Here is a 53,292-nt window from a genome sequence, read left to right as displayed (position 1 = left end):
GGACCGGCTATTTCGGCATGCTTTCCGTCAGCCCGACGCTGCAGGGCGGCGGGCTCGGACGGCGGCTGGTCGAGACCGCCCACGCCGCGCTGCGCGACCGGTTCGGCGCCCGACAGGTCCGCATCTCGGTGTTTCCGCAGCGGGAGACGCTGATCGCGTGGTACCGACGGCTGGGCTACGAACCCACCGGCGACACCTTGCCGTTTCCCTACGGCGACCCGCGCTTCGGCCTGCCGCTCAGGGACGATCTCCACTTCATCGTCATGGAGCGGCCGCTGGCTTGACCGTTCCGGCGTCAGGCCCCACTCGCACCGGCATGGAAATCCTCACGCCCCGGCTGACCCTGCGGTCCGCGCGCCCGGACGATCTGGCGGCGATCCACGCCGTCCTGTCCGACCCGCGCGCCACGCGCTGGTGGTCGACGCCGCCGCACGACAGCCTCGAACAGACCGCCGCCTGGCTGGACGGCATGATCGCCAACGGCCCCGATCAGCCGGATTTCGTCATCGAGCGCGACGGCGTCGTCATCGGCAAGGCGGGCTTCTGGAAACTGCCCGAGATCGGCTACATCCTGCATCCGGATCACTGGGGCCGCGGGTTCGCCGGCGAGGCGGTGGGGGCGGCGATCGACCATGTCTTCGCCACGCGGGACATCGACGACCTGACCGCCGACGTCGATCCGGACAACGCCGCGTCGATTCGCCTGCTGGAGCGGCTCGGCTTCATGAAGACGGGCTTCGCCGAGCGGACCTGGAATGTCGGCGGGGAGTGGAAGAACAGCCTGTACTACGGTCTTTCACGCCCCGACTGGCGCGCGCGTCTGCAGACTTGAACTCCCCGGCGGGTTAAGGCATAAGCCCGCGCTCACGTGGCGGCTCTTCCGGGGGCCGCCGCAATTGTTTTCGCGCTTTCGGTCTTCAGGACCCCGGGCGCCCGACCTTAAGAAGATTGAGACGGACATGGCCGTTCCGAAGCGCAAAGTATCGCCCTCGCGTCGCAACATGCGCCGCGCCCACGACTCGCTGGGCACGAATGCCTACACCGAGGACAAGGACACGGGCGAGCTGCGCCGCTCGCACCACATCGACCTGAAGACCGGCACCTACCGCGGCCGCCAGGTCCTGACGCCCAAGGAAGACTAGGTCTTTCGACGACGTTGGATGAATAACGGCGCGCGGTTCACCGCGCGCCGTTTTCGTGCGCCTATGCAGCTTCGCCATGGAAACGGAGCCTGCTCATGATCCGCCTCGCCACCACCGCCGCCGCATCGCTGTTGCTGCTCGCCGCCTGCAACTCTCCCGAGTCGACCAAGGCCCCCGAGGCGGAGGCTCCGGCGGCTTCCGCGACGCCGGCGGTCGACGCCAACGCCCTGACCGCCGACGGCTTTGGCGTTCTCAGGATCGGCATGACCAAGGCCGAGGTCGATGCGGCGCTCGGGCCGGACAGCGACCCTGAGGCGGTCGGAGGCGCCGAGCCCGAGGTCTGCGACCAATGGCGGCCTGAGCGTGCGCCCGACGGCCTGCTCGTCATGGTCCAGGACGGCGTCCTGACCCGCATCTCGGTCTCGGCCCCATCCACCCTGAAGACGGATCGCGGCTTCGGCGTGGGCGACACCGCCCAGGCGATCAAGGCGGCCTACGGCGGCGCCGCCGTGTCACAACCGCACAAATATTCTCCGGCGCCGGCCGAGGACATCTTCGTCTGGGCCTCCGGCGGCCCTGCCACCCCCGACGCCTGGGTCGAGAATGCGGCGGCGCGCGGCGTCCGGTACGAGATCGATTCCCAGGGTCGGGTCGGCGCCATCCACGTCGGCGGACCGGCCATCCAGTTCGTCGAAGGCTGCGCCTGACCCCTGAGCCCCGACGGTTGGCGATTCGGCGGGGGTTGGGCTAAACCCCCGCCACTCCCAGACAGCAGAGCCCTCTCATGACCGACATCGCCGACATCGTCGCCCGCCAGATCCTCGACAGCCGCGGCAATCCGACGGTCGAGGTCGACGTGATCCTCGACGACGGCAGCTTCGGGCGTGCGGCGGTCCCCTCGGGCGCCTCGACGGGAGCCCACGAGGCGGTCGAACTGCGCGACGGGGACAAGGACCTGTGGGGCGGCAAGGGCGTCGGCAAGGCCGTCGACGCGGTCAACGGCGAGATCTTCGACGCCCTCAGCGGCATGGACGCCGAGGACCAGCGCCGTATCGACGAGGCCCTGATCTCGCTGGACGGCACCCCCAACAAGGGCCGGCTCGGCGCCAACGCCATCCTCGGCGTCAGCCTGGCCTGCGCCAAGGCCAGCGCCATCTCCTCGGGCCTGCCGCTGCACCGCTACCTCGGCGGCGTGTCGGCCCGCATCCTGCCCACCCCGATGATGAACATCATCAACGGGGGAGCCCACGCCGACAATCCGATCGACATCCAGGAGTTCATGATCCTGCCGACCGGTGCGGACAGCTTCTCCGAGGCCCTGCGCATGGGGTCCGAGATCTTCCACGCCCTGCGCAAGCAGCTGAAGGATGCGGGCCACAACACCAACGTCGGCGACGAAGGGGGCTTCGCGCCGAACCTGGCCTCGGCCGAGGAGGCGCTGAGCTTCATCACCAAGGCGGGGCAGGCGGCGGGCTATCTGGCCGGCGAGGACTTCCACCTCGGCCTCGACGTGGCGGCGACTGAATTCTTCAAGGACGGCAAATACGTCATGACCGGGGAGGGCAAGACGCTCGAGGCCGACGCCATGGTCAGCTACCTCGCCGACCTGTGCGAACGCTTCCCGATCGTCTCGATCGAGGACGGCTGCGCCGAAGACGACTTCGACGGATGGAAGCTGCTGACCGACCGGCTCGGCGACCGCATCCAGATCGTCGGCGACGACCTGTTCGTCACCAACCCGGCGCGACTGGCCGCCGGCATCGGCGAGGGCCTGGCCAACTCCATCCTGATCAAGGTCAACCAGATCGGGACCTTGTCCGAAACTCTTGACGCCGTGGATATGGCTCACCGGGCCGGCTACACGGCCGTGATGAGCCATCGCTCGGGCGAGACCGAGGATTCGACCATCGCCGACCTGGCCGTGGCCACCAACTGCGGGCAGATCAAGACCGGCTCGCTGGCCCGCTCGGACCGCACGGCCAAGTACAACCAGCTGCTCCGCATCGAGGAGATGCTGGGCGACCAGGGCGCCTATTACGGCGACGGCATGCTGCTGAAATAGGTTCAGCCGCCACGGTCAAGCTACGGTTCGTTAGGCATTTTCGGACAGAACTCTTCAATCATGAGTTCACGCTCAGAAGGAGCGTCCGTCAGTGCCCGAGCGGATGAAGCCGTATTTCCCGTCAGCCATGCTGCTGCTGCTGATCGCCTACCTGGGCGTTCAGGCCCTGACGGGGGAGCGCGGCCTGCTGAGCGGCGGCGAGCGTGACGCCATGCTGCTGCGCCGCGAGGCCCAGCTGGCGACGATCCTGGAGCAGCGCCGCGACCTCGAGATCCGCGTCCGCTATCTGCGCACCGACAGCCTGTCACGAGACCTGCTCGAGGAGCGGGCCCGTGCGGTGCTCGGTTTCGCCGACCCCCGCGACTACGTGATCCGGGTCTCGGCGCCCCCTGCGGCTGAAGGCCCCGCGCCGAGGGCGTGAACTTTCGTTACATCCCCGTGAGGCGGCTTTGCCTTTCGGGAACGAAGGCTGCTAAAGCCCCTTTCCGTAACGACAAGAGGCCCCGAGACCGCGGCCCAGCCGGGAGATGACGGATGGCGAAAGCCCCCGCCGCCAAAGCTGATTCCAGCAAGGCGACCAAGTTGCCCAATACGCCCACGGCCTCGAAAGAGGACCTGCTGCGCTTCTATCGCGAGATGGTGCTGATCCGCCGTTTCGAGGAGCGCGCGGGTCAGCTCTACGGCATGGGCCTGATCGGCGGCTTCTGCCACCTGTACATCGGCCAGGAGGCCGTCGCCGTCGGCGTGCAGGAAAGCGTCCGCCAGGGCCACGACAAGATCATCACGGGCTACCGCGACCACGGCCACATGCTGTGCGCCGGCATGGACCCGAAAGAGGTCATGGCCGAGCTGACCGGCCGCATCGGCGGCTCGTCCAAGGGCAAGGGCGGGTCGATGCACATGTTCGACACCGCCACCGGCTTCTACGGCGGCCACGGCATCGTGGGGGCGCAGGTGGCGCTCGGCACCGGCCTCGCCTTCGCCGGGCGCTACCGGGGCGATGACTCGGTCGCCTTCGTCTATTTCGGCGACGGCGCGGCCAACCAGGGCCAGGTCTACGAGAGCTTCAACATGGCCCAGCTGTGGAAGCTGCCGGCCATCTACATCATCGAGAACAACCAGTACGCCATGGGCACGAGCATCGAGCGCTCGTCGTCGACGACGCAGCTAAGCGAACGCGGCGCCAGCTTCGGCATCCCCGGCGAGCAGGTCGACGGCATGGACGTCCTGGCGGTCCGCGACGCGGTGGCCCGGGCGGTCAAGCGGGCGAGGGAAGGGGGCGGCCCCTTCATCCTCGAGATGAAGACCTACCGCTACCGCGGCCACTCCATGTCGGATCCGGCCAAATACCGCACCAAGGAGGAGGTCGACCAGGTCAAGACGACGCGCGACCCGATCGACCACATCAAGACCCTGCTGGCCGCCGCCAAGGCGACCGAGGACGAACTCAAGGCCATCGACAACGAGGTCAAGGCCATCGTCGCCGAGGCCGTGCAGTTCGCCCAGGAAAGCCCGGAGCCGGATCCGTCCGAGCTCTACACCGACGTCTACGTGGAGGCCTGACTCGTGACCGACATTCTCATGCCGGCGCTGTCGCCCACGATGGAAGAGGGCACGCTGACCAAATGGCACATCAAGGCGGGCGACACCGTGTCGGCCGGCCAGGTGATCGCCGAGATCGAAACCGACAAGGCGACCATGGAGGTCGAGGCCGTCGACGAGGGCGAAGTTCTGGAAATCCTCGTCCCCGAAGGCTCGGAGAACGTGAAGGTCAACACGCCGATCGCGCGTCTGGCGGGTGAAGACGGCGCAGCCGCTCCCGCGCCGAAGGCCGATGCGGCTCCGGCCGCGCCTCAGCCGACGTCCGACAAGTCCGGCGATCCGGAGAAGAAGGACGACACGGCGGCCAGCCCGAAGGTCGAACTGCGCGATCCGGAGATCCCGTCCGACGCCAGACTGGTCAAGACGACCATTCGCGACGCCCTGCGCGACGCCATGGCCGAGGAGATGCGCCGCGACGAGGCCGTCTTCCTGATCGGCGAGGAAGTCGCCCAGTACCAGGGCGCCTACAAGGTCAGCCGCGAGCTGCTGCAGGAGTTCGGCGACAAGCGCGTCGTCGACACCCCGATCACCGAGCACGGCTTCGCCGGCCTCGGCGTCGGCGCCGCCATGGCGGGGCTGAAGCCGATCGTCGAGTTCATGACCTTCAACTTCGCCATGCAGGCCATCGACCACATCATCAACTCGGCGGCCAAGACCCTGTACATGTCGGGCGGCCAGATCCGCGCCAGCATCGTCTTCCGCGGCCCCAACGGCGCCGCCAGCCGCGTCGGCGCCCAGCACAGCCAGGACTATTCGGCGTGGTACGCCCAGGTGCCCGGCCTGAAGGTCATCGCCCCGTATGACGCCGCCGACGCCAAGGGCCTGCTGAAGGCCGCGATCCGCGACCCGAATCCGGTCGTCTTCCTCGAGCACGAGATGATGTACGGGCTGGAGTTCGACGTACCCGAGGTCGAGGACTACGTCCTGCCGATCGGCAAGGCCAAGGTCCGGCGCGAGGGGACTGACGTCACCATCACCGCCCACAGCCGCATGGTCGGTTTCGCCCTGCAGGCGGCCGATAAGCTGGCGGAAGAGGGGATCAGCTGCGAGGTCGTCGACCTGCGCACCCTGCGCCCGCTCGACCACGAGACCATCGTCGAGAGCGTCAAGAAGACCAGCCGTCTGGTCTCGGCCGAGGAAGGCTGGGGTCCGATGGGCGTCGGCGCCGAGGTCGTGGCGCGGGTGATCGAGCACGCCTTCGACTACCTCGACGCCCCACCGTTGCGGGTTCATCAGGAAGATGTGCCGCTGCCCTACGCCGCCAATCTCGAAGCCCTGTCGCTGCCGGGCGTCGACAAGATCGTCGCCGCCGTTAAGCAGGTGATGGCATGAGCGAGGCCGAGGAATACCAGCTGAAGACGCCCGCCAGCGTGGCCGCCGACGCCGAGGCCGTCGAGATCATCCGGATCTGGTGGTCGAAGGGCGAGCCGGTCATGTCGGTCAAGCCCGCCTTCAACGATCCGCGTCGGTTCGGACAGGTCCTGGCCACGGCCGCGCAACACATGGCCCACGCCTACCAGGTCCGTCATGGTCAGGATGAGAAGCAGGCCTACAACAAGATCCTGGCGGGGATTTCGGACGTCCTGAACGGCCCGGCCCTGAAGACGGTCGTCGAGGACGAGACAGGGAGCGCGCAATGACCGATATCCTGATGCCCGCCCTGTCGCCCACCATGGAAGAAGGCGTGCTGGCCAAGTGGCACGTCAAGGTCGGCGACATGGTCAAGGCGGGCGACGTCATCGCCGAGATCGAGACCGACAAGGCGACCATGGAGGTCGAGGCCGTCGACGAGGGCGAGGTCACCGACATCCTCGTCGCGGAGGGAACCGAGGGGGTCAAGGTCAACACGCCCATCGCCCGTCTGAAGGACGAGGGCGGCGCGGCCGCCCCGGCCCCGAAGAGTGAGGCCCCGAAAGCGGAAGCCCCGAAGGCCGAACCGGCGAAGGCCGAGGCGTCCTCCGCCGCGGCGAAAGCTCCGGCGGCTCCGGCGAAGAGCGCCGGCGAACGGGTCTTCGCCTCGCCGCTGGCCCGCCGCATCGCCGCGCAGAACGGCGTGGACCTGAAGACCGTCAAGGGCACAGGCCCGCACGGCCGGATCGTCAGGCGCGACGTCGAAGGCGCCGGCAAGGGCGGCGCCCAGCCGGCCGCAGCGGCTTCGGCGCCCGCCGGCGAGGCCCGCAAGGTCCTGTCGCTGGCGCAGATGGGCATCCCCGACGGCAGCTATGACCTCGTTCCGCTGGACGGCATGCGCAAGGCCATCGCCCGGCGCCTGACCGACAGCTTCCGCGACGTGCCGCATTTCCCGCTCAATATCGACTGCGAGATCGACGGCCTGCTGGCCGCCCGCGCCCGCGTCAACGCCATGCTGGAGAAGGACGGGGTCAAGGTCTCGGTCAACGACTTCGTCATCAAGGCCAGCGCCATGGCCCTGAAGGCCGTGCCGGAAGCCAACGCCAGCTATTCGCCCGAAGGCATCGCCATGCACCACAACGCCGACGTGGCGATGGCGGTGGCGATCGACGGAGGACTGATCACCCCGATCATCCGCAAGGCCGAGACCAAGACGCTGTCGCAGATCGCCACTGAGTCGAAGGACCTCGCCAAACGCGCCCGCGACCGCAAGCTGAAGCCCGAGGAGTTCCAGGGCGGCACCTTCAGCGTCTCCAATCTTGGCATGTTCGGCATCAAGTCGTTCGCCTCGATCATCAACGAGCCCCAGGGCGCGATCATGAGCGTCGGGGCCGGGGAGCAGCGCCCGGTCGTCAGGAACGGACAGCTGGCCGTGGCCACGGTGATGACCGTCACCCTGACCTGCGACCACCGCGTCGTCGACGGCGCCATCGGTGCGAAATTCCTGCAGGTCTTCAAGGCGATGATCGAAGACCCCGTGACCATGCTGGCCTAGGCCGGGCATAGATCCGACATGACCGCCCTGCGAGACCTCGCCATCGCCCTCGACGACCGCCCCGGCGCTCTCGCCGAGATGGGGGAGGCCCTGGCGCGGGGCGGTGTCAGCATCGAGGGCGGCGGGGCGTGGATCGCCGACGGGAAGGGCGTGGCGCACTTCCTGTTCACCGACGGTCCCCGTGCCCGAGCGGCGCTGGAAGCGGCGGGCATCCGGGTCGTCGCCGAACGCGAGGTCCTGGTCCAGAGACTGAAACAGGATGTTCCCGGCCAACTGGGGCAGTTGACACGCCGCATGGCCGAGGCCGGGGTCAATATCGAGGTTCTCTACAGCGATCATGACCACCAGATGATCCTGGTGGTCGATGACATGGCGCGGGGACGCGCCGTCTCCGAGGCGTGGACTCGCGAGACAGGCCCCGGCTAGGCTCCCGCACGGGGGGCGATTTGGCGGCGCATCAGGATCCATTTGCAGTGGCCTGCCCGGCCTGCGGCGTCGAGCTGGCGGGTCGCTATTGTCACGCCTGCGGCCAGGACGCCCTGGCCCGGCCCCGGCCGCTGCGGGCTTGGGCGGCGGAGGCCTTCTCCGAATCCAGCCTTGTCGACGGACGGACGGCGCGCACACTCGTGGCCCTCGCCGTGCGACCGGGAAAGCTGCTCGAGGCCTGCCGCGACGGGGCCGGCTCGCTCTACCAGACGCCGACCAAGCTGTTCGTCGTCGTCACCGCCCTGTTCCTGCTGACCCTCAACTTCGCCGACGTGCAGCTGTACCAGTACGTCGCCCGGGTGACGGACCCCGAGAGGCCCGTCTCCGCTCGCCCGGACCCCGATGGGGCGACCGTCCATCTCGACAATGCGACCCAGGGCGAGGTGTGGATGCAGAAGCGGGTCGAGCCCGCGATCGACCCCGCCGTCACTGCCGCGATCGAGGCCGCCGCCCGTCGCGCCAAGACAAATACGGACCGCCAGAACCTGCTCTACGAGAACCAGTCGAACCGGGAACAGGCGCTGATCTCGGAACGTCTGGCAGGCTGGCTGCCGAACGCCGTCTGGCTGCTGATGCCGCTGTACGCCGTGCTGCTGGCGCCGTTCTTCGGACGACGGCGACTGATGATGGAGCATCTGATCTTCGCCATGTGGGCGCACGTCATGGCCTTCAGCCTGCTGATCGCGCTGGCCCTGGCGAACAAGTTCGGAGCAAGGGCGCCGGCCTGGCCGCTGGTGTTGCCCTACCTCGGCTATTTCGTGCTGGCGGCCAGCCGCTACTACGGCGTCGGTCGCCTGCAGGCGCTCTGGCGGGGCGCGGCCCATCTCGCGCTCTACGTGGGCCTGGTTCTGTTTCCGGCGGCGCTCGTGGTGGCGCTCTCAGCGATGGATCTGGGCGCGCTGGTCGCCTTCATCTTGGCCTGACTTTTCGTTTCCGAAGGGCTCGGGGAGGGTGCCTTTCGCGTTTCGGGCGGGTTAAGACGCCCTGCTCAAGGAGATTTTCGCATGGCTGAGTTCGATCTGGTCGTCATCGGTTCCGGTCCCGGCGGCTATGTGGCGGCGATCCGCGCCAGCCAGCTGGGGCTCAAGACGGCCATCGTCGAGCGCGAGGCCCTCGGCGGCATCTGCCTGAACTGGGGCTGTATCCCGACCAAGGCGCTGCTCAAGTCTGGCGAGAAGTACGAGATCCTGTCGCACCTCAAGGACTATGGCCTGTCGGCCGGGAACGTCGCCTTCGATTTCGACGCCATCATCCAGCGCTCGCGAGGCGTCGCCGCCCAGATGAACAAGGGCGTCGCCTTCCTGATGAAGAAGCACAAGATCGAGGTGATCGAGGGCTCGGCCAGACTGGAGAAGGGCAGGGACGCGCCGAAGGTGGTCGTCGCGCTCAAGGCCGGCGGTTCGCGCACGGTCGAGGCGAAAACGGTCATGCTGGCGGTCGGCGCCCGCGCCAAGGCCATCCCCCAGATCGGCCTGGAGGCCGACGGCGACAGGATCTGGGCCTATCGCGAAGCGATGGCGCCGAAGAAGATGCCAGCCTCGATCGTGGTCATCGGCTCAGGCGCCATCGGCGTAGAATTCGGCAGCTTCTACAGAGCATTGGGCGTGGATGTTACGATCGTGGAAGCGGTCGACCGGATCATGCCGGTCGAGGACGAGGAAGTCTCGAAAGCCGCTCAGAAGGCATTCGAGAAGCGCGGGATGAAGTTCCGCACGGGGTGCAAGGTCACCAGGGTGTCGAAGGGCGGGAAGGGCGTGCAGGTCGCCATCGAGGCCGGCGGCAAGGCCGAGACCCTCGAGGCCGAGGTCTGCATTTCGGCGGTCGGCATCACCGCCAACACCGACGGCATCGGCCTGGAAGCGCTTGGCGTGAACATGGACCGCGGCCACATCACCATCGACGGCCATTGCCAGACCAATGTGAAGGGCCTGTACGCCATCGGCGACTGCGCCGGCGCGCCGTGGCTGGCGCACAAGGCCTCGCACGAGGGCATCCACGCCGCCGAGCACATTGCCGGGTTCAAGACGCCGAACGTCCATTCGCCGATCGCCGGCTGCACCTATGCCCAGCCGCAGGTCGCCTCGGTCGGGATCACGGAGCAGGGGGCCCGCGAGGCGAAACGCGAGGTGAAGGTCGGCCGGTTCCCCTTCAGGGTGAATGGCAAGGCCGTGGCCGCCGGCGAGATCGAGGGCTTCGTCAAGACCATCTTCGACGCGAAGACAGGCGCCCTGATCGGCGCCCACATGATCGGCGCCGAGGTTACCGAGATGATCCAGGGCTATGTCACCGCCATCGCCCTGGAGGCGACGGAGGAGGAGATGCACGGCATCGTCTATCCGCACCCGACCATGTCCGAGGCCATGCACGAGGCCTCGCTGGATGCCTATCAGCGGGTGCTCCACATCTAGGGCGGCGCGCGGCTAACGCTTCTTGCCGAGCTCCGCGGCGATGTCCTTGACCATGCGGCCGGCCTTGCGGTGGGCGGCGACGATCTGATCGCGGGTCACGCCCCAGCGCTTCATCCAGTATTCGACGGCCTGGCGCTCGGACAGGTCCAGCCTGTCCTTGTCGATGAATCCGCGCTTGTCCTTCAGGCCCGCCATGGTCGCTCCTTGTCAGCAGGAGGGGTAGCGGGAAGAGGCGCGCTTGGCGAGCCTGAAAGGCTGAGCCGTGATGCGCCTAAGATATATTATGCGAAATGCCGGGTGAGCTATTCGGGCCGCAGTTCCAGAGCGGTGTATGGCGATTGGCCACGCTCGATCCGGATCAGGTCGAGGACGCTGACGATCTGACGCGAGCGCCAGTGGCTCAGATAATAGACCAGCGGCCCAAAGGTGACCGCCACTCCGAACTGGATCGAGGTCTCCAGATTGGCGCGCACGAACGACACCAGGCTGTCGCCGGCGACCTCCGCCAGGATGGCGATGATGGAAACCGGGATCGTCAGATAGGCGATGATCACGGCCCTCAGCATCTGGTCTTGCCGACGCGCATTGACGTTGGCCAGGGCCGACACGGCGTCGAACGTCCGGTCGTCGACTTCCGACAGCAGCTCGAACGCCTGGAGCGTCGAGCGATTGCGGCGGAAACCGCTGATGAAGTCCACGCCCATATAGCCCCAGGCCCCCGGCGTGTAGAGGCTGGACGGCAGCAGGCTCCAGGTCGGGAAATAGCGCTTCAGCTGGTTCCAGAGCGCCCAGATGTCGGTCACGGCTTCTGGAGCCTCGCCGCCAGACTCGACGTGTCCCATCGCGATCCCCCCATCGCCTGCACTTCGGCGTAAAACTGATCGACCAGGGCTGTGAGGGCAAGCCGCGCGCCATTGTCGCGCGCCTCGTCCAGCACCAGCCCGAGGTCCTTGCGCATCCAGTCGACCGCGAAGCCGAAATCGAACTGGCCGGCCGCCGCGGTCTTCCAGCGATTGTCCATCTGCCAGGACTGGGCCGCGCCCCTCGACACCGCGTCATAGACGGCGTCGGTGTCGAGGCCGGCCGTCTGGGCGAAATGCACGGCCTCCGCCAGGCCCTGAACCACCCCGGCAATGGCGATCTGGTTGACCATCTTGGTCAGCTGGCCGCTGCCCGACGGGCCCATGTGCTTCACGGCCTTCGCGTAACACATGAGGACCGGCTCCGCCCGCGCCAGAGCCGCCGCGTCGCCGCCTGCCATGACGCTGAGCTGGCCGTTCTCCGCCCCGGACTGTCCTCCGGACACCGGCGCATCGATGAAGAAGGCGCCCTGCTCCGACGCCAGATCCGCCATTTCGCGGGCCACCCTGGCGGAGGTGGTGGTGTGGTCGACGAGGACCGCCCCCTCCCCCATCGACGGCAAGGCCGCTTGCACGACCTCCCGCACGTCGTCGTCATTGCCGACGCACAGGATGAACAGCTCAGCGCCGGCGGCGGCCTCGGCGACGGTCGCGGCGCACCGGCCGCCGGTCGCGCCGGCCCAGGCTCGCGCCTTGGCCGGCGAGCGATTGAAGCCGGCGACGTCGTGGCCGGCCTGCACGAGATGACGCGCCATGGGAGCGCCCATGACGCCCAGGCCGGCGAAACCGATCTTCATCTGCTGGTCCTCACGTCTGAGGTTCGGTCGCGGCGCCGTAGCGGCCGCGGTAATAGGTCAGGGCGTCGCCCGGGCGGGTTTCAAAGGCCTGGACCTCGCCGACGATGGTCAGATGGTCGCCCATGACGATGCGGTCGCGGGCGACACAGTCGAGCCGGGTCAGGGCGTTCTTCAGGCGCGGCGGCTCGGGGCTGGAGCTGTCGAACTCGTCCGAGGACAGCCGGCAGACGCCCCAGGCGAACCGGTCGGACATCTCGCGATCCTCCACCGGCAGCATGTGGACGGCGAAGCGGTCCGCCGCGGCGAAGGCGTCGTGCCGCCAGGAGGCGCGATCGAGGCACCACAGGATCAGCGGCGGCCGCAGGGAGACCGAGGTGAAGGAGTTGACCGTGATGCCGAACGGCCCCTCGTCGGTGTGGGCCGTGACGACGCAGACGCCGGTCGCGAACCCGCCCAGGGCCCGTCGGTAGGCCGGAACGTCGAAGGCGTCGGGGGCGGCGGGGATGGTCACCCGGCACGACTAGGCGAGGGCCGGACGCCCGGCAAGTTCAGATTCTTCACCCCTGATTTCATGACCGTATTTATCGCAAACGGGTTCTTAACGCCGACTGCCGACTCTGCAGCAACCACCAGCGTCTCGCGAGTCCCCCGATGTCCATGAGCGATCGTCCGGTCCTCATCAAGAAGGTCAAGAAGGTCGGCGGCCACGGGCACCACGGCGGCGCCTGGAAGGTGGCCTATGCCGACTTCGTGACGGCCATGATGGCCTTCTTCCTGCTGATGTGGCTGATCAATACGACGGACCCCGAGCAGAAGCGCGGCATCGCGGAGTATTTCGCCCCGGCCAGCGTATCCGCCACGACGTCGGGCTCGGGCGGCATCCTCGGCGGCACGTCGCTGGGCGACGACGGCTCCAAGGGGGCCGGTTCGCAGACGGTGATCAGCCAACTCGCCCCCGAGGCCCCGCCGGACGCGCCGCCGGAGGCGGGACAGAGCCCGAGCCTCGCCGCCGCCAGCGAGGCGGCCCTGCGCGACGAGATCGCCCGACGCGAAGCCGCCGAGTTCTCGTCAGCGGCGGAATCCCTGCGCCAGGCCATGCAGTCGATGCCCGAGCTGGCCGAGCTGTCGAAACAGCTGATCATCGACCAGACGCCCGAGGGTCTGCGCATCCAGCTGGTCGACCAGGAGGGTCGTTCGATGTTCGAGCAGAACTCGGCCCGGCCCAATCCACGCGCCCAGCTGCTGCTGCGGGCCATCTCCCGGGTGATCAATCAGCTGCCGAACCGCATCTCCGTGACCGGCCACACCTCGGCGGCGCCGGGGTCGAACCGGGCGTCGGGGCCGAACGACTGGCCGTTGTCAGCCGCCCGCGCCAACGCCTCGCGCCAGATCCTGCAGGCGGCGGGCGTCGACGCCGACCGGGTCTACCAGGTCTCGGGCAAAGCGGGGTCTGACCCCCTCTATCCCGACGATCCGACGCTGGCGGGCAACCGCCGGATCGCCATCGTGCTGCTGCGCGAGGCGCCGGTGCTGCCCACGGACACCAGCCTGTGAGCGCCCGCCCGCCGCTCTGGCGTCGGGCGAATGGGCTTGCGGCGCGGGCCGGAGCAGCGCCAAATCAGCAGATGCCGCAACGGGCGCCAAACTGTCGTCGGATTTGGGTGGGGAGCTGTCCCTCGTGACCCAGTTCGTACCCACGCGCCAGCTTCGCTTCTACATGACCTCGGTGGCCCCCTGCCCCTATCTGCCGGGCCAGACCGAACGCAAGGTGTTCGCCAACCTGCCGTTCAGCGAGGGGGCGCATGTCAACGATGAGCTGACCCAGGCCGGGTTCCGGCGCAGCCAGAACATCGCCTATCGCCCGGCCTGCGAGGGCTGCGACGCCTGCGTGTCGGTGCGCCTGCCGGTGCCCGAATTCAGCTTCTCACGATCCGAACGCAAGGTGCTGAGGCGCAACGCGGACCTGACCCGCGATCTGGTCGAGGCCGAGGCGACGGTGGAGCAGTTCGACCTGCTGCGCCGCTATCTGCACGGCCGGCACCCGGGCGGCGGCATGAGCACCATGGGCTGGCTCGACTACGTGGCCATGGTCGAGGATACGGCGGTGCGGACCCACCTGATCGAGTACCGCCTGCCCTCCCCCGAGGACGGCGGACCGGGGGATCTGGTCGGGGTGTGCCTGACCGACCTGCTCTCCGACGGACTGTCGATGGTCTACAGCTTTTTCGATCCGGCGCTGGAGGCGCGCAGCCTCGGGCGGTTCGCCATCCTCGATCACGTCAGGCAGGCGGCGACGGTGGGCCTGCCCTTCGTCTATCTGGGCTATTGGGTGCGGGGTTCGAAGAAGATGGACTACAAGGCCGGTTTCCGGCCGCTGGAGCAGCTGACCCGGCTGGGCTGGGAACGCCTCCCCTAGCCGGCCGCGGGCACCGAGGTGTCGTAGGGCGAAGCCCCCGCCCCGCCGGACCAGGGCCCGGGATCGGACCCGCCGCCGAACCTCACCAGCGCGTCGATGCGCTTCTGGATAGGCGGATGGCTCGCGAACAGGCCCTCCAGGCCTGCGCCATCGGGCTGGTTGTCGAGGAACATCTGCTGCAACTCGTCCGGTCCCTTGATGGAGGAGCGGCCCTCGATCTTGCGCAGGGCCGAGATCATGGCGTCCGGGTTCTTGGTCAGCTCGACCGCCCCCGCATCGGCGACGAACTCGCGGGTGCGCGACAGCATCATCCGGATGACGAAGGCGAGGACGAAGCCGACGACGGCGAAGGCGACGCCGATGAGGATCAGCGGCGCGGCGTTCTTGTTGTCCTTCCGGCCGCCGCGCGAATAGAGCAGGCCCCGGAAGACCATCTCGGCGATGACGCTGATGATCCCGGCGAAGATCGAGGCGATCACCATGGTCCGCACGTCCTTGTTGATCACATGGGTCAACTCATGGGCCAGCACCGCCTCCAACTCATCGCGGCTGAGGGTGTTGACGAGCCCGCGGGTGACGGTGACGCTGTAGCGGCCCTCGTGCAGGCCGGTGGCGAAGGCGTTGAGGCTGTCGGTCTCGATCATGCGCAGCGCCGGGGTGCGCAGGCCGCGAGAGATGGCGAGGTTTTCCAGCAGGTTGTACAGCTCGGGCTCAGTCCGGCGCTCGACCTTCCGCGCACCGGTCAGGGCGTCGATCATGGCCTGGTTGCCGAAGTAGGCGATCGCGAACCAGATGCCGGCGATCACGAAGGCCAGCGGGACGGTCCAGCCGAGCCACGACGCCGCCAGCGCCATGTCGTCGCCGAGCCCGCGGCCCGTGCCGGGCATGAAGCCGAGCCCCATCAGGATCAGCTGCACCCCGTACAGGATGAAGACCACCAGTACGGGGAAGCCGGCGAGCAGCAGGACCGAGCGGGTGTTGTTCGCCCAGATATGGGTCTGGAGCCCGACGGCGCCCATCGGTCAGTTCCTCAGGCCGAGAAATTCACCGTCGGCGGCGCCGCGCTCAGGGTGGCCCGATCCGCCTCCCCGAGATCGAAGAAAGGCTTGTCGGCGCCGAAGCCGACCATGCCGGCGAACAGGACGGTGGGGAACTGGCGGCGCACGGCGTTGAATTCGCTGACGGCGTTGTTGAAGAAGCGGCGGGCGGCGGCCAGTTTGTTCTCGATGTCCGACAGCTCGGACTGGAGCTGCTGGAAATTCGTGTTGGCCTTGAGGTCGGGATAGGCCTCGGCGACGGCGAACAGGCGGCCGAGGGCGCCGGTCAGCATGTTCTCGGCCTGGACCTTGTCGTTGACCGAGGTCGCGCCGGCGGCGGCGGCGCGGGCGGCGGTGACGGCGTCGAGGGTGCCGCGCTCGTGCGTCGCATAACCCTTCACGGTTTCGACCAGGTTGGGGATCAGGTCCTGCCGCTGCTTCAGCTGGACGTCGATATCGGCGAACGACTGGTCGGCGCGCTGGTCCAGCGCGACGAGCCTGTTGTAGCCGCCGACGACGACGAACAGCACGACGGCGACGATGACGGCGATGACGATCAGGGTCGTGAGCATATCGATCTCCAATCCAGGCCAGACTCTGGCCACGCTTGAATATGGAGCCGATATCGGGCCGCCGATAGTGAAATCGGCGTCACCATCCCCCGGTTGCGCGCACAACACCGTTCGGCCACGCTACCGCCGAACGGAGCCATCCACATGCGTGTCGTGATCCTTGCCAGCATCCTCGCCGCCATCGCCCTGCCCGGTGCGACATCCAGTCAGGACCGGCTCCATCGAATCCAGGCGGACTACGACACCTCGGTGCGCTGCGCGGGTGTTTATGGAGCCGCTGCGACGGCTACGTCGATGGAGCATTTCGAGCACCATCCTGACGTCGCGACCTATCGGGGATATGAGCAGCAGTTCGCCCTCTTCACCGAATGGTACGGCCCCGAACTCCGGATACCCGAACCTGTCACCGAGGAGGCTATCAGCGATGCGCGAGGCCAAGCCTTCCGGCCCGTGCGGGAGGCGCTGTTCGCGCAGGACATGGCCCGCTTCAGGGCAGCGCTGTCGGAACTGTACGCCCTGATCCCGGCCTGTGAGACCGAACGGGTGAGGCTGGTCCGAACTAGCGGAATTTCCTGAGGCCGCGCGGCCCCTGCCTTCCCGCCCCAGCCCGCTTGCCGAGCCAGTCCTTCCAGTCGGGCCAGTTGCGCCGGCGGCCGCCGCCGTCGACCCATTCGGGGCCGTGGGCGCCGTCGAAGACGGTGACGTCAGCAAGGCCGCCCTGTTTGTAGAACTGCAGCTTGACGCCCTTGCCGCGGCCCATTTCGGGCAGTTCCGCGAGCGGGAAGATCAGCGCCTTGATGTTGTCGCCGACCGTGGCGACGTGGTCGCCCGTGACGCGGATGGCCGCGGACATCTCGCCGTTCAGCACCTGTTTGCCGCCGCGCTTCTGGGCCAGCAGCTCGTCCTCGGGGGCGATGAAGCCGTAGCCGGCCTTCGAGGCCACCAGCAGTTTCCCGCCCGGCTGGTGGGCCAGCAGGTTGACGATCTCGGCCTTCTCGTCGAGGTCGATCATCAGCCGCAGCGGCTCGCCGTGGCCACGGCCCGAGGCCAGCCTGTCGGCGCCGACGGTGAAGATGCGGCCGTCGGACGCCGCCACCAGCAGCTTGTCGGTCGTGTAGGCGGGCACGAGGAAGGCCAGGCTGTCGCCCTCCTTGAACTTCAGCTCGGACGGGTCGTCGACCTTGCCCTTGGCGGCCCGGATCCAGCCGCGCTCGGACAGGATGACGGTGATCGCCTCGCGCGGGATGAAGGCCTCGATCGAGGCGATGGCGGAGGAGTCGACAGCCTCGGCGATGGTGGTCCGGCGCGGCGAGACCAGCGCCTTGCGCGTCGCCTCGAGATCCTTGCCGATCTGCTTCCACTGCTTCGCCGGCGACGACGACAGTGACTGCAGCGCTGCAAGTTCGTCAGACAATTCCTTGTATTCGTTCTCGATCGCCATTTCCTCGATCCGCGCCAGTTGGCGCAGCCGGGTATCGAGGATGTAGTCGGCCTGGGCCTCGGTCAGACCGAAGCGCGCGATCAGCACGGCCTTGGGCTGCTCCTCCTCACGGACGATGCGGATGACCTCATCGAGGTTGAGGAAGACGATCCGCAGGCCTTCCAGCAGGTGCAGCCGCTTCTCGACCCGCTCGATGCGCCATTGCGCCCGACGGACCAGCACCTCGCGCCGGTGATCGAGGAAGGCCTGCAGACAGGCCTTCAGCCCCATGACCCGCGGCGTGCCGGTGGCGTCCAGCACGTTCATGTTGATCGGGAAGCGCACCTCGAGGTCGGAGAGCTTGAACAGGCTCTCCATCAGCACCTCGGGCTCGATGGTGCGCGACTTGGGCTCCAGCACCAGCCGGATGTCCTCGGCCGACTCGTCGCGGACGTCGGCCAGCAGCGGGGCCTTCTTGTTCTCGATCAGGTCGGCGAGGTCGGCGATCAGCTTCGACTTCTGGACCTGGTAGGGCATCTCGGTGACGACGATGCGCCAGACGCCGCGGCCGAGGTCCTCGGTCTCCCAGCGGGCGCGCAGACGGACCCCGCCGCGGCCGGTCTCATAGGCGTCGAGGATGGAGGCGTGGCCCTCGACGGCGACGCCGCCGGTGGGGAAGTCCGGGCCGGGAACGATCTGGGCCAGCTCCTCGGTCGTCGCCTCGGGCCGCTCAAGCAGCAGGTGGCAGGCGTCGATCAGCTCGCCGACATTGTGCGGCGGGATCGAGGTGGCCATGCCGACGGCGATGCCCGACGAGCCGTTGGCCAGCAGGTTGGGGAAGCCGGCGGGCAGGACGACCGGCTCCTCGTCCTGGTCGTCGTAGGTCGGCTTGAAGTCGACGGCGTGCTGGTCGATGCCGTCCATCAGCAGGACGGCGGCGGGCGTCAGCTTGCACTCGGTGTAGCGCATGGCCGCGGCGCTATCGCCATCGATGTTGCCAAAATTGCCTTGGCCGTCGACCAGCGGATAGCGCTGCGAGAAGTCCTGCGCCAGGCGGACCAGGGCGTCATAGATCGAGGCGTCGCCGTGCGGATGGTAGCCGCCCATGACCTCGCCGACGACCTTGGCGCATTTGCGCGCCGCCGCCTGCGGGTTCAGCCGCATCTGGTGCATGGCGTACATGATGCGCCGGTGCACCGGCTTGAAGCCGTCGCGCACATCCGGCAGAGCCCGGTTGGTAATGGTCGACAGGGCGTAGGCGAGATAGCGCCGCGACAGCGCCTCGCTCATGGGTTCGTCGATGATGCGACCGCCTTCCGGCGGCGGGGTGTGAACGGTCATGAGGTCCGAATCGGCAATCTGAGCCCCGGAGTCTAGCGCCTAAAGCCGCCCCGCCTCGCCCAGCTTGTCGATCATCCACACCCGCGCGGGCGGCAGGGGCTTGTCGAGCGGGTGGAAGACGAACTGTTCGAGGAAATGGCCGGTCAGGGCCAGGCCCGAACCGACGTCGCCCTGCCCCAGCCCGGCCTGGGCGCCGAGCATGAAGGGCGGCAGGTTCAGCAGCTTGCCGGCGTAGGGCTCGCCGGCCGCGCGGCTGACGGCGCGGCCGGTGCGGGGGCTGACCCAGATCAGGTCGTCCATGGTCCCGGTGACGGCGCAGCGCGAAAGGTCGAGACCGAAGCCGAGGTCGTCGAGCAGGCCGGCCTCGAAACGCACGAAGATGGCGGGCCAGACATCGGGCACGGCGAAGGCCGCCATCAGCGCCTCGAAGGCGAAGAAGGCGCCGGGATGCGGCTCGCGCTCGGGCAGCGCGCCCTGGGCCACCGAGGCCGCGGCGGCGAGGCCGGTCAGGGCCAGCGGGTCGTCGAACAGGGCGCTGGGCCCCTCCCCCACCGGCTCCAGCCGCGCCGAGCCCAAGTGGTCAGAGGTCCGGGCGCGGTAGTCGGCGACGACGCGGGCCCCGGCCTGCAGGAAGGGCTTCATCCTGCGCGAGGCCCCACCGGCGACATAGGCGGCGCGGCGGCCGTGCTCCGCCGTCAGCAGCTCGACCAGCACGCCGGTATCGCCGTGCGCCCGGGCCGAGAGGACGAAGGCGTCATCGGTGAAATCCATGGTCTCCGTTAGCTCGCCGGGGCGGTGTTGGCCATACGTTCTCGCCTCGCCAGGGGCGACAGCTTGCACGTCCGCCAACCCCTGCCTTGGCGTCTCACGGCATTCGCCTTATGCGCCGGGCCGCGGGCGACCGACCTCACTCGCCGCGGATGACCCGCACGACGGCCTCGGCCTTGTCGTTGGGGACGGCGAAGCTGAGGACATACTGCTCGATCTTCCAGCCGTCGTCGGTCAGGCGCAGGACGCCGGAGCCGCGGGTCTGACCGTAGCCGGCATTGTCCAGCTCCTCGTCGAACCAGGCGACGCAGCGGCATTCGATCGGGGCGACGGTGATGACGCGCGCCGACGGTGTGTAGGTCCAGCCGCGGCCGCGGGCGAAATAGGGCTCGGCGAAGGCCCGGAACTCGGGCAGCGACCAGCGCTCGGTGGCGTCGGTGCCGATGAAGCGGGCGTCGGGGGTGAACAGGGCGAAATAGGCCGGGCCGTCGGCGGCGGTGGAGGCGGCGTTCAACCTGTCCAGCACGGCGGCGATGGCGGCCTCTTCCGGGGCAGCCGCGGGGGCGGCCTGCACGGCGAGGGCCGAGAGGGCGGCGAGCAGCAGCGACATGGGACCTCCGGACGCGTGAAGGCGCGAGCCTAGACCCGCTCGGCGGTTTCCGGAACCGGATAGGTCTCGGGGCGCAGCACCCGGGCCAGGGCCAGCAGGTTGCGGGCGGCGTTGCGGCCGACGCGGTCGGAATAGTCGTGAGCCTTGTCCGTATCGAGATAGTCGGGCCCCGGCCCGGGGCCGAGGTGCCAGTAGGTCCAGCTCTGTCCGGGAATGGTGAAGCCCATGTCGATCAGGCCTTGGCAGACGGTGGCGACGATGTGGTGGGCCCCGTCCTCGTTGCCGGTGACGACCACGCCGGCGACCTTGCCGAAGGCGACGGGGCGGCCGCTGTCGTCGGTCTCGGAAAACAGGGCGTCGAGGCGCTCCAGCGCACGCATGCAGACGCTCGACATCTGCCCCAGCCAGGTGGGGGTGGCCATGACGAGGATGTCGGCGGCCGTCAGCCTGTCGTGGACCGCGGGCCAGTCGTCGCCCTCGCCCTCGTCGGTCTTCACGCCAGGCTTGAGGTTCAGGTCGACGAGGCGGATCAGCTCGACCTCGGCTCCACCCTTCTGAAGTTCGGCCATGACCACCCGGGCCAGCGCCTCCGTGTTGGAGGGCTCCGGCGACGGCTTGAGCGTGCAGTTGAGGACGAGGGCTTTCATGGCGGGCTCCGGTTGCCGGAACGAACCCCCGGCCGCCCTCCCCGTTCCGGCGCCGCTCGCAGGGTTATTTAACCGGATAGTTGACAACGACAGCGGACAGGCGCACTTAACCTGTAAGTTACACACGAAGCCCGACCATGCAGACCGATCCTCTCAGCGCCAAATTCGCCGCCCTCGCCGACCCGACACGGCGGGCCATCCTGGCCCGGCTGTGCGAGGGCGAAGCCAGCGTCAACGACCTGGCCGAGCCGTTCGACATGAGCCTGCCGGCCGTGTCGAAGCATCTGAAGGTGCTGGAGAAGGCCGGGCTGATCAGCCGCGGGCGGGAGGCGCAGTGGCGTCCCGCCCGGCTCGAACCCATGGCCCTGAAAGGCGTCGCCGACTGGCTGGAACATTATCGCCGCTTCTGGGACGCCAGCTTCGACCGCCTCGACGCCTACCTCAAGAAGATCCAGAAGGGAGACCCCAGTGGCCCACGAAACTGAAAACAACCCCTGCGAAACCGACGGCGTGGCCCACCAGCATGCCCTCGTCCTGCGCCGCGTTCTCGACGCCGCGCCGGAGCAGATCTGGAAGGCCTGGATGACGCCCGAGCTGCTGCAGCAATGGTTCGCGCCGAAGCCGTGGACGATCTCGGACGTGCAGGTCGATCCCCGCCCCGGCGGCGTGTTCAACTTCGTCATGCACGGCCCGGACGGCGAGCGCTTCCCCAACAGCGGCGTCTTCCTGGCGGTCGAGCCGAACAGGCGCTGGATCACGACCGACGCCCTGACGCCCGAATGGGAGCCCGCCGGCCAGCCCTTCATGGTGGCCACGGTCGAGCTGACCCCGAGGGAGGACGGCAGGACCGACTACGTGGCCACGGCGCGCCACTGGAACGCCGAGACGATGAAGCAGCACGAGGCCATGGGCTTCCATGAAGGCTGGGGCCAGTGCGCCGATCAGCTGGCCGAGCTGCTGAAGAAGCCGAACTGACCCTCCCCGGCCTCGACCGGACCCGCTGAAGAGCCCGCGCCATGACCCTCGTCGAAGCCCCCGCGACCCGTCCCACCCTGCAGATGCAGCGCTTCTTCGATGCGCCGCGGGCGCTGGTGTGGCGGGCGTGGACCAGCCCCGAGGTGATGGTGCTGTGGCTGGGTCCGGTCGAGTGGCCGGCGGTCAGCGCCAGCCAGGACCTGAGGGTCGGCGGCGAGTGGCGGGCCTGCCTGCGCTCGCCCGCCACCGGCCAGGACCTGTGGCAGGGCGGGGTCTATCGCGAGATCGTCCCCGAGGAGCGGCTGGTCTTCACCTTCAAGTGGGACGAGTCGCACGAGGACGGCCCCCCGGCCGACACCCTGGTCACCGTCCAGCTCCGCGACGCCCCGGGCGGCGGCACCCTGATGGACTTCACCCACGAGGGCCTGAAGTCGGAGCAGAGCCTCGTCGGGCACAGGCATGGCTGGACCAGCACCTTCGAACGGCTGGAGGCCTTCCTCGCGGCCGGCGGTGCGGATCGGTAACGGCGCAGAGCGCGCCACGCGTCTGGTTCAACCTGCTCAGGAGCAACGACCATGAAGATCGTGACCAGTCTCAGTTTCCGCGGCCAGTGCCGCGAGGCCTTCGAATTCTACGCCAAGGTGCTGGGGGGCGAGATCACCGCCGCCATGCCCTACAGCGACGGCCCGCCCGACATGCCGGTGGGCGAGGCCTACAAGGACTGGCTGATGCACTGCTGGCTGCAGGTCGGCGACCAGGCGATCATGGGGTCCGACATGGATGTCGACTGGGCCCCGAACATCGACAAGCCCAAGAACGGCTTCGACGTCACCCTGCACACCAGCGACGTAGCCGAGGGCCGGCGCTGGTTCGAGGCCCTGGCCGAGGGCGGCAAGGTCGGCATGGCCTTCGCCGAGACCTTCTGGTCGCCGGGCTTCGGCTCCCTGACCGACAGGTTCGGCGTGCCGTGGATGATCAACGTCAATCCGGACCTGCCGAAATGAGGGCCTCGCCGACCGTATGGACCGGCCGGGTGCTGACCGGCCTGTTCGCCCTGTTCATCCTCGGCGCCTCGGCGTTTCCGAAGCTGAGCGGCATGCCCGTCGCCGAGGAGACCATGGCCCAGCTGGGCTGGCCCTCCGGCTATGTGCTGATGATCGGCGTGATGGAGCTGGGCTTCCTGATCCTGTACCTGGTCCCGCGCACCAGCCTGCTCGGCGCCGTCCTGTTCACGGGCCTGCTGGGCGGAGCGATGGCGACGCAGATCCGGGCCGAAAGCCCGCTGTTCAGCCATGTGCTGTTCTCGATCTACCTGGGCCTGTTCATGTGGGGCGGGCTGTGGCTGCGGGATCCGGCGTTGCGCGCGCTCTTCCCGGTCCGGCGCGCCCGGGCGGAGGCGGCGTCGTGAGCGTCGCCGCCGCCATTCCGGAGGCGCTGAGGCGCCTCGGCATCGTCCGCACCTTTGACGCCCCTCGCGCCCTGGTCTGGAAGATGTGGACCGATCCGGCCCATGTCGCGGCCTGGTTCGGCCCCGAGCATTTCACCATGCCGGTGGTCCGGATGGATGTCAGGCCCGGCGGCGCCATCCACATGGCGATGCGGGCGCCGGACGGGACCGACCATCCGTTCGACGGCCGCTTCGTAGAACTGGACGAGCCGGAGCGGCTGGTCATGCGGACCTGGATCGACCTGCCCGACGGGTCGGTGTGGTTCGAGGTCGAGCAGACCGTCCGCTTCGAGGAGGCCGACGGCCGCACCGTCATGCGGTTCGAGGCCGTGGTCATCCAGGCCCGCGAAGACGCCCTCGGTCCGCTCGGCGGAATGGAGACGGGCTGGTCGCAGAGCCTCGACAAGCTGGCGGCGCACGTCCGCGCCGTGACGGCGGCGGGAGACTGAGATGGAAAAGGGACCGGCCGCGGCGAATCCCGACGCCTATGTGGCCGGTCTGGACGGCTGGCGACGCGACCGGGTCGAGGCCCTGCGCGCCGCCGTCCGGAGGGTCGACGGCCTCGCTGAAGTGATCAAATGGGGTCACCTCGTCTACCTCTCGAACGGCCCGGCCCTGCTGATCCGCGCCGAGAGCGGGCGTGTGCTGCTGGGCTTCTGGCGAGGCCAGCGGCTGCGCGACCTCGAGCCCCGCCTGAAGCCGGGCGGCCAGTACGAGATGGCCACGATCAGCCTGGCGGAGGGCGACATGATCGACGCGGCTGTCGTCACCGACCTCACCCGCGCCGCCGTCGGTCTGAACGCCGCCCTCGGCGACCCCACCAAGGACCTGAAGAAGGAGCCGTCCGCATGACACGACTGCCTCTCGACCGCTTCGCCGTTCTGGCGGCGGCGTCCGTGCTGGCCATGGCGGCGGCTTCTCCGGCGCTCGCCCAGGCTCCCGCCCCTGCGGTCGCCGCGAACGCCACGGCTCGGCCGGCGCCCCGCGCCGACTCCGCCGCCGTCGAAGGCGGCGAGGTCCGCTACTTCGTCCACGGCGACCTGAGGTCCGGCAAGAGGCCGGTGCTGGTCCTGCACGGCGCCTTCATGTCGTCGGACGCGATGGGACCGCTGACCGACCTGATCACGGACCGGCCGCTCATCGTGGTGGATCAGCGCGGCCATGCCCGGACCGGCGACCTGCCTGGGCCGATCACCTACCAGAACCTCGCGGACGACGCCGCGGCCGTGCTGGCCGACGCGGGCGTGCGAAAGGCCGATGTGATCGGCTATTCGATGGGCGCGGGCGCGGCCCTGCAGCTGGCGCTGCGCCATCCGGAGATGGTCGATCACCTGGTCGTCGCCTCGGTCAGCTTCAACGAGGCGGGCAACCTGCCGGGCTTCAGCCAGATGATGGAAGGCATCACGCCCGAGGTCTTCGCCGGCACGCCGATGGAGGCGGAGTTCAAGCGCCTCGCGCCCAATCCGGACGCCTTCGCCTCGGTGGTGAACAAGATCAAGGTGATGGACCACGGCCAGGACTGGCCGGCGGAGGACATCCGCGCCCTGGCCTCCCCGACCTTCATCATCGTCGGCGACCACGACATCGTGCGACCCGAACACGCGGTCGAGCTGTACCGCCTGCGTGGCGGCGGCGACACGGCGCGCGCCGCCCAGCCCTTCCTGACCGAGTCCCCGCCGGCGCGGCTGGCTATCCTGCCGGCCAGTTCGCACGTCGAGGTGTTCGGCGATCCGGCGCTGCTCGCGGCGATGATCCTGCCGTTCCTCGACGACCGGACCCGCCCGCCGCCGGGTGGCCTGTTCGACGACATCCCCGGAAGCGAGTGAGGCCGCCGTGCGCAGGATCAGAACCGCCACCTTCACCTCGCTCGACGGCGTCATCCAGGCCCCCGGCGGGCCGGACGAGGACACGACCGGCGGCTTCGCCTTCGGCGGCTGGGTCTGGCCGCATTTCGACGAGGCCTCCGGCGGCCTGATGGACGAGGCCATGGGCGACGACTACGACCTGCTGCTGGGTCGCCGCACCTACGAGATCTTCGCCGCCTACTGGCCGCACATGGACGACGAGATCGGCCGCACCTTCAACGCCATCGACAAATATGTCGCCGCCGGCCCGGAGACGCCCCTGACCTGGGCTGGCAGCCACCGGCTGGAGGGCGATCTGGCCGAAGCGGTGCGGGCCCTGAAGGCCACCGAGGGTCGCGACCTGCTGATCCAGGGTTCCAGCGAGGTCATCCACACCCTGCTGGCCCACGACCTGATCGACCAGATGACCCTGCTGACCTTCCCGATCATCCTGGGCAGGGGCAAGCGGTGGTTCGACGCCGCCTCGACGCCGCGCACCTGGGCGCTGACGAAGACCCGGCAGTCGGCCTCGGGCGTGATCGCCAACACCTGGGAGAGGACGGACCTGCCGCCGCGGACCGGCACGTTCGGCGAGATCGAGCCCGGCGCGGCGGAACTGGCGCGGCGCGAACGCTGGGCGCGGGAAGAGCCGGGCCTGACCGGAAAGGAGGCCAGCCGTGACCGGTGATGAAGCAGCGATCCGTGCGCTGATCGACCGTTGGGCGAAGGCGGTGCACGCGGGCGACATGGACGCTGTCCTCGCCGATCATGCCGAGGACATCGTGATGTTCGACGTGCCGCCGCCCAATGAGGTGCGGGGGAAGACCGCCTACCGGGAGACCTGGCCGGTGTTCTTCGATTACCAGCGGCGGGGAGCCGTGTTCGAGATCGTCGCCCTGGAGGTGACGGCCGGATACGACGTTGCGTTCGCACACGCCCTGCTTCGTTGCGGGACCGACGAGGATTTCCGCCGCGATCCGGACAACCGGCTTCGGCTCACCTTGGGACTGCGCAAGACGAACGACCGCTGGGCGGTCGCGCACGAACATCATTCGTTCCCGCTGCGGTCGGCCTGAACGGACGCAGGGCTCTCGCTCCGTGTCCGGCAGGATCGGGTCTAGCGGGCCATACCGGTCGGGAAGGCCCGCCCCAGCGCCTCGGCCATGCCTTGCTGAGACAGCAGGAAGACCGCGTCGCGCTGGTGATAGTTGTTCGACAGCACGATCACCGTGACATCCTCGTCCGGCTGGTGGGTGATCAGGTTGCGGAACCCGGACCAGCTGCCGGTATGATAGATCTGCCGGTCCTCGAAGGCGGGATTGACCCGGCGGCCGAGGCTGTTGACGAACAGGCCATAGCCCCAGTCGCGGCGCGGCCGGCCGCGCTCGGGCGGGGTATCGGCGGGCGCATGGTCGGCGATCATCTGACGATAGCTCTCCGGGCTGAGCAGCTTGCCGCCATGCAGCGCCCGTTCCCAGACCAGCAGGTCGTCCAGTGTCGAATACAGGGCCCCCGCGCCGAAGATGATGCTGACGTTGTGCTGCGGCTGGGGCGTCGGTCCGCCGGCCAGGTTGGCGTAGCCCATGACGACGCCGGACCGGTCGTCCTCGAAGCCGGTGTCGGCCATGCCGAGGGGCTCGAAGAAGGCGTCGCGCAGATAGTCCTGCAGCGGCAGGCCGCTGGCTTTCTGGACCACATAGCCGAGCAGGTTGTAGCCGGCGTTGTCGTAGCGGACCTTCGTGCCGGGCGGGAACTGCAAGCCATACTTTGTTGATTCTGCAGTCAATTCCTCAGGCGTGGCGGGCGTCACGCGGCGCACGCCCCAGCCGGGCCGCGCCATCAGATCGGGAATGCCCGAGGTATGGGAAAGCAGATGATGCAGCCGCACGGGGGCCCAGGCGGCGGGACATGGATCGACCCAGCGGCACACGGGATCGTCCACCGACAGCACGCCCTCGTCCTGCAGCCGCAGGATGGCCGCGGCGGTGAACTGCTTGCTGACCGAGGCGAGGCGGAAGCGGGAATCGAGCTCCAGGGGCTTGCCCAGGCTGCGGTCGGCATAGCCATAGACCTGGCGGAACAGCACCTTGTCGCCCCTCGCCACCAGCACCCCGCCGGTGAAGGCGCCCGAGCCGCCCCAGCGGTCCAGCTGTTCGGTCAGCCCCGGCAGGTCCTGCACCACCACCAGCGGCGGCCGGGGCGCCGCCGGCTCCGGCTCCGAGGCCGCCGGCAGGGGCCGCACCGTCAGCCAGGCGATCAGGCCGGCGGCGAGGATGAACAGCAGGGCGAGAAAGCCCGCCGCCAGGCGCGGATGGCCGCCGGAGTGTCTGGGGACGTGGAACACCGGCCTAGACGTCGTAGTCCAGCCCGAACTGGGCGTAGAGGGCGCGGCTGTCCTGCCACTTGGGGTCGACCTTGACCGTCAGGAACAGGTGGACCGGGCGGTCGAGCAACTCCATCAGCTCCTCGCGCGCCTTCTGGCCGATCCACTTGAGGGTCTGGCCGCCCTTGCCGAGCACGATCGGCCGCTGGCTTTCGCGTTCGACGTAGATGGTCTGTTCGATGCGGGCCGAGCCGTCCGGCCGGTCCTCGAACGAGGTGGTCTCGACGGCCGCCGAATAGGGCAGTTCCTCGTGGACGCGGAGATAGACCTTTTCGCGGGTGATCTCGGCGGCCAGCACGCGCATGGGAACGTCGGCGGACTGGTCCTCGGGATACAGCCACGGCCCGGCGGGCATGGCGCGGGCAAGGCGCTTCTTGAGGTCGTCGACGCCGTCGCCACTGAGCGCCGAGATCATATAGACCTCGGAATAGACGCCGGTGTCGAACAGGCGTTGCGACAGGGCCAGCAGGGTGTCTCGGCGCATGCCGTCGATCTTGTTGAGGGCCAGGATGACCTGTTTCCCCGCGGCCTTGAGCGCGGCGATGATGGTCTCGGTGTCCTCCGCGGAGCGGCGGTCGGCGGCCTGGCCCTCCTTGCCCTCGGCCGCGATGTGCGAGGCGGCGTCGATCAGGTGGACCACCACATCGGCGTCGTCCGCCCCGCCCCAGGCCGAGGCGACCATGGCCCGGTCCAGCCGGCGGCGCGGGGTGAAGATCCCCGGCGTGTCGACGAGCACGATCTGGGCGTCGCCCTCCATGGCGATGCCGCGCACCGGGAAGCGGGTGGTCTGGACCTTCTGGGTGACGATCGAGACCTTGGTTCCCGTCAGGCGATTGACCAGCGTGGACTTGCCGGCGTTGGGGGCGCCGATGATGGCGGCGAAGCCGGCATGCTGGGTCACGCCAGTCTCTTGGGGGTCGGTCAAATCACGCCTTCACGCTGCAGCAGGCCGATGGCGGCCGCCTTCTCCGCGTCCTGACGCGAACGGCCCTGCGCGGTCAAGGGCGGATATCCGGCCACGCTTGCTTCGACGGTGAATGTCGGGGCGTGGTCCGAGCCGGTGCGCTCGACAATGCGATAGGTCGGCAGCGGCCTGCCCTGCCCCAGCGCCCATTCCTGCAGGGCGGATTTGGGATTGGTCAGAGACTTGCGCGGCGGCGCTGCCAGTTCGGCGGCCCAGACGCGTTCGAACACGGCGCCGGCCGCGTCCATGCCTCCATCGAGCCAGACGGCCGCCAGAATGGCCTCCATGGCGTCGCCGAGCGCGCCCTCGCGGCGGCGGCCGCCCTGCTTCGCCTCCCCGGGCGACAACCGCATGGCGGCCCCGACGCCCAGCGCCTCCGCCACGCGGGCGCAGGTGGCCTTGTCGACCAGGGCGTGCAGGCGGGACGACATCTCGCCCTCGTCGGCGTGAGGCAAGTCCCGCATCAGCCGGTCGGCGACCAGCAGGCCGAGCACCCGGTCGCCGAGGAACTCCATGCGCTGGTTGTCGAGGAAGGGCCGGCCGCGGGCGTCGCGCTCCGCCCCCTCGCCGACGCTGGCGTGGGTCAGGGCTTGGTCGAGCAGGGACGGATCGCGGAAGTCGTGGCCGAGTTTGCGGGCCAGCGCCGCGACCGCCTCGGCCCGCCGATCCACCGCCATCAGTTCAGGACGGTGAAGAACCGGCTGGGCCGCACATTCCTGAACCAGCTGATCGGATTCCACAGCGAGGCGCCGGGCGTCCACGAGAACAGGATGATCTCGGCCTTGCCGATCAGGTTCTCCGCCGGCACGAGGCCGACGCCGTTCTGGCTGGGGGCGTAGCGGCTGTCGACCGAGTTATCGCGGTTGTCGCCCATCATGAAATAGTGGCCGGCCGGAACCTGGAACACGGGGGTGTCGTCGACCTCGTTGCCCGGGCCGTAGTCCTGGATCGTGAAGGTCTTGCCGCCGGGCAGGGTCTCTCGCGCCTTGATGATCGGCATGCCGTACATATTGGCGGCGTCCTCGTCGCTGATGACCACGTCGCGGACCGGCTGGTCGTTGATGTGCAGGACGTTGTTGATCATCTGCACCCGGTCGCCGGGCAGGCCGATCAGGCGCTTGATGTAGTCGGTCTTGTTGTCGCGCGGCAGCTTGAACACGACGATGTCGCCACGGTGCGGCTGCTGCGCGAAGACGCGGCCCTCGAACACGGGCGGGCTGAACGGGATGGCGTGTTTCGAATAGCCGTAGCTCCACTTCGAAACGACGATGTAGTCGCCCTCGTAGAGGTTGGGCTCCATCGAGGCCGACGGAATGGTGAAGGGCTGGAACAGCAGGACGCGCAGGACGAAGGCGATCAGCAGGGCGAAGAAGATCGTCTTGACGATCTCGAAGGTCTCGTTGCCGCCCGACTTGCCCTTCTTGCGGCCCTTCTTGCCGCGCGCATAGACGGGGGTGGCGTCGACATCCTCGAACGGGGCGTCGCCGGAATCGCTCCACACCGGCGGTTTTGACGAGGCTGCGGCGGCTCCTGCGGCGCCCGCGACGACCGCGGCCTCCCCCGAAGTCACATGATCGTGGTGGGCGGCATGATCGTCGTGGCCATGACCCGCGTGATCAGGCGCATGGGCGTCGGCGACCGGATGGGCGTCGTCGGCGGGGTGGTCGTGCCCCGCCCCTTCAGCCCCATGTCCGTGATCGTCGCGGCCGTGATCGTCGCGGCCGTGATCGTCGTGGCCGTGGTCGTCGTGATGGGCGGCCGCCGGCGCGTGACCGTCGTCATGCGAATGGGCGTCGTGGGCATGGGCGTCGTGGCCATGATCGTCATGCCCGGAGGGCGCGGCGTGGGCCGGCTCGGGGTGGGTTTCGTGACCGTGCCCGGCGTCATGGCCGTGGTCGTCGTGCGGCTTGTTCTCGTCGCTCATCTTGACCCTGTCCCCCAGCCGCTGTTTCGCGGTCTTTCAGCGGCAAAACCGGTATAACGTGATTAAGCCATCGGCAAGGCTTCGATCACCACGAAGGCGAGTGCGTAGGGGTGCTCGTCGCTGAGGGTCAGGTGTATCAGCGCTTTGTGACCGGGCGGCGTCAGCCGGGCCAGGTGCTCGGCGGCATGGCCCGTCAGCTGCAGGGTCGGCTGTCCCGAGGGAAGATTCACCACCCCCATGTCGCGCCAGTAGACGTCGGCTCTCATGCCGGTGCCCAGGGCCTTGGCGCAGGCCTCCTTGGCCGCGAACCGCTTGGCGTAACTCCACGCCGGCTGGGGCTTGCGGTCCGACCGCGCGCGCTCGAGGTCGGTGAAACAGCGCGCCTTGAAGCGCTCTCCGTAGCGATCCAGCGAGTTCTGGATGCGCCGGATGTCCGACAGGTCGGCGCCGACGCCGACGATCACGAGGCGGCGTCCATGGCGGCGCGCATGCGGTGGATGGCGTTCGTCAGGCCCACGAACACCGCCTCGCCGATCAGGAAGTGGCCGATGTTGAGTTCGCGCACCTCGGGGATGGCCAGCATGTCCGCCGCCGTCTGGTAGTCGAGCCCGTGCCCCGCGTGGACCTCGAGGCCGAGGTCGGCGGCGCGCGATGCGGCGGCCTGCAGGCGGGCGAACTCCACCGCGCGCTCGTCCCCCGGGACGTGGCAGTAGCGGCCGGTGTGGAACTCGACGACCTGGGCGCCGACGGCGTGGGCGGCGTCGACCTGCTCCAGCGCCGGCTCGATGAACAGGGAGACGCGCACGCCGGCGTCAGCGAGGGCGCGGACAACGGGCGCGATGCGCGCCTCGTGGCCCGCGACGGCCAAACCGCCCTCGGTGGTCACCTCCTCGCGCCGTTCGGGCACCAGGCAGGCGGCGTGCGGGCGATGGCGCAGGGCGATGGTCAGCATCTCGTCGGTGACGGCCATCTCCAGATTCAGCGGCCGGCCGGCGACGGCGCAGAGCTCGCTCAGCGCCTCGATATCGGTGTCGGTGATGTGCCTGCGGTCCTCGCGCAGGTGGGCGGTGATGCCGTCGGCGCCGGCGGCCAGGGCCTCGCGCGCGGCGCGGACAGGATCGGGGTGAGCGCCGCCGCGGGCGTTCCGGACGGTCGCCACGTGGTCGATATTGACCCCCAGACGCACGGGCGAGACCATCGGCCCCTCTCCTATTTCGCCAGCCGCCGGCTGCCCGGATCCTCGACCGGCAGGGCGGCCAGTTCGGGCGGCAGGGCGTCGGCGGGCCAGGCGGGAACATCCAGCGTCGCCAGCGCGACGAGCGGCACGCCGACGTCGGCCCGGCCGCCCGAGCGGTCGACGATGCAGGCCGCCGCCACCACCTCGCCGCCCGCCGCCCGGATCGCCGCGATACACTCGCGCGAGCTCAGGCCGGTGGTGACGATGTCCTCGACCATGACCACCTTCTGGCCCGGTTCGACATGGAAGCCGCGGCGCAGCCTGAACTCGCCGCCCTCGCGCTCGACGTACATCGAGGGCACGCCCAGCCAGCGGGCGGTCTCATAGCCCGGAATGATGCCGCCCACGGCCGGCGAGATGGCCACGTCGACCGCGCCGACGGCGGCGGTGATCTTCTCCGCCAGCGCCTTGCACAGCCGGGCGCACCGCGCCGCGTCCATGAACACGAGGTTCTTCTGGAGAAAGACCGGGCTGTGCAGGCCCGACGACAGCACGAAATGGCCTTCGCGCAGGGCGCCGGCGTGGCGGAATTCGTCGAGAACGTCATCGGAGGTCATGGCCCCTCCCCTAACCCGTCACGCCCTCGCTTTGAAGCGAAGGTTGATGCGGATCGGGCCGGTTTTCGCCGCCGGGCCGCAGACCGCGGGACAGGAGCTCCCGCCACACCCCCTCGGCGGTCTCGGCGAAGCTGATCAGATCCAGGTCGGATGCGGCGACCACGCCGTGTTTCACAAGCGAGTCGAAACCGACCACGGACCGCCAGTAGCTCTCGTCGAACAGCACGATGGGAATGCTGCTGGACTTGCCGGTCTGGCGGAGCGTCAGGATCTCGAACAATTCGTCAAATGTGCCGAAGCCGCCGGGGAACACCACCAGCGCATTGGCGCGCATGGCGAAATGCATCTTGCGCATGGCGAAGTAGTGGAAGCGGAAGGTCAGCTCGGGGGTCGACCAGGGGTTCGGCTCCTGCTCGTGAGGCAGGGTGATGTTGTAGCCGATGGAGGGTGCGCCGGCGTCGGCCGCGCCCCGGTTGGCCGCCCCCATGATCCCCGGACCGCCGCCGGTGGCGATGACGTTGTCGCGCGGCTCGCCGACCCGGCCGCGCAGCGCGCCGCCGCGCTCGGAGGCGATGCGGCCGAAGGCGCGGGCCTCGTTGTACCAGCGGGTGTGGACGGGATCGTCGTTCTCGCCGATGCGGGCGCTGCCGAACACCACGATGGTCGAACGCACGCCCCAGGCGCGAAGCGCCTCCTCGGCCTTGGCGTACTCCAGCAGGAAGCGGACGCCGCGCATCGAGTCGCTGAGCACGAAATCCTGGTCCAGCGCCGCCAGCCGGAAGGACGGCGACGCCATCTGGGCCGCATTGTCGGGGCTCCCGGCGCTCACCCCCGCGCCCGCTCGACAGTGTCGACCGAGGGATTGGTGCGCAGCGCCGCCATGATGGCTGTGGCGTGCTTGGCGTCCTCGACCTCCATGTCGATGTCGACGTCGAAGAAGTCCTGCTGCCGGTGGCTCATGACCAGGTTGAGGATGTTGCCGCCGGCCTCGCCGATGATGGTCGCCACCTGCCCCAGCACGCCGGGCGCGTTCTTGATGGTGGCGCGGATCCGGGCCGAGGCCACGGCCCCCTGCTCCGCCTGCGGCGTCCATTGCAGATCCTGCCAGACCGAGTCGTCGTCGGCGAACTCCTCCAGCCGCTGGCAGTCGATGGTGTGCACCGTCAGCCCCGCCTCCGGCTCGAGGATGCCGACGATCCGATCCCCGGGGACGGGCGAGCAGCAGTGGCCGAAGTGGACGCTGACGCCCGGCGTCAGCCCGCCTCCGCGCACGAACAGCCGGCCCTGTTCGTCGCCGATCCGCTTGCGGTCGGGGCCGGCCTTGAGCCGCCCCTTCAGCGCCGGGAACAGGATCTCGCCGATCCTGGCCGCCGACACCCGGCCACGGCCGATGGCCTCGTACAGGTCATCGTCGTTCGCGAAGCCGAGCTGCTCCAGCGCGGGTCGCAGAGTGACCTCCGCCTCGGCCTTGCCGGCCCGCGTCAGGGTCTGCTCGAGCGTCGCACGGCCCAGCTTCTGGAACTCGCCCCGCTCGGAGGTGCGGATGTGCCGGCGGATGGCCGAACGGGCCCGGCCCGTCACCGTCAGGGAGCGCCAGTCCACCGGAATCTCGCGCTTGGTCCCGCGGATAATCTCGACCACGTCGCCGTTCTGCAGCTGGGTCCGCATGGGCTTCAGCTCGCCGTTGATCTTGGCCCCGACCGCCGTGTCGCCGACCTCGGTATGGACGGCGTAGGCGAAGTCCAGCGGCATGCCGCCGCGCGGCAAGGTGATCAGCGCCCCCTTGGGCGTGAACACGAACACCTGGTCCAGATACATCTCGAGCTTGGCGTGCTCGACCCAGTCCTCACCGCCCTCGCCGTGCTCGATGACCTGCACCAGGTGGCGCAGGTTCTGCAGCGGATCGCGCCCGCCGTCCTTCTCCATGGCCTCCTTGTCGAAGCCGTAGGAGTGGTTCTTGTAGGCCCAGTGCGCGGCCACCCCGTCCTCGGCGACCCGGTCCATGGCGTCGGTGCGGATCTGCATCTCGATGCGCAGCCCCGACGGTCCGACCACGGTCGTGTGCAGCGAGCGGTAGTTGTTCGACTTGGGCGTCGAGATGAAGTCCTTGAACCGCTCGGGCACCATCGGCCAGGCGCGGTGGATCACGCCAAGCGCGCGGTAGCAGTCGTCCTCGGCCTCGACGATCACCCGGAAGCCATAGATGTCGGACAGGGACGAGAAGCCCACCGACTTGCGCTGCAGCTTGCGCCAGATCGAATAGGGCGTCTTCTGGCGGCCGAAGACCTTGGCGTGGACCCCGGCCTCCTCCAGCACCCGCTCGACCTCGCGCGAGACGCCGTCGATGGCGCGACCGTGCTCCAGCTTCAGCGCCTCCAGCCGCCGCTCGATGGCGGTGCGGGCGGTCGGGTTGAGGTGTTCGAAGGCCAGCTCTTCCAGCTCGGAGGCGATCGAGTGAATGCCGATCGACCGGCCCAGCGGTGCATAGACCTCCAGCGTCTCGCGGCTGATCCGCTCGCGCTTCTCGGGCTTGACGTGCTTCAGCGTCCGCATGTTGTGCAGGCGGTCGGCCAGCTTGACCAGCAGAACCCTGACGTCCTTCGAGATGGCCAGGATGAATTTGCGCAGGTTCTCGGCCTGGCGCGTGTGCTCGGCCTGAAGCTCCAGCCGCGACAGCTTGGTGACGCCCTCGACCAGCGAGGCGATCTCCTCGCCGAACATGGCGGCGATGTCGTCGCGGGTGGCCGAGGTGTCCTCGACCACGTCGTGCAGCAAGGCGGTGACGATGGTGGCCGTGTCCAGCCGGTAGTCGGTCAGTATGCCCGCCACCTGGATGGGATGGGCGAAATAGGGGTCGCCGGAGGCCCGCAGCTGCGAGCCGTGCATCTTCATCGCATAGACGTAGGCGCGATTGAGCAGCCCCTCGTCGGCGGTGGGGTCATAGGACCGGACGGCCTCGACCAGCTCGAATTGCCGCAGCACCCGGGCCCTCGAAGCCTCGGGCGCCTCGGCCGGAAGGCGTTCGCCCTCCGGCTCGTTGAGATTGGCAGCTTTCAGAGACGGCGCGGGCTGCGAGGTCCGCGCCGGCAGGATGGTGATACCTTTGGCTGGTTCAGCCGTCAGTACCGTTCCTCCTGGCCGCCGTCGCGGTCGCTTTGCAGCGCGCGGATCAGCTCGGCTTCCGCCATGTTCATGTGCTGCGGCTCGGCCAGCAGGGCCACGACCTCGGCCTCGTCCTCGGCTTCGGTGCGCTCGTCGACGCGCTGCAGGGTGACGACGATATTCTCCTGCAGCTCGTCGGGGCTGACGGTGTCTTCGGCCAGCTCGCGCAGGGCGACGACCGGGTTCTTGTCGTTGTCCCGATCGAGCGTCAGCGGCGCGCCGTTGGCGATGGAGCGGGCGCGGTGCCCGGCCAGCAGGACCAGACCAAACCGGTTCGGCACCTTCTCGATGCAGTCTTCGACAGTGACGCGGGCCATGAAATTCCTCGAGCGCGGGGGAGAACCGCACAAAATATAGGGTCGAGCGCCATTGTGCAACGCCGCATGGGCGGGAATGAGGCGGCGACGGCTCCGGATCGCCGCACAGGACGGTGGCCGGCAGGCCGTCAGGCGGCCGGCGTCATCCCCGGCGCCTCGGCGACCGCCGGAGCCTCCGCCACCGGCGCGGCCTGTACAGCCGCCGGCTCGACCGCGTCGACGGGCGGCGTGGTCATCATCAGCACCGCCAGGCCGATGCCCAGCACGGGCGCGATATAGGCCCAGTAGCGGGTCGGGACGAAGAACAGGGAGCCGGCGTGCTTGCGCACCACGATCCGCTGCTGGGTGGCTTCGTCGATGAAGGCGCGCCCCTCGCCCTTCTCGATCTGACGGGCCAGCAGGAAGGAGCCGAGCCCCGCCACCAGCCCGGCGAACACGAAACTGACCGCCGTCGCGACGTTCGGATCGGCGGAAACCATGCTTCCCACCGGCATTCCGATCAGGAAACCGACGACGTAGAAGATGGCGACGAGAAAGCCCCAGCCGGACCAGACGATCATTTGATACCCCCCAGGCGTCACCGTGACGCCGCAACCAGAGATACCGGCGTTTGGGGTAATGACAACCCACTGAACCTGACAGGCGAGCCGCCCGCCTCTCTCAGCCCGCGCAATGGGCGTCGGCGCCGACACGGGCGGAACGCGCGAGGTCAGCCGCCCTGCCGCCGCCGCCTGGATCGGTCCAGTCCGGCGCGATTTCCGCCAGCGGCCCCATGACGAACTTCCGGTCCGCCGCCCGCGGATGGGGCAGGATCAGGCCGTCGAGGTCGCCGCTCAGCCGGCCGTAGGCGATCAGGTCGAGGTCGAGGGTGCGCGGCGCGTTCGGCCGCGACCGGCGGCGGCCGAAGACGTCCTCGATACGGCCGAGGGCGGCCATCAGGGCGTGGGGGTCGTGGGCGGTGCGGACGATGACCACGCCGTTCGTGAAGGGCGGGTCTTCGGGATCGGGCCAGGCCGCCGAGCGCCACCACGACGACCGCATCACCACATCGATCCCTTCGGAGCGGAACCGGGCCAGGGCCGCCTCCAGCGCCTCGCGGCAATCGCGCCAGGCCCCCTTGTCATTGCAGCCCAGCGCGACGATGACGGCGTCGTCCAGATCGACGGCGCCGTCCAATTCGACGGTGACCGGGACGTCCATATTCTCGGAACCGACTTCCATGACGCCTCTTCCGACCGAGCGCATCGCCCTGTTCATCGACGGGGCCAATCTGTATTCCGCCGCCAGGGCGCTGGGGGCCGACCTCGACTTCAGCCGGCTGCTGGAGACGTATCGCGCGAAAGGCGTTCTGGTTCGCGCCTATTATTACACGGCGGTGATCGAGGGCGAAGAGTTCTCGCCGATCAAGCCTCTGGTCGACTGGCTCGACTACAACGGCTTCACCGTGGTGACCAGGCCGGTCAAGCGCTTCACCGACGCCCAGGGCCATAGCCGGACCAAGGGCAATATGGACATCGAGATCGCCGTCGACATGCTGGAGCTGACTCCGCACGTGCAGCACATGGTGCTGTTCAGCGGCGACGGCGACTTCCGGCGGCTGGTGCAGGCGGTGCAGGCCAAGGGGGTGCGGGTCACGGTGGTGTCGACGATGAAGAGCCAGCCGCCCCAGATCGCCGACGAACTGAGGCGCCAGGCGGACGCCTTCGTGGAGCTGAACGACCTGCTGCCGGAGATCGGGCGGCCGCGCGTGGCGGGCGCCGCGCCGAACAGCCGGGTGTTCGACCAGTGACCCTCCCCTACCCCCCCGAGGCGCCGAGAGACTGCCCGCTGTGTCCGCGGCTGGTCGGCTACCGGCTGGAGAACGCGCGCCAGAACCCCGGCTGGTGGAACGGCGCCGCGCCCTCGTTCGGCGATCCGGAGGCCAGGCTGCTGGTCGCGGGCCTGGCGCCCGGCCGGACCGGGGCCAACCGCACCGGGCGGCCGTTCACCGGCGATCACGCCGGCTGGCTGCTCTACGACACCCTGCTGAAGGCGGGGTTCGCGCGCGGGCGCTATGACCCGAACGGCGACGACGACCTCGAGCTGGTCGACTGCATGATCACCAACGCGGTGCGCTGCGCCCCGCCGGGCAACAAGCCCCTGCCGGCCGAGGAGGCGACCTGCCGGCCGTTCCTGCAGTCGCGCCTCGCCGCCCTGCCCCGCCTCAGGGTCATCCTGACCCTCGGCGACGTGTCGCGACGCAATGTGCTGAAGGCGCTCGGCAGGCCGGCGAGCGCCATGGCGGCGGGTCACGGCGCCCAGGCCGAAGTCGGCCCCTATCTGCTGCTGAACAGCTACCACTGCTCCCGGCTGAACACGAACACCGGCCGGCTGACGGCGGAGATGTTCGAGGATGTCTTCCGGCGGGCCCGGAACCTCATCGAAACGTGATCGAACATCGGTCCCCCGACCGCTGACTGTGGTTCTCGCGACACGCGAATCGGCGGTCGTCGGGTGTAGCCTCCATACCCAGGAACAGCGTCGCCGAACCCGCGTTGAGCAAGCGGGACTGGGAGGTTGTCATGCGTAGCACGAGGCGGGGGGCGTTTTCCCCTGAAGAGCGGAAGGCGGCCGTCTGGGCGCTGCTGATCGCATCGCTGATCGCGGCCACGGCCCTGTTGATCCAGCAGTCGACGCGACCCTCCCTGGGTCCATGGGGCGCGGACCAGGCGGCGGCCTCGATACCGGGCGTGCTGGACGCCCAGCCGGTGGCCTGACCTTCTAGCCCCGCTCCTTCATCAGCCGCGCCTTGTCGCGCTGCCAGTCGCGCTGCGCCGTGGCCTCGCGCTTGTCGTGCAGCTTCTTGCCCTTGGCCAGGGCGATCTCCAGCTTCGCCTTGCCCGCCTCGTTCAGGTACAGCTTGACCGGGATAATGGTCTGGCCATCGCGCTGGACCGCCCCGATCATCTTGTCGATCTGCTTGCGGTGCAGCAGCAACTTCCGCGGCCGGCGCGGCTCGTGGTTGAAGCGGTTGGCCTGTTTGTAGGGCGGGATGTCGGCGTTGATCAGCACGATCTCGCGCCCCTCCACCGCCGCATAGGACTCGGCGATATTGGCCCGGCCATCGCGCAGGGCCTTGATCTCGGTGCCCAGCAGCTGGATCCCGGCCTCTGTGTAGTCCTCGAGGAAATAGTCGAATTTCGCCCGGCGGTTCTCGGCGATCAGCTTGGTCTTGGGTTTCTCGGCGGCCATTCCCGCCCTCCTACACGCTCCGTCCGGCGGCGCGAAGCCGCCGGGGCGACCTACGTCCGATTTTGACGCAGACCCGCGCTAGACTGCGCCCGTGGCCCGACCGTCTTCAAGCTTGAGGGACCGGCGGCGCGTTCAATCCGCCGACTCTGCCGACTCTGACACACCGAATTTCCGCGGGCCCGGCGCCGACTCTGCCGACTCTGCCACACCAGATTTTCTACAGCCCGGCCTCCGCCATGGCCCGCTCGATCGCCGGCCTCACCGCGTCGGCGGTCGGGGCCAGGGGCAGCCGCACCTCCTCGGTGCACAGGCCGAGCCGGGCGAGCGCGTACTTCGCCGGCGACGGCGAGTTGTCGAGGAACAGGCCCTTGTGCAGGCCGATCAGCCGGTCCTGCCACTCACGCGCCGCTGCGTAGTCGCCGGCCGCCGCGGCCTCGTGCAGCGCCACCATGGCCTCGGGGGCGACGTTGGAGGTCACCGAGATCACCCCAACCCCGCCGTGGGCGTGGTAGCCGAGATAGCTGGGGTCATCGCCCGAAATCAGGTCGAACTGCTGATCGATGATGTTGGCCCGCATCCAGCTGACCCGGGCCAGGTCGCCGGTGGCGTCCTTGATGCCGACGATGTTCGGATGCGCCGCCAGCCGCGCGACGGTCTCATTGGCCAGGTCGACGCCCGTGCGGCCCGGCACGTTGTAGAGCAGCACCGGCAGCTGGACCGCCTCTGCGATGGCCTCGAAATGCGCCGCCATCCCCGCCTGCGAAGGCCGGTTGTAATAGGGCGTCACGACCAGCGCCCCGTCGGCGCCCACGGTCTTGGCGTGGCGAACCAGGTCGATCGACTTGTCGGTGGCCGAGGAGCCCGCCCCGGCGATGACCCGCACCCGGCCGGCGGCGACCTCCACGCACAGCTCGACGACCCGCCTGTGCTCGTCGAGGTGCAGCGAGGCGCTCTCTCCGGTCGTGCCCATCGGGACGACGCCGTGAACCCCGGCCGCGATCTGGCGTTCCAGCAGCGTCCTGAAGGCGGCTTCGTCCACCTTTCCGTCACGAAGTGGTGTGATCAGGGCGGTGATCACGCCCTTGAACAAAGGGGCGGTCATTGAAACGATGGTCCTGCGTGGGATGGGGCGATGCGCCCTGAGACGAAGCGTGGGAGCGTAGGTTGCCGGCGAGCCCGCCGCAACCGTCATGGAATGGGGATCGGACACGGCATGATCGCAACCAGTCTCGCGGCCGCCCTGGCTCTGCTCGCCCCCGCGCCCGAAACACTGGTTCCGCAGGAAACGCCCTACTCGGCCGTCGCGCCGCAGAGCACTCAGGCGCGGCTGCTCAACGACCAGGACACCGCCCTCTTCCGCCAGGGGCTGGCCCAGGCCCGCGCCCGCGACGTGGTCGGCGCCCGCTCCACCGCCGCCCAGATCGGCGACCCGTCGGCGCGCAAGCTGGTCGAATGGGCCCTGCTGGACACTTCCGCCGAACAGATGCCGTACAGCGACCTCGCCGTCGCCCAGACCGCCTTCGCCGAATGGCCCCGGGCGGAGAGCCGCAGGGCCGCCGCCGAGCGGGCGCTGGACCTCGCCTATGCCGGACCCGACGCTGCGCTGGCCCTGTTCGGCCGGACCCCGCCGACTACGGTGGAGGGCGCCATCGCCCTGACCGACGCGCTGGAGCAGCGGGGCCGCCGCGACGAAGCCCGCGCCCTGGTCACCGACTGGTGGCGCAATCGCTCGTTCGACGAGGCCCAGCAGACCCGCATCCTCACTCGCTGGGGCGGCTGGCTGACCCAGGGCGACCACGAGGCGCGGCTGAACATGCTGCTGCTGGGTCCGCACGGCCCGGCGACCCGGGCCATGACGCAGATGGTCTCGCCGGAGCGCCGCGCGGTGGCCGAGGCGGCCATGGCCCTGCGCACGGCCTACAGCCCCGACGCCGTGGTGGCCGGCCTGAGCCCGTCGCAGGCCATGGATCCGGCCGTCGTGCTCGAGCGCGTCCGCATCCTGCGCTCGCAGAACCGCCAGTCCGAGGGCTTCTCCCTGCTGGCCGCCCTGCCGGCCGCGCCATCGCACACCGACGGTCAGAACACCCTGTGGAGCGAGCGCCGCAACTATTTCCTCGACGCCCTCGAGCGGCGCAACTGGCAGGCCGCCTACGACGCCATGGCGGGCCACGGCTTCCCCTCGGGCGAACGCAAGGTCGATGCGGAGTTCTTCGCCGGCTGGGTGGCGCTGACCAAGCTGAACGACCCGGCGCGGGCGGCGACCCATTTCGAGATCCTGCGTCAGTCGTCCTCGACGCCGATCACCCAGGGCCGGGCCATGTACTGGCTGGGCCGGGCGGCGGAGGCGCGGGGGAACACCCCCGCCGCGGTGGAATTCTATCGCGACGGCGCCCGGCACATCCAGACCTTCTATGGCCAGCTGGCCGCCGAGAAGGCCGGGCTGACCACCCTGACCCTGCCCGGCGATCCGGCGCCGACAGAGGGCGAGCGCGCCGCCTTCGAGGCCAATGAGGTGGTGCGGGCCCTGCGCATCCTCGGCGAGACGGGCGAGACCAGCCTGTTCCGCGTCTTCGCCTATCAACTGGACGACGACCTGCCGGGCGCGCCCGAACTGGCCCTGCTGATGGACCTGTCGCGCGCCTATGGCGAGGGCTTCACCGCCATGATGGTCGGCCGCGCCGCCAGCCAACGCGGCTTCCTGATGCCCGAGCGCCAGTACCCGGTGCGGATTCGGCCTCAGGTTCCGGGCGCCGCGCCGCTGGAGTTCACCCTCGCCATCACCCGGCAGGAATCCAGCTTCGATCCACGGGCCCGCTCCGGCGCTGACGCCCGCGGCATGATGCAGTTCCTGCCCTCGACGGGAGCCATGGTCGCGCGCCAGCTGGGCATGCCCTTCTCGGCCGAGCGGCTGTGGGATCCCGACTACAACATGACGCTGGGCAGCTATCACCTCGGCGACCTGACCAACCGTTTCGGCGGCTCGATGCTGCTGACCACGGTCGGCTACAACGCCGGTCCCGCCCGACCCCCGCAATGGATCGCCCGCTGCGGCGACCCGCGTGGCGGCCAGGTCGATCCGATCGACTTCATCGAGTGCGCCCCCTTCACCGAGACGCGCAACTACATGATGCGGGTGATGGAGAACATGTCGGTCTACAAGGCCCGGCTGAACGGCGGCTCGGCCCCGCTGACGCTGTCCTCCGACCTTCGCCGCGGCGCCCCGGCGGGCCCGCAGCCCTATGCTTCAACGGGCTCCGTGGCCGATCAGTCGGGTGCCGAATGACGGCGCCCGGCTGACAGCAGCGGTCCGTCCGGACCTTCGACCCAGCGGGCGTTCAGGCCGAAGACCTGTTCCATGACGTCGGGGGTCAGGGCTTGCAGTGGAGAGGCATCGGCCACCACACGGCCCTGATGCATGACCGCGACGCGGTCGGCGAACCGGGCGGCCAACGGCAGGTCATGCAGGCTGACGAGCACAGCCTGCCCGGCGCGGGCGCGGGCCCTGAGCCGCTCCAGCACCATCAGCTGGGCCTCGGGGTCCAGGCCGGCGATGGGCTCGTCGACCAGCAGGGCCTGGGCCTCGGTGGCCAGCGCCCGGGCGAGCAAGACCCGCGCCCGCTCCCCGCCGGACATCTCGGCCACCCCCCGGTCGACCAGATGCCCCGCCTCGACCTCATCCAGCGCCCGCCGGGCTCGCTGCAGCGCCTCATCCGGCGCCAGAAAGGGCGCGCCCAGCGCCGCGACCTCGACTGCCGGGAGGTTCCAGGCGATGCGCCGCTCCTGCGGCAGATAGGCCGCCCGTTCGGCCCGGGCGCGAGGCGAGACGATGGAGACGTCGTCACCTGACAGGCGGGCGACCCCGCCTGTCAGCGGAAGGAGGCCGGCGAAAGCCCGAATCAGGCTGGACTTGCCCGCCCCATTCGGGCCGACGAGCGCGACAAGCTCGCCCGGCTCCACCAGCAGGTCGGCTCCGTCCAGAACCGGGCGTCCGCCCAACCGGGCCTCTGCGTCCCACATGGCCAGGAAGGCGTTCACAGCCGCCACTCCCGCGCGGCTCGCCAGGCGATCAGGGCGAAGAGCGGCGCGCCGACGAGGGCGGTGAACACGCCCAGCTTCAGCTCCTGGTCGGTCGGCGTCATCCGCGCGAGCAGGTCGGCTACGACCAGCATCAAGCCCCCGGCCAGGGCCGACGGCAGCAGCAGCCGGGCCGGGTCGCCTCGCACCGCCGTCCGCACCAGATGAGGCGCGGCCAGGCCGACGAAGCCGATCACGCCCGCCACGGCGACGGCCGCCCCGGTGCCCAGAGCAGCCGCCAGCAAGGCCAGCAGACGCAGCCGGGCCATGGGCAGGCCTGACGTCCGCGCCGTCTCCTCGCCGAGGCTGAGCATGCGCAGACCGGGCGCCGCGAAGGCCGCCAGCACGGCTGAGGCGAGCACGGCCGGGGCGACCCAGGCGACGTCGACCCAGCTGCGGTTCTGCACCGAGCCGAGCAGCCAGCTCATCACCTCGGCGAGAGCGATCGGCGACGGGGACAGGTTGAAGATCAGGGCCGTGGCCGCCCCGGCGAAGCTGGACACGGCCACGCCAAACAGGATCAGGGCCTCGGGCGAGCGCACCCGGGCGGAGAACAGCACCAGCAGCCCGCCGGCCATGCCGGCTCCGAGCAGGGCCGCCGTCTCGACCGCTCCGGGGAGGGCGGCCCAGCCGAGTACGATGGCCACGGCCGCGCCAAACGCGGCCACTGCCGAGACGCCGAGCACGCCGGGATCGGCCAGCGGATTCCTCAGCAGGCCCTGCATGACCGCGCCGGACAGGCCGAGCGCCGCCCCGACCATCAGCGCCGTGGCGGCGCGGGGCGCGCGCACCGCCCACAGCACCTCGGCCGGACCGGATGACGCATCGGTGAACGCCTGCCCGAGTTGGGCCGCGTCGAAGGCGCTTTCGCCGAACAGCACGGCCAGGGCCGCTGCGACCACGATCGCGACGGAGAGGAGGATAGTCAGCTGCCCCGGTCCGCGGGTCACGCGGAGGCCTTCAGCATCGCCGCCGCGTCGGCGGCGAACCACGCGGGGCAGGTCAGGGCGGCGGCCGGCAACCGGGCCGCGATGCGGTCCCTGGCCGCCGTGCGCACGACCGGGTGGCGCCCCGGACCGCGCCAGTCGCCGCGCGGCTGGTCGAAAAAGCCGAGTACGAACCAGGCGGGCGGCGAAAGCGCGATTCGCTCGACGCTCACCGGGGCGAATCCCGGCATGGGGGCGGCGTTGATCAGCCCGGCGGCGCGGAGGATGGCGTCGACCAGGGTGCCGCGCCCCGCGGTGAACCCTCCGGCTGTCAGATAGAGGGCGGATCTTTTCGGCGCACCGGCTCCGGATTCGCGGGTCCGGGGCGCGGCCTCGCGGAGCCGGGCGTCCATGCGGGCGATCAAGGCCTCGCCGCCCGGCCTTGCATCGAGGGCGGCGGAGACCGTGCGGATGTTTCCGCGCACGGCCTCGAAGCCGGTGGCGTCCTCTATGGTGACGACCCGGACGCCGGATGCCTCGAGCCGGGCCAGCAACCGGGCGTCCCCGCCCCAGTAGCGCACCACGACGTCAGGCCTGAAGGCGATGGCGGCCTCCAGCGTCGGGCGCACCCGCCGGCGGCCAGCGGCGGCCTCCCGCAACCAGGAGTCAGGGTCATCGGCGCGGGGCGACAGGGCCAGTTCGGCCTGCGGCGCCAGGGCGAGCGCGTACTGATCGCCGCACTGGTCCAGGGACATCACCCGCAGCGGCCGCGTCTCCGCCGCCATCGCCGGCCCGCCGGCCGTGCTCAGGAGGATGGCCAGACCCGCGACCGCGAACCCCCTCGCCTGGATGCTCACGGTTTCAGAAGGCCCGTGAACAACCCGTCCAGCAGCGTGTCCACCAGCGCATCGGGCGTGACCCATTCGAAATAGGGTTTGGTGATCATCAGCGACACGACGCCATGGGCGCCGGCCCACAGGGCCTGGGCCGTCACCGCTGCGTCGCCTCTCAGCCGACCGGCCGCGGCCGCGGCCTCGACCACCTGCTCGAACGACCGGAACAGCTCGTGCCCCAGCTCCCGCGCCGCCGACTGGGCGCCCTCGCGCAGTTCCACCGGACGGGTCATGTAGGCCAGGCGATAGGCGTTCGGGTTGGCGAAGCCGAAGTCGATATAGGCCCGGAGCATCCGCCGCAGCCGCGCTTCCGGATCGCCGGGCTCGGCCAGGATGTCGTCGTTGGCGGCCATCAGGGCGGCAAAGGCCTGGCGGCAGATCTCGTGGAGGATTTCGCCCTTTTCGGCGAAATGCATGTAGAGGGCGGTTGAGGACAGGCCGACCTCGTCGGCGATCTTGCGGATCGTCGCGCCCTCGTATCCATGCTCGACGAAGATGCGTTCGGCGGCCGCCAGAATCTCGGCGCGGCGGGCGTGGCCCTCGCCCTTCGGCTTGCGCTGCGATCGCGGATTCAGGACGGCGGGGGCGGTCACGTGGGGTGAAACTCCGAACTCCACCGCTTGAATAGCGGCATTCCCGGCGCCGCGCCAACCGCTTGCCGCCCGCGAATCGGCGCGTTAACCGTGCGGGATGGGAAGGGCGGGGATCAGCGATCGCCTCGATCGCGGACGCAAGGCGGCGTCCTTTGGGCCGCCGCGGGCGAGCAGCGCAGCCTGGCGCGGCCTTTCCGCCTTCCAGTGGACCGCCTCCATCTTCACCGCCGCGGGCATCGGCGCCTTGCTGTGGCGGCGGCCCGAGGCGGTCGCGGCGCTGGTCATCGCGGGCGCCGCCGCAGCCTTCCTGATCATCTCTGCCTGGCGGGTGCTGTTGGTGATCATGAGCGCCCGACCGCCCGCGTCGCCCTCGCCTGCTGTCGGCGACCTGCCGCGCTACACCATCCTGGTCGCCCTCCATGACGAGACAGAGGTGATGAGCCAACTCGTCGAACGGCTGGCGCGCATCGACTATCCTCCCGACCGGCTGCAGGGGATGCTGATCCTCGAGGCGCATGACGGTCCGACCATCGCGGCCGCGATGGCGGCGCGGCGGCCGGACTGGCTGGAGGTGTTCGTGGCGCCGCCGGGTGCGCCCCGGACCAAGCCGCGGGCCCTCAACTGCGCCCTGCCCCACGTCACGGGCGAACTGCTGACGGTCTATGACGCCGAGGACGAACCGGACCCGTTGCAGCTGCGCGAGGCGGCGGCGCGCTTCGCCGCCGGAGCAGCCGGCCGACTGGCGTGCCTGCAGGCCCCCCTGCGCATCCGCGGGGGGCGCGGCGGGCGCGACGCCTCGCCCTTCCTCGACCGGCAGTTCGCCGCCGAATACGCCAGCCTGTTCGAGACCGCCCTGCCCGGCATGTCGCGGCTGGGCCTGCCGTTTCCGCTCGGCGGGACCAGCAATCATTTCCGCGTCGAGGTGCTGCGGGCGGTAGGCGGCTGGGATGCGTTCAACGTCACCGAGGACGCCGATCTGGGATTCCGGCTGTGGACGCACGGCTGGCGGCTGGGCGTGACGAGCCGGCCGACCTGGGAGACGCCGCCGGGCGGCCTCGCCGACTGGCTGCCGCAGAGAACCCGGTGGCTGAAGGGCTATATGCAGACCTGGGGCGTACACACACGGCGGCCGTGGCGGCTCGGCGGGCGCGGAGGGTTCGCGTTGACCATGACCATCGGCGCCTGCCTCGGATCGGCGGCGCTGAACGGCCCGTCGCTCGCCTGGGTCGCCGCCACCGTGCTGGTCGCCACCCTGGCAGGCGTGTCGCCGGAGACGCCCCTGCTGGCGCTGAGCGTACTGGTCCTCGGAGCGGCGTCGGCGTGGCTGTCCTGCGCCATTGGGACGCGGCGCGCGGGCGTGCCCTATGGTCCGTTCGACATGATCGCTGCGCCCGCCTACTGGGCGCTGCAGAGCCTGGCGGCCTTCCATGCCGGCTGGCGGCTGCTGCGCGAACCGTTCGCCTGGGACAAGACCCGGCACCGGCGCGACGCCCCGCCCTGCGAAGCCGACCTCCCGGCCGCGGCCTACGCCATGCTGGACGAGACGGCGCCGAACCGCCTATCAGCGGCTCATGCCGCCGCGCCTCAACCCGTCGCCTGAAACCCTCGTCACCCGCGCCTGGGCCGACTACGCCCTGCTGGACAGCGGGCAGGGCCGCAAGCTTGAGCGGTACGGACCGTACACGGTCGTGCGACCCGAGCCGCAGTGCTTCTGGTCGCCGCGTGATGCTGCGGCCTTCGACGCCGCCGACGCGGTGTTCGACCCGACCGACGAGGACGAGAGCGGACGCTGGCGCTTCGCCGGAAAGCCGATCGACACCTTTCCGCTGGCCTGGCGGGACGTGCGCTTCACCAGCCGGTTCACGCCGTTCCGGCATCTGGCCTTCTTCCCCGAGCAGGCGGCGAACTGGTACTGGCTGGACGGGCGGGTGCGTCGGCTGCGCAAGCCCCGCATCCTGAACCTGTTCGGCTACACGGGCGTGGCCAGCCTGGCCTGCGCCGCGGCCGGGGCCGAAGTGACCCATGTCGACGCCTCGAAGAAGTCGGTGGCCTGGGCGCGGGAGAATGCGGAACTGTCGGGACTGGCCGACCGGCCGGTGCGCTGGATCGTCGAGGACGCCCGAAAGTATGCGGCCCGGGAGGTGCGGCGGGGGTCGAAATACGACGGGATCATTCTCGATCCGCCGAAATACGGGCGGGGACCGACGGGCGAGGTCTGGCGTCTGTTCGAGGACCTGCCGGGCCTGCTGAAGGACTGCGCGGCCCTGCTGTCGGACGACGCCTCCTTCCTCCTGCTCAACGCCTATGCGGCGCGGATCTCGGGGCTGTCGCTGGCGCATCTTATGGCCGAGGCGACGCACGACCGGGGCGGCGTGATCGACTGGGGCGAGCTGGCGCTGGCCGAGGACGGACCGGACGGGCGGGCCATCGGGCTGAGCTTCTTCGCGCGGTGGTCGGCGTGACGGACCGGCTGATCACCTCGCTGACGAACGACACGGTCAAGGCCGTGCGGGCCCTGCACATGCGCAAGGAGCGGGAAGCCACGGGGCGGTTCCTGGCGGAAGGCCTCAAGTTCATCGGCGAGGCGCTGGATCAGGGGCGGGCGCCGAAACTGCTGCTGGTCGGCGAGGACGCGCGGCCGCATCCGCTGCTGGAGCGGGCGCGGGAGGCGACGCGGGCGACCGGCGGCGAGGTGGTCGTCGTGACCCACGCCATCCTCGAAAAGATCAGCCGGCGCGACAATCCGCAGACGGTGCTGGGGGTGTTCGAGCAGGTCTATACGCCGCTGTCGGCGATCGTGGCGGAAGGGGCCCCCTGCTGGGTGGCGCTGGAGCAGGTCCGGGACCCGGGCAATCTGGGGACCATCATCCGGACAGCGGACGCGGCGGGCTGCGGCGGGGTGGTGCTGATCGGGGATTGCGTGGATCCCTATTCGGTCGAGGCGGTCAGGGCGACCATGGGATCGGTCTTCGCGGTGGCCATAGCGCGGGCGACGGCGGCGGAATTCCTGGCCTGGCGGCAGGGCTGGCCGGGCAGCGTCATCGGCACCCGGCTGGACGCCTCGGTCGGCTATCGGGAAGCCGATATCCAGCGGCCGGCCCTGATCCTGATGGGCAACGAGCAGGCCGGGCTGACGGACGCCCTGGCCGCCGCATGCGACGTCAACGTCAAGATCCCGATGCGGGGCCGGGCCGACAGCCTGAACCTGGCCATAGCCACGGGGATCATGGTCTATGCGGTGACCGATGCGGCCTAGAAGCTCCTCCCGTCGACGCGCTGGGCGGTCCAGCTCCACGGCTCGATATCGGTCAGGGTGCGGATGTTGACCGCGACCATCCGGGAGCCGTCGGCGGTTTCGCCGTGGGCGAAGGACTGGACGCCGCAGGTGTCGCAGAACTGATGGCGAATCTTGTGGGTGTTGAAGGTGTAGGCGGTCTGGGGCCCGTCCCGCGTCACCCGGAAGGCGTCGGGCGAAACGAAGGCGAGGACGAAACCCTTGCGGTAGCAGTGCGAGCAGTTGCACTCGATCAGGCCCTCGAGATCGGTCTCGACCTCATAGGCGACGGCCCCGCAGGCGCAGGACCCGGTGTGGGTTTTCAGTTCAGCCATCACGCATCCTCCAGCAGCACCACCCCCGGCGCCGATTTCAACGCGCCGCGCAGGGCGCCGTCCAGCCGATAGCGGCCGGGCAGCTTGAGCTCGACCTCGCGGCGGCCGTCGAGGGAGGCGACCAGCGACACCTCTCCGCCCTTGCCCTCGGCCCGGGCGCGGTCGAGACGGGCCTTGAGCGCGGCGGGATCGGCGGCCTTCGACGAGACGTGGATGCGCAGACCCATCTGGCCGTCGTCGATCAGGGCGTCGAGCCGGCTGGCGTCGTCGCCGAAGAAGCGAACCTCGCCGTCCGAGGACTTGGCGCGGACGCGGACCATGATGGAGGCCCCGACCTCAAGCACCTCGCGGCATTTGCGCAGCTGTTCGGGCGGGAACAGGCATTCGAACTCGCCCGTCGGGTCGGAGAAGGTGACGAAGGCGAATTTCTCGCCGGTCTTCGCGCTGGCCCGCTCCTGGCGGCGGCGGACGACGCCGGCCATCAGGAAGGCCTCGTGGCCGCTCTCGGCCAGGGCCGTGGCCTCGGCGACGAAGGTGACGCGCTTGCGCTTCAGGGCCGGGGCCATGTCCTCCAGCGGGTGGCCGGACAGGTAGAAGCCGACGGCGGCCAGCTCCTGATCCAGCTTCTCGGGACCGACCCACGGCTCGACCGGCCGCAGGCGCGGGCGCCCCGCCCCGGCCTGATCGCCGCCGAACAGGCTGACCTGCGACGAGGCGCGCTCGGCGGCGACGCTCTGGCAATAGGCCATCAGGGTGTCGGCCTGTTCGACCAGCTGGCGGCGGTTGGTGTGGAAACAGTCGAAGGCGCCGGCGCGGGCGAGGTTCTCGAGCGCGCGCTTGTTGACGAATTTCGGGTCCACGCGCTCGAGGAAGTCGAAGATGTCGGTGAAGCGGCCGCCGGTCTCGCGCACCTCCACCAGATGCTTCATCGCCTCGAGGCCGACGTTGCGGATGGCGCCGAGGGCGTAGAGCACCGAACCGGTCTTTTCGCCGTCGGCGCCCTCCTCCCAGGCCACGTCGAAGTCGGCGGAGGAGCGGTTCACGTCCGGGGCCTTCACCGGCACCTCGAAGCGACGGCAATCCTGATAGAAAACAGCCAGCTTGTCGGTGTTGCTGAGATCGAGACTCATGGACGCAGCCATGAATTCGACCGGATGGGTCGCCTTCAGCCAGCCGGTCTGGAAGGAGATCAGCGCATAGGCGGCGGCGTGCGACTTGTTGAAGCCGTAACCGGCGAATTTGGCGACCAGATCGAAGATGCCGCCGGACTGCTCTTCCGGCACCCCCTTTTCGGAAGCGCCCTTGATGAAGCGCGCCCGCTGGAAATCCATCTCCTCCTTCTTCTTCTTGCCCATGGCGCGGCGAAGAAGGTCGGCCTCGCCGAGGGAGTAGCCCGCCAGGATCTGGGCGATCTTCATCACCTGCTCCTGGTAGATGATGACGCCGTAGGTCTCGGTCAGGACCTCCTTGAGGGAGGGGTGGAGGTAGTCGACTTCCTGGCGGCCGAATTTGCGGTCGATGTAGGTGTCGATCATCTCCATCGGCCCGGGCCGGTAGAGGGAGATCAGGGCGGTGATCTCCTCGATCGAGCCGCAGCGCATCTTGCGCAGGGTGTCGCGCATGCCCTGGGATTCCAGCTGGAACACCCCGACAGTCTGGCCCGAGGCCATCAGCTCATAGGTCTTCGGGTCGTCGAGCGGCAGGCCGTTCCAGTCGGGGGCGGCGCCGCGCCGCTCCAGATACTGGCGCGCGCGGTCGAGCACGGTCAGGGTCTTGAGGCCGAGGAAGTCGAACTTCACCAGGCCGGCGGCCTCGACCCATTTCATGTTGAACTGGCTGGCCGGGATGGTCGAGCGCGGGTCCTGGTACAGGGGCGCCAGCTCGATCAGCGGACGGTCGCCGATGACGATGCCGGCGGCGTGGGTGGAGGCGTTGCGGTACAGGCCCTCAAGCTCAAGCGCGGTCTCGAGCAGGGCGGCGACGTTGGCGTCGCTGTCCCGCGCCTCCCTGAGGCGTGGCTCGAGGTCGATGGCCTGGGCCAGGGTCACCGGGTTGGCGGGGTTGGCCGGCACCATCTTGGCGAGACGGTCGACCTGGCCGAGCGGCATCTGCAGCACCCGGCCGACGTCGCGCAGCACGGCGCGGGCCTGCAGGGTGCCGAAGGTGATGATCTGGGCCACCCGGTCCTTGCCGTAGCGGTCCTGGACGTAGTCGATCACCTCCTCCCGCCGCTCCTGGCAGAAGTCGATGTCGAAGTCGGGCATGGAGACCCGCTCGGGATTGAGGAAGCGTTCGAACAGCAGGCCGAAGCGCAGCGGATCGAGGTCGGTGATGGTCAGGGCCCAGGCGACCAGCGAGCCGGCCCCGGAGCCGCGCCCCGGGCCCACCGGGATGCCGTGGTTCTTGGCCCATTTGATGAAGTCCGACACGATCAGGAAATAGCCGGGGAACCCCATCTGCTGGATGATGCCCACCTCCCATTCGAGGCGGCTCCAGTAATCCTCTTCGGGGGCGGCGGGCGTGACCTGCCTGAGCCGTTCCTTCAGCCCCTCGCGGGCCTGGTGCATGAGCTCGTCGGGCTCGGAGCGGCCGGCGCCGGTGTCGAAGCGCGGCAGGATGGGGGCGCGGGTCGGGGCGATGAAGGCGCAGCGGCGGGCGATGTCGAGGGTGGAGTCGCAGGCCTCGGGCAGGTCGGCGAACAGCTCGCGCATGGCGGCGGCGGTCTTGAACCAGTGCTCGCCAGTGATACGGCGGCGGTCCTCCTGACCGGTGAAGGCGCCGTCGGCGATGCACAGCAGGGCGTCGTGGGACCGGGCCTGGGCGGCCTTGGCGTAGTGGACGTCGTTGGTGGCGACGAGCGGGACGTCGTTCTTGTAGGCCCATTCGACGAGACCGCGCCCGGCCTGCTGTTCGGAGGCGAGGCCGTGGCGCTGGAGCTCGACGTAGAAACGGTCGCCGAAGGCCTGCTGCATGGCCGCGAGGGCGGCGGCGGCCTCGGCGGGCTTGCCCTGGACGAACAACGGATCGATGGGCCCGTCCGGGCCGCCGGAGAGCAGGATCAGGCCCTCGGAACGGGAGACGACCTTGTCCCAGGGCACACTGGGTTCGTCCATGGCCCCGGCGTCGAGGAAGGCCGAGGACGACAGGGCCGAGAGATTGAGCCAGCCGGCCTCGTTCTGGACCAGCAGGACGACGGTGGGGACCTTGGCCCAGCGTTCATTGATCTTGCCGCCGATGCCGGTGACCGGCAGGGCGCAGGCGATCAGCGGCTGGACGCCGGCGTCCTTCGAGGCCTGGCTGAACTCGAGCGCCCCGAACAGGTTGGCGCGGTCTGCGACCCCGACGGCGGGCATGCCGGCGTCGGCGGCCAGGCGGGGAACCTTGCCCGCCTTGATGGCCCCTTCCAGCAGCGAATAGGCCGAGCGGACGCGGAGGTGGATGAAGCCCTGGCTGTTCAGCGTGTCGGTCAAACCCGGTCCTTCGTCGTCGGCGCGCCTGTTGTGGACCGAGTCTCACATCGCGGGCGACCGCGACACTGGAAAGCGGCCGGGACGACGGCGGGACGGGGGACCGGCTGTGGATTAGCCCGGGTGAAACGAAAAAACGGTGTGGCGGAGTCGGCAGAGTCGGCGCCGGAATTCGGTGGGGCGGAGTCGGCAGAGTCTACATCGGCGGTCCGGAGCGCGGCGCTGTTCAACAGGACCTGCGCCCCCTGCCCCATCAGGCCGCCGTGGTCAGCAGGGCCGCCTGCCACATCACCCAGACGAAACCGCCGCACGACGCCAGCGACAATGCATCCCGAACCCAACGCGCCATGACGGCTTCTCCCTCGCGTGTTCCGGTAATGTTCTATGTTCTCGTTTGGTTCCCGTCAAGGTCAAAACGCTCCACGGGCACATGAGCCGCCGCTGGCCGGAGGCGGCCCTTGGGAAGGGCCGCCATGGGTGGGAAGCGGCTGTCCGCCTTGGCGGCCTGGAGGCGCGGGGCCGCTAGCCGATCCCGAAATCGCCCCAACTGAAGTCATTGACGTAGATGTTGATCGAGTAGCCAGGCGAGTCGCCTTCAAGGGTCAGATCTTCCTGA

At 69.4% G+C, this 53,292-nt stretch carries 64 protein-coding genes (1 of these 64 only partly in view); 34 read left to right on the top strand and 30 right to left on the bottom strand.

What is annotated here, in order from left to right; translation table 11 throughout:
- The 13 genes from VEA62_RS15490 to lpdA form a co-directional block, all read left to right on the top strand.
- Positions 1-284 carry the 3' portion of a GNAT family N-acetyltransferase gene (locus tag VEA62_RS15490; RefSeq protein ID WP_324823465.1) on the top strand. 247 nt of this gene lie to the left of the window's left edge, so the window shows 284 of its 531 coding nt (coding positions 248-531); its start codon lies off the left edge, out of view; its stop codon occupies positions 282-284.
- 32 nt (positions 285-316) lie between these two features.
- Positions 317-832 carry a GNAT family N-acetyltransferase gene (locus VEA62_RS15485; RefSeq protein WP_324823463.1) on the top strand — a complete coding sequence of 172 codons (516 nt, stop codon included), beginning with the start codon at positions 317-319 and terminating at the stop codon, positions 830-832.
- Between the two features lie 127 nt (positions 833-959).
- Complete coding sequence (gene rpmF / locus VEA62_RS15480; RefSeq protein ID WP_324814960.1) at positions 960-1,142, top strand: 50S ribosomal protein L32; 183 nt, start codon at positions 960-962, stop codon at positions 1,140-1,142.
- A gap of 95 nt (positions 1,143-1,237) precedes the next feature.
- The gene (locus VEA62_RS15475; protein ID WP_324823461.1) at positions 1,238-1,849 is read left to right on the top strand and encodes a hypothetical protein; all 612 of its coding nucleotides are present in this window, start codon (positions 1,238-1,240) and stop codon (positions 1,847-1,849) included.
- Positions 1,850-1,926: 77 nt separating this feature from the next.
- Positions 1,927-3,204 (top strand): phosphopyruvate hydratase, encoded by a 1,278-nt coding sequence (gene eno, locus VEA62_RS15470; RefSeq protein ID WP_324823459.1) that lies wholly within the window; start codon positions 1,927-1,929, stop codon positions 3,202-3,204.
- 103 nt (positions 3,205-3,307) lie between these two features.
- Positions 3,308-3,625, top strand: coding sequence for an FtsB family cell division protein (locus VEA62_RS15465; RefSeq protein WP_414641922.1), 318 nt, complete (start codon positions 3,308-3,310; stop codon positions 3,623-3,625).
- A gap of 113 nt (positions 3,626-3,738) precedes the next feature.
- The gene (gene pdhA, locus VEA62_RS15460; RefSeq protein WP_324775568.1) at positions 3,739-4,767 is read left to right on the top strand and encodes a pyruvate dehydrogenase (acetyl-transferring) E1 component subunit alpha; all 1,029 of its coding nucleotides are present in this window, start codon (positions 3,739-3,741) and stop codon (positions 4,765-4,767) included.
- A 3-nt stretch (positions 4,768-4,770) separates the two neighbouring features.
- Positions 4,771-6,138, top strand: coding sequence for a pyruvate dehydrogenase complex E1 component subunit beta (locus VEA62_RS15455; protein WP_324823456.1), 1,368 nt, complete (start codon positions 4,771-4,773; stop codon positions 6,136-6,138).
- Entirely contained in the window at positions 6,135-6,446 is a 312-nt protein-coding gene (locus tag VEA62_RS15450; RefSeq protein ID WP_324823454.1) for a DUF5076 domain-containing protein, read from the top strand. Before VEA62_RS15455 ends, VEA62_RS15450 begins: the two co-directional genes overlap by 4 nt.
- Positions 6,443-7,711 carry a pyruvate dehydrogenase complex dihydrolipoamide acetyltransferase gene (locus VEA62_RS15445; protein WP_324823452.1) on the top strand — a complete coding sequence of 423 codons (1,269 nt, stop codon included), beginning with the start codon at positions 6,443-6,445 and terminating at the stop codon, positions 7,709-7,711. The genes VEA62_RS15450 and VEA62_RS15445 overlap by 4 nt, the downstream gene beginning before the upstream one ends.
- 18 nt (positions 7,712-7,729) lie before the next feature.
- Positions 7,730-8,137 carry an amino acid-binding protein gene (locus tag VEA62_RS15440; RefSeq protein WP_324823450.1) on the top strand — a complete coding sequence of 136 codons (408 nt, stop codon included), beginning with the start codon at positions 7,730-7,732 and terminating at the stop codon, positions 8,135-8,137.
- A 47-nt stretch (positions 8,138-8,184) separates the two neighbouring features.
- Positions 8,185-9,120 (top strand): hypothetical protein, encoded by a 936-nt coding sequence (locus VEA62_RS15435; protein WP_324823448.1) that lies wholly within the window; start codon positions 8,185-8,187, stop codon positions 9,118-9,120.
- 81 nt (positions 9,121-9,201) lie between these two features.
- A complete protein-coding gene (gene lpdA / locus VEA62_RS15430; protein ID WP_324823447.1) occupies positions 9,202-10,605 on the top strand; it encodes a dihydrolipoyl dehydrogenase in 1,404 nt (467 codons plus the stop codon).
- A gap of 12 nt (positions 10,606-10,617) precedes the next feature.
- Here the strand turns inward: lpdA and VEA62_RS15425 are convergent, their stop codons facing one another.
- From VEA62_RS15425 to VEA62_RS15410, 4 genes are all read right to left on the bottom strand, one after another.
- A complete protein-coding gene (locus VEA62_RS15425) occupies positions 10,618-10,800 on the bottom strand; it encodes a DUF3606 domain-containing protein (RefSeq protein WP_168048551.1) in 183 nt (60 codons plus the stop codon).
- Between the two features lie 107 nt (positions 10,801-10,907).
- On the bottom strand, positions 10,908-11,408 hold the full coding sequence (locus tag VEA62_RS15420; protein ID WP_324823444.1) for a hypothetical protein: 501 nt from the start codon (positions 11,406-11,408) through the stop codon (positions 10,908-10,910).
- Positions 11,405-12,262, bottom strand: coding sequence for an NAD(P)-dependent oxidoreductase (locus VEA62_RS15415; protein WP_324823442.1), 858 nt, complete (start codon positions 12,260-12,262; stop codon positions 11,405-11,407). Before VEA62_RS15415 ends, VEA62_RS15420 begins: the two co-directional genes overlap by 4 nt.
- Before the next feature lie 10 nt (positions 12,263-12,272).
- Complete coding sequence (locus tag VEA62_RS15410) at positions 12,273-12,773, bottom strand: flavin reductase family protein (protein ID WP_324823440.1); 501 nt, start codon at positions 12,771-12,773, stop codon at positions 12,273-12,275.
- Positions 12,774-12,913: 140 nt separating this feature from the next.
- On the opposite strand from VEA62_RS15410, the gene VEA62_RS15405 reads away from it, so the two are divergent.
- Positions 12,914-13,816: a flagellar motor protein MotB gene (locus tag VEA62_RS15405; RefSeq protein WP_324823438.1), complete on the top strand. Its 903-nt coding sequence runs from the start codon at positions 12,914-12,916 to the stop codon at positions 13,814-13,816.
- Positions 13,817-13,940: 124 nt separating this feature from the next.
- Positions 13,941-14,678, top strand: a complete 738-nt coding sequence (locus tag VEA62_RS15400) for an arginyltransferase (protein ID WP_324823436.1) — start codon at positions 13,941-13,943, stop codon at positions 14,676-14,678.
- On the opposite strand, the gene VEA62_RS15395 is transcribed toward VEA62_RS15400, so the two are convergent.
- Positions 14,675-15,697 (bottom strand): M48 family metallopeptidase, encoded by a 1,023-nt coding sequence (locus VEA62_RS15395; RefSeq protein ID WP_324823434.1) that lies wholly within the window; start codon positions 15,695-15,697, stop codon positions 14,675-14,677. The genes VEA62_RS15400 and VEA62_RS15395 overlap by 4 nt on opposite strands.
- A gap of 11 nt (positions 15,698-15,708) precedes the next feature.
- The gene (locus VEA62_RS15390; RefSeq protein WP_324823432.1) at positions 15,709-16,287 is read right to left on the bottom strand and encodes a LemA family protein; all 579 of its coding nucleotides are present in this window, start codon (positions 16,285-16,287) and stop codon (positions 15,709-15,711) included.
- A 144-nt stretch (positions 16,288-16,431) separates the two neighbouring features.
- Here VEA62_RS15390 and VEA62_RS15385 point away from each other — a divergent pair, with 144 nt between their 5' ends.
- On the top strand, positions 16,432-16,863 hold the full coding sequence (locus VEA62_RS15385; protein ID WP_324823430.1) for a hypothetical protein: 432 nt from the start codon (positions 16,432-16,434) through the stop codon (positions 16,861-16,863).
- Here the strand turns inward: VEA62_RS15385 and parC are convergent.
- From parC to VEA62_RS15365, 4 genes are all read right to left on the bottom strand, one after another.
- The gene (parC, locus tag VEA62_RS15380; protein WP_324823429.1) at positions 16,847-19,048 is read right to left on the bottom strand and encodes a DNA topoisomerase IV subunit A; all 2,202 of its coding nucleotides are present in this window, start codon (positions 19,046-19,048) and stop codon (positions 16,847-16,849) included. The genes VEA62_RS15385 and parC overlap by 17 nt on opposite strands.
- A 39-nt stretch (positions 19,049-19,087) precedes the next feature.
- Positions 19,088-19,819: a DNA repair protein RecO gene (recO, locus tag VEA62_RS15375; RefSeq protein WP_324823427.1), complete on the bottom strand. Its 732-nt coding sequence runs from the start codon at positions 19,817-19,819 to the stop codon at positions 19,088-19,090.
- A 136-nt stretch (positions 19,820-19,955) separates the two neighbouring features.
- Entirely contained in the window at positions 19,956-20,426 is a 471-nt protein-coding gene (locus tag VEA62_RS15370) for a nuclear transport factor 2 family protein (protein WP_324823425.1), read from the bottom strand.
- Positions 20,427-20,455: 29 nt separating this feature from the next.
- On the bottom strand, positions 20,456-21,073 hold the full coding sequence (locus tag VEA62_RS15365) for a flavodoxin family protein (protein WP_324823423.1): 618 nt from the start codon (positions 21,071-21,073) through the stop codon (positions 20,456-20,458).
- A 137-nt stretch (positions 21,074-21,210) separates the two neighbouring features.
- On the opposite strand from VEA62_RS15365, the gene VEA62_RS15360 reads away from it, so the two are divergent.
- The 10 genes from VEA62_RS15360 to VEA62_RS15315 are packed head-to-tail and all read left to right on the top strand — an operon-like array spanning position 21,211 to position 26,415.
- Entirely contained in the window at positions 21,211-21,558 is a 348-nt protein-coding gene (locus tag VEA62_RS15360) for a metalloregulator ArsR/SmtB family transcription factor (RefSeq protein ID WP_324823421.1), read from the top strand.
- The gene (locus tag VEA62_RS15355) at positions 21,542-22,048 is read left to right on the top strand and encodes an SRPBCC family protein (protein WP_324823418.1); all 507 of its coding nucleotides are present in this window, start codon (positions 21,542-21,544) and stop codon (positions 22,046-22,048) included. The genes VEA62_RS15360 and VEA62_RS15355 overlap by 17 nt, the downstream gene beginning before the upstream one ends.
- Before the next feature lie 41 nt (positions 22,049-22,089).
- Positions 22,090-22,572: an SRPBCC domain-containing protein gene (locus VEA62_RS15350; RefSeq protein WP_324823417.1), complete on the top strand. Its 483-nt coding sequence runs from the start codon at positions 22,090-22,092 to the stop codon at positions 22,570-22,572.
- Between the two features lie 51 nt (positions 22,573-22,623).
- Positions 22,624-23,052 (top strand): VOC family protein, encoded by a 429-nt coding sequence (locus VEA62_RS15345; protein WP_324823415.1) that lies wholly within the window; start codon positions 22,624-22,626, stop codon positions 23,050-23,052.
- Positions 23,049-23,456: a DoxX family protein gene (locus VEA62_RS15340; RefSeq protein ID WP_324823413.1), complete on the top strand. Its 408-nt coding sequence runs from the start codon at positions 23,049-23,051 to the stop codon at positions 23,454-23,456. The genes VEA62_RS15345 and VEA62_RS15340 overlap by 4 nt, the downstream gene beginning before the upstream one ends.
- On the top strand, positions 23,453-23,944 hold the full coding sequence (locus VEA62_RS15335) for an SRPBCC domain-containing protein (protein WP_324823411.1): 492 nt from the start codon (positions 23,453-23,455) through the stop codon (positions 23,942-23,944). The genes VEA62_RS15340 and VEA62_RS15335 overlap by 4 nt, the downstream gene beginning before the upstream one ends.
- Before the next feature lies 1 nt (position 23,945).
- Positions 23,946-24,347, top strand: a complete 402-nt coding sequence (locus tag VEA62_RS15330) for a DUF1801 domain-containing protein (RefSeq protein WP_324823409.1) — start codon at positions 23,946-23,948, stop codon at positions 24,345-24,347.
- Positions 24,344-25,321 (top strand): alpha/beta hydrolase, encoded by a 978-nt coding sequence (locus VEA62_RS15325; protein WP_324823407.1) that lies wholly within the window; start codon positions 24,344-24,346, stop codon positions 25,319-25,321. Before VEA62_RS15330 ends, VEA62_RS15325 begins: the two co-directional genes overlap by 4 nt.
- Before the next feature lie 7 nt (positions 25,322-25,328).
- On the top strand, positions 25,329-26,027 hold the full coding sequence (locus tag VEA62_RS15320; protein ID WP_324823405.1) for a dihydrofolate reductase family protein: 699 nt from the start codon (positions 25,329-25,331) through the stop codon (positions 26,025-26,027).
- On the top strand, positions 26,017-26,415 hold the full coding sequence (locus VEA62_RS15315; protein ID WP_324823403.1) for an SgcJ/EcaC family oxidoreductase: 399 nt from the start codon (positions 26,017-26,019) through the stop codon (positions 26,413-26,415). The genes VEA62_RS15320 and VEA62_RS15315 overlap by 11 nt, the downstream gene beginning before the upstream one ends.
- 41 nt (positions 26,416-26,456) lie before the next feature.
- On the opposite strand, the gene VEA62_RS15310 is transcribed toward VEA62_RS15315, so the two are convergent.
- Genes VEA62_RS15310 through lepB form a run of 4 tightly spaced genes read right to left on the bottom strand, consistent with a single transcriptional unit; the run spans position 26,457 to position 30,187 of the window.
- Positions 26,457-27,683, bottom strand: a complete 1,227-nt coding sequence (locus tag VEA62_RS15310) for a serine hydrolase domain-containing protein (RefSeq protein ID WP_324823401.1) — start codon at positions 27,681-27,683, stop codon at positions 26,457-26,459.
- Positions 27,684-27,687: 4 nt separating this feature from the next.
- A complete protein-coding gene (gene era, locus VEA62_RS15305; protein ID WP_324823399.1) occupies positions 27,688-28,623 on the bottom strand; it encodes a GTPase Era in 936 nt (311 codons plus the stop codon).
- A gap of 20 nt (positions 28,624-28,643) precedes the next feature.
- Entirely contained in the window at positions 28,644-29,357 is a 714-nt protein-coding gene (gene rnc / locus VEA62_RS15300; RefSeq protein ID WP_324823505.1) for a ribonuclease III, read from the bottom strand.
- A 5-nt stretch (positions 29,358-29,362) separates the two neighbouring features.
- Positions 29,363-30,187: a signal peptidase I gene (gene lepB / locus VEA62_RS15295; protein WP_324823397.1), complete on the bottom strand. Its 825-nt coding sequence runs from the start codon at positions 30,185-30,187 to the stop codon at positions 29,363-29,365.
- Between the two features lie 69 nt (positions 30,188-30,256).
- Between lepB and VEA62_RS15290 the strand changes: the two genes are divergently transcribed.
- Positions 30,257-30,667, top strand: a complete 411-nt coding sequence (locus VEA62_RS15290; RefSeq protein WP_324823395.1) for a hypothetical protein — start codon at positions 30,257-30,259, stop codon at positions 30,665-30,667.
- Between the two features lie 5 nt (positions 30,668-30,672).
- Here VEA62_RS15290 and acpS read toward each other — a convergent pair whose 3' ends face one another.
- From acpS to folK, 8 genes are all read right to left on the bottom strand, one after another.
- Positions 30,673-31,074 (bottom strand): holo-ACP synthase, encoded by a 402-nt coding sequence (gene acpS / locus VEA62_RS15285; RefSeq protein WP_324823393.1) that lies wholly within the window; start codon positions 31,072-31,074, stop codon positions 30,673-30,675.
- The gene (locus tag VEA62_RS15280) at positions 31,071-31,808 is read right to left on the bottom strand and encodes a pyridoxine 5'-phosphate synthase (RefSeq protein ID WP_324823391.1); all 738 of its coding nucleotides are present in this window, start codon (positions 31,806-31,808) and stop codon (positions 31,071-31,073) included. The genes acpS and VEA62_RS15280 overlap by 4 nt, the downstream gene beginning before the upstream one ends.
- Before the next feature lie 11 nt (positions 31,809-31,819).
- Positions 31,820-32,404 (bottom strand): orotate phosphoribosyltransferase, encoded by a 585-nt coding sequence (gene pyrE, locus VEA62_RS15275; RefSeq protein WP_324823389.1) that lies wholly within the window; start codon positions 32,402-32,404, stop codon positions 31,820-31,822.
- Positions 32,405-32,414: 10 nt separating this feature from the next.
- Positions 32,415-33,200 (bottom strand): TIGR00730 family Rossman fold protein, encoded by a 786-nt coding sequence (locus VEA62_RS15270; protein WP_324823387.1) that lies wholly within the window; start codon positions 33,198-33,200, stop codon positions 32,415-32,417.
- 29 nt (positions 33,201-33,229) lie between these two features.
- Complete coding sequence (locus VEA62_RS15265) at positions 33,230-35,386, bottom strand: bifunctional (p)ppGpp synthetase/guanosine-3',5'-bis(diphosphate) 3'-pyrophosphohydrolase (RefSeq protein ID WP_324823385.1); 2,157 nt, start codon at positions 35,384-35,386, stop codon at positions 33,230-33,232.
- Between the two features lie 137 nt (positions 35,387-35,523).
- Complete coding sequence (gene rpoZ / locus VEA62_RS15260) at positions 35,524-35,883, bottom strand: DNA-directed RNA polymerase subunit omega (RefSeq protein ID WP_324823383.1); 360 nt, start codon at positions 35,881-35,883, stop codon at positions 35,524-35,526.
- 128 nt (positions 35,884-36,011) lie between these two features.
- A complete protein-coding gene (locus tag VEA62_RS15255) occupies positions 36,012-36,443 on the bottom strand; it encodes a hypothetical protein (RefSeq protein ID WP_324823382.1) in 432 nt (143 codons plus the stop codon).
- 100 nt (positions 36,444-36,543) lie between these two features.
- Entirely contained in the window at positions 36,544-37,104 is a 561-nt protein-coding gene (gene folK / locus VEA62_RS15250; RefSeq protein ID WP_324823380.1) for a 2-amino-4-hydroxy-6-hydroxymethyldihydropteridine diphosphokinase, read from the bottom strand.
- On the opposite strand from folK, the gene VEA62_RS15245 reads away from it, so the two are divergent.
- The 3 genes from VEA62_RS15245 (at position 37,103) to VEA62_RS15235 (ending at position 38,639) form a co-directional block, all read left to right on the top strand.
- Entirely contained in the window at positions 37,103-37,672 is a 570-nt protein-coding gene (locus VEA62_RS15245) for an NYN domain-containing protein (RefSeq protein WP_324823378.1), read from the top strand. The two genes, folK and VEA62_RS15245, sit on opposite strands and share 2 nt — an antisense overlap.
- Positions 37,669-38,313 carry a uracil-DNA glycosylase gene (locus tag VEA62_RS15240; protein ID WP_324823376.1) on the top strand — a complete coding sequence of 215 codons (645 nt, stop codon included), beginning with the start codon at positions 37,669-37,671 and terminating at the stop codon, positions 38,311-38,313. Before VEA62_RS15245 ends, VEA62_RS15240 begins: the two co-directional genes overlap by 4 nt.
- Positions 38,314-38,444: 131 nt before the next feature.
- Entirely contained in the window at positions 38,445-38,639 is a 195-nt protein-coding gene (locus VEA62_RS15235) for a hypothetical protein (RefSeq protein ID WP_324823374.1), read from the top strand.
- A gap of 4 nt (positions 38,640-38,643) precedes the next feature.
- Here the strand turns inward: VEA62_RS15235 and smpB are convergent, their stop codons facing one another.
- Together smpB and dapA are read right to left on the bottom strand one after the other, a co-directional pair.
- Positions 38,644-39,114 (bottom strand): SsrA-binding protein SmpB, encoded by a 471-nt coding sequence (smpB, locus tag VEA62_RS15230; protein WP_168048613.1) that lies wholly within the window; start codon positions 39,112-39,114, stop codon positions 38,644-38,646.
- Positions 39,115-39,331: 217 nt separating this feature from the next.
- Positions 39,332-40,216, bottom strand: coding sequence for a 4-hydroxy-tetrahydrodipicolinate synthase (gene dapA, locus VEA62_RS15225; RefSeq protein ID WP_324823370.1), 885 nt, complete (start codon positions 40,214-40,216; stop codon positions 39,332-39,334).
- Between the two features lie 111 nt (positions 40,217-40,327).
- Between dapA and VEA62_RS15220 the strand changes: the two genes are divergently transcribed.
- A complete protein-coding gene (locus tag VEA62_RS15220; protein WP_324823368.1) occupies positions 40,328-42,397 on the top strand; it encodes a lytic transglycosylase domain-containing protein in 2,070 nt (689 codons plus the stop codon).
- On the opposite strand, the gene VEA62_RS15215 is transcribed toward VEA62_RS15220, so the two are convergent.
- The 4 genes from VEA62_RS15215 to VEA62_RS15200 are packed head-to-tail and all read right to left on the bottom strand — an operon-like array spanning position 42,379 to position 45,600.
- On the bottom strand, positions 42,379-43,149 hold the full coding sequence (locus tag VEA62_RS15215; protein ID WP_414641919.1) for an ABC transporter ATP-binding protein: 771 nt from the start codon (positions 43,147-43,149) through the stop codon (positions 42,379-42,381). The two genes, VEA62_RS15220 and VEA62_RS15215, sit on opposite strands and share 19 nt — an antisense overlap.
- On the bottom strand, positions 43,146-44,138 hold the full coding sequence (locus VEA62_RS15210; protein WP_324823366.1) for an iron ABC transporter permease: 993 nt from the start codon (positions 44,136-44,138) through the stop codon (positions 43,146-43,148). The genes VEA62_RS15215 and VEA62_RS15210 overlap by 4 nt, the downstream gene beginning before the upstream one ends.
- The gene (locus tag VEA62_RS15205; RefSeq protein ID WP_414641917.1) at positions 44,135-44,971 is read right to left on the bottom strand and encodes an ABC transporter substrate-binding protein; all 837 of its coding nucleotides are present in this window, start codon (positions 44,969-44,971) and stop codon (positions 44,135-44,137) included. Before VEA62_RS15205 ends, VEA62_RS15210 begins: the two co-directional genes overlap by 4 nt.
- A complete protein-coding gene (locus VEA62_RS15200; protein WP_324823364.1) occupies positions 44,968-45,600 on the bottom strand; it encodes a TetR/AcrR family transcriptional regulator in 633 nt (210 codons plus the stop codon). Before VEA62_RS15200 ends, VEA62_RS15205 begins: the two co-directional genes overlap by 4 nt.
- Before the next feature lie 97 nt (positions 45,601-45,697).
- On the opposite strand from VEA62_RS15200, the gene VEA62_RS15195 reads away from it, so the two are divergent.
- Genes VEA62_RS15195 through VEA62_RS15185 form a run of 3 tightly spaced genes read left to right on the top strand, consistent with a single transcriptional unit; the run spans position 45,698 to position 48,856 of the window.
- Entirely contained in the window at positions 45,698-47,200 is a 1,503-nt protein-coding gene (locus VEA62_RS15195; RefSeq protein ID WP_324823362.1) for a glycosyltransferase family 2 protein, read from the top strand.
- Entirely contained in the window at positions 47,172-48,062 is an 891-nt protein-coding gene (locus VEA62_RS15190; RefSeq protein WP_324823360.1) for a class I SAM-dependent methyltransferase, read from the top strand. The genes VEA62_RS15195 and VEA62_RS15190 overlap by 29 nt, the downstream gene beginning before the upstream one ends.
- Positions 48,059-48,856, top strand: coding sequence for an RNA methyltransferase (locus VEA62_RS15185; RefSeq protein WP_324823358.1), 798 nt, complete (start codon positions 48,059-48,061; stop codon positions 48,854-48,856). The genes VEA62_RS15190 and VEA62_RS15185 overlap by 4 nt, the downstream gene beginning before the upstream one ends.
- Here VEA62_RS15185 and VEA62_RS15180 read toward each other — a convergent pair.
- Both VEA62_RS15180 and dnaE read right to left on the bottom strand, forming a co-directional pair.
- Positions 48,853-49,209, bottom strand: coding sequence for a GFA family protein (locus VEA62_RS15180; RefSeq protein WP_324823356.1), 357 nt, complete (start codon positions 49,207-49,209; stop codon positions 48,853-48,855). The genes VEA62_RS15185 and VEA62_RS15180 overlap by 4 nt on opposite strands.
- A complete protein-coding gene (gene dnaE, locus VEA62_RS15175) occupies positions 49,209-52,679 on the bottom strand; it encodes a DNA polymerase III subunit alpha (RefSeq protein WP_324823354.1) in 3,471 nt (1,156 codons plus the stop codon). Before dnaE ends, VEA62_RS15180 begins: the two co-directional genes overlap by 1 nt.
- Positions 52,680-53,292: the final 613 nt, after the last annotated feature.

This window comes from Brevundimonas sp., from assembly GCF_035627475.1.
Taxonomy (GTDB): Bacteria; Pseudomonadota; Alphaproteobacteria; order Caulobacterales; family Caulobacteraceae; genus Brevundimonas.
This window is presented reverse-complemented; position numbering and strand designations above follow the sequence as displayed.

What these genes read in the sequence shown, in the direction of transcription:
- VEA62_RS15485 (WP_324823463.1), top strand. Translation starts at nt 317, where the DNA reads ATGGAAATCCTCACGCCCCGGCTGACCCTGCGGTCCGCGCGCCCGGAC.
- rpmF (WP_324814960.1), top strand. Translation starts at nt 960, where the DNA reads ATGGCCGTTCCGAAGCGCAAAGTATCGCCCTCGCGTCGCAACATGCGC.
- VEA62_RS15475 (WP_324823461.1), top strand. Translation starts at nt 1,238, where the DNA reads ATGATCCGCCTCGCCACCACCGCCGCCGCATCGCTGTTGCTGCTCGCC.
- eno (WP_324823459.1), top strand. Translation starts at nt 1,927, where the DNA reads ATGACCGACATCGCCGACATCGTCGCCCGCCAGATCCTCGACAGCCGC.
- VEA62_RS15465 (WP_414641922.1), top strand. Translation starts at nt 3,308, where the DNA reads ATGAAGCCGTATTTCCCGTCAGCCATGCTGCTGCTGCTGATCGCCTAC.
- pdhA (WP_324775568.1), top strand. Translation starts at nt 3,739, where the DNA reads ATGGCGAAAGCCCCCGCCGCCAAAGCTGATTCCAGCAAGGCGACCAAG.
- VEA62_RS15450 (WP_324823454.1), top strand. Translation starts at nt 6,135, where the DNA reads ATGAGCGAGGCCGAGGAATACCAGCTGAAGACGCCCGCCAGCGTGGCC.
- VEA62_RS15445 (WP_324823452.1), top strand. Translation starts at nt 6,443, where the DNA reads ATGACCGATATCCTGATGCCCGCCCTGTCGCCCACCATGGAAGAAGGC.
- VEA62_RS15440 (WP_324823450.1), top strand. Translation starts at nt 7,730, where the DNA reads ATGACCGCCCTGCGAGACCTCGCCATCGCCCTCGACGACCGCCCCGGC.
- lpdA (WP_324823447.1), top strand. Translation starts at nt 9,202, where the DNA reads ATGGCTGAGTTCGATCTGGTCGTCATCGGTTCCGGTCCCGGCGGCTAT.
- VEA62_RS15425 (WP_168048551.1), bottom strand. Translation starts at nt 10,800, where the DNA reads ATGGCGGGCCTGAAGGACAAGCGCGGATTCATCGACAAGGACAGGCTG.
- VEA62_RS15415 (WP_324823442.1), bottom strand. Translation starts at nt 12,262, where the DNA reads ATGAAGATCGGTTTCGCCGGCCTGGGCGTCATGGGCGCTCCCATGGCG.
- VEA62_RS15405 (WP_324823438.1), top strand. Translation starts at nt 12,914, where the DNA reads ATGTCCATGAGCGATCGTCCGGTCCTCATCAAGAAGGTCAAGAAGGTC.
- VEA62_RS15395 (WP_324823434.1), bottom strand. Translation starts at nt 15,697, where the DNA reads ATGGGCGCCGTCGGGCTCCAGACCCATATCTGGGCGAACAACACCCGC.
- VEA62_RS15390 (WP_324823432.1), bottom strand. Translation starts at nt 16,287, where the DNA reads ATGCTCACGACCCTGATCGTCATCGCCGTCATCGTCGCCGTCGTGCTG.
- VEA62_RS15385 (WP_324823430.1), top strand. Translation starts at nt 16,432, where the DNA reads ATGCGTGTCGTGATCCTTGCCAGCATCCTCGCCGCCATCGCCCTGCCC.
- parC (WP_324823429.1), bottom strand. Translation starts at nt 19,048, where the DNA reads ATGACCGTTCACACCCCGCCGCCGGAAGGCGGTCGCATCATCGACGAA.
- recO (WP_324823427.1), bottom strand. Translation starts at nt 19,819, where the DNA reads ATGGATTTCACCGATGACGCCTTCGTCCTCTCGGCCCGGGCGCACGGC.
- VEA62_RS15370 (WP_324823425.1), bottom strand. Translation starts at nt 20,426, where the DNA reads ATGTCGCTGCTGCTCGCCGCCCTCTCGGCCCTCGCCGTGCAGGCCGCC.
- VEA62_RS15365 (WP_324823423.1), bottom strand. Translation starts at nt 21,073, where the DNA reads ATGAAAGCCCTCGTCCTCAACTGCACGCTCAAGCCGTCGCCGGAGCCC.
- VEA62_RS15360 (WP_324823421.1), top strand. Translation starts at nt 21,211, where the DNA reads ATGCAGACCGATCCTCTCAGCGCCAAATTCGCCGCCCTCGCCGACCCG.
- VEA62_RS15350 (WP_324823417.1), top strand. Translation starts at nt 22,090, where the DNA reads ATGACCCTCGTCGAAGCCCCCGCGACCCGTCCCACCCTGCAGATGCAG.
- VEA62_RS15345 (WP_324823415.1), top strand. Translation starts at nt 22,624, where the DNA reads ATGAAGATCGTGACCAGTCTCAGTTTCCGCGGCCAGTGCCGCGAGGCC.
- VEA62_RS15340 (WP_324823413.1), top strand. Translation starts at nt 23,049, where the DNA reads ATGAGGGCCTCGCCGACCGTATGGACCGGCCGGGTGCTGACCGGCCTG.
- VEA62_RS15330 (WP_324823409.1), top strand. Translation starts at nt 23,946, where the DNA reads ATGGAAAAGGGACCGGCCGCGGCGAATCCCGACGCCTATGTGGCCGGT.
- VEA62_RS15325 (WP_324823407.1), top strand. Translation starts at nt 24,344, where the DNA reads ATGACACGACTGCCTCTCGACCGCTTCGCCGTTCTGGCGGCGGCGTCC.
- VEA62_RS15290 (WP_324823395.1), top strand. Translation starts at nt 30,257, where the DNA reads ATGATCGTGGTGGGCGGCATGATCGTCGTGGCCATGACCCGCGTGATC.
- VEA62_RS15280 (WP_324823391.1), bottom strand. Translation starts at nt 31,808, where the DNA reads ATGGTCTCGCCCGTGCGTCTGGGGGTCAATATCGACCACGTGGCGACC.
- pyrE (WP_324823389.1), bottom strand. Translation starts at nt 32,404, where the DNA reads ATGACCTCCGATGACGTTCTCGACGAATTCCGCCACGCCGGCGCCCTG.
- VEA62_RS15270 (WP_324823387.1), bottom strand. Translation starts at nt 33,200, where the DNA reads ATGGCGTCGCCGTCCTTCCGGCTGGCGGCGCTGGACCAGGATTTCGTG.
- rpoZ (WP_324823383.1), bottom strand. Translation starts at nt 35,883, where the DNA reads ATGGCCCGCGTCACTGTCGAAGACTGCATCGAGAAGGTGCCGAACCGG.
- VEA62_RS15255 (WP_324823382.1), bottom strand. Translation starts at nt 36,443, where the DNA reads ATGATCGTCTGGTCCGGCTGGGGCTTTCTCGTCGCCATCTTCTACGTC.
- VEA62_RS15245 (WP_324823378.1), top strand. Translation starts at nt 37,103, where the DNA reads ATGACGCCTCTTCCGACCGAGCGCATCGCCCTGTTCATCGACGGGGCC.
- folK (WP_324823380.1), bottom strand. Translation starts at nt 37,104, where the DNA reads ATGGAAGTCGGTTCCGAGAATATGGACGTCCCGGTCACCGTCGAATTG.
- VEA62_RS15235 (WP_324823374.1), top strand. Translation starts at nt 38,445, where the DNA reads ATGCGTAGCACGAGGCGGGGGGCGTTTTCCCCTGAAGAGCGGAAGGCG.
- smpB (WP_168048613.1), bottom strand. Translation starts at nt 39,114, where the DNA reads ATGGCCGCCGAGAAACCCAAGACCAAGCTGATCGCCGAGAACCGCCGG.
- dapA (WP_324823370.1), bottom strand. Translation starts at nt 40,216, where the DNA reads ATGACCGCCCCTTTGTTCAAGGGCGTGATCACCGCCCTGATCACACCA.
- VEA62_RS15220 (WP_324823368.1), top strand. Translation starts at nt 40,328, where the DNA reads ATGATCGCAACCAGTCTCGCGGCCGCCCTGGCTCTGCTCGCCCCCGCG.
- VEA62_RS15195 (WP_324823362.1), top strand. Translation starts at nt 45,698, where the DNA reads ATGGGAAGGGCGGGGATCAGCGATCGCCTCGATCGCGGACGCAAGGCG.
- VEA62_RS15190 (WP_324823360.1), top strand. Translation starts at nt 47,172, where the DNA reads ATGCCGCCGCGCCTCAACCCGTCGCCTGAAACCCTCGTCACCCGCGCC.
- VEA62_RS15180 (WP_324823356.1), bottom strand. Translation starts at nt 49,209, where the DNA reads ATGGCTGAACTGAAAACCCACACCGGGTCCTGCGCCTGCGGGGCCGTC.